Here is a 57,671-nt window from a genome sequence, read left to right as displayed (position 1 = left end):
TATTGACAGGAAAACCAATAAAACAATGAAAATCAGATGACGTTCTTTTCCTCTCATATTCAGCCCTCCATGATTGTTACTGTATCTCTTTTTACGTTTTTGTTTTGTCACGTCTGTATAGAATCACTTCGGGAAAACGCGCAGCTGGATAGACACCCCATTTGGGTCATACACATAGAAATAGCGGGTCTGAATGTCCGGGTTTTGAATTTCTGAAGGGTTAAGCCCTTTATCCCGTACAAGCTTATGCATTGCATCCAGTTTATCCGTCTCAAAACAAATAAACATCCCTTTGCCTTCAAACTTCTGACCCTGCGGCATGTATACAAGTTCAATCTCCGTTTCCCCGCTGCCATTCGTCAGAAATACAACTTCTCCTGGTCCTGCCTTAAAACGGCGGGAAATAGTCAGTTCCGTAACCGTCTCATAAAATTCAATAGATTCCTCCAAATTGCTGACCATCAAGGTCACGTGCTGAATATGCATACTATTTCTCCTTTTGTTTACTGAAGCTGTTTTTCTTGTATATAATCTGTAACCTGATTACAACGACAATAAATATAATCAGGCCTATTGATGTCATGATTATTCCCATTTTATTTCTCTCATGGATTTGCGCCCCTATCGATGCCTCGATCAGCGTTGCCGGTATCCTTGATATGAAATAGACAACAAATAGTCTCGAAGCTTTAACTGGCATAAAGCCCGCAACATACATCATAAGGTCCTTTGGAATCCCTGGAATCAGATAGACAATCAACATTCCTATGAATCCATTTTTTGAATTCAGCATATTGCTAATATGATTTATTCTATCCTGAGAGACAAATCTTTTTATCAGGTCGGATCCTAAAAGCCTGGAAATACGAAAGGCACAAATCGCTCCAAACATTATACCGATCATGGACAAGAGGAATACCATTGGAGCCCCGTAAACATAGCCACCCAGCAGATTCAGGATAACATCCGCAGGAATAAACACAGTCATGACATTAAGCGTCTGCAGCAATATGAAGACAACAAATCCAAATCCACCATATGACTGCACAAATGTCCTTAAAGCTCCCGGATGCTTAATTTCCTGAATAATCCATGGTGAAAATTTAAATAATAAAACTCCGATGCCTATCAGGGTTAAAAGGATGAGAGTGTATTTTATAATGTCTATCCGGTCAGCTTTATTTTTTCTCATAAATCCTCCGCAGCATCTCTTTCTGGCATCTTTAAAACACAAAAGCCGACCTATCAGAGGGTCGGCTCGCAATCGTGTATTTCCAATTGGATTTCCAAATTCAAGTAAATTTGCCGATTCCAATTCTTCTTTTTATTCAGTTACATTATAACATTTTTATATTTTATTTGGTATATATTTTAAAGGAACTAAAGAAGGTTCATTAAGACCAAATGGCTTAATGAACCTCCTTTGCAGTTTTAATAGACTTACAGGTATTTGAATGCTTAATTATCCCTGCTAAATTATTTTCAAAAGCCAAAGGACTATTAGCACAACCACTATTACCCCAACTATACCCAAACCTCTTCCCGTAGTAACCTCTCCTTTCTGGATGGTTTTACCAGGTCAATGTAATTACCAACAGAATCCGAGTTAACGGTCCTACTATAGAAGTGATGAAATAGCCTGTATTTATGTCACGTTAGATTTATCTTTTTTGATGACGCGAATACAGCATGCTGCCTGTTAATGCCAGCAGACCGCCAACAACTGCGACCGATATGCCTGCCCAAGGACCATTGCCCGAATAGTCTCCTGTTTACGGACTGGTCGTAATATCGCTGAACGCAATGTCGTTGTTGGTAATGATTACAGTTTTACTGTCAAATGGCGATAAAGTAATATTTCCGCTGGAATCACTGTCCCCGCCATAACTTACGGTATAATTGGCAGAAGCATCTTCTTTAATCACATAATTTCCAAGGGGGCAAAGAATAAGCTCTGGAACTTGACCCCGGTGCCGGTTTTGATTTTGACGATGGCTCTGTAAGCTTGATATGAACCAGGAAATTGCTTAAGGAAATTTAAATCCATAATTATTAAGGATTCTCTATATTAGTCTTATGTAAATTATAACATGGATGTCAATTGGATTTAATGCGTGTAGTCAATAATTTTTATTTCGTCTCCAACCCTCTTTTTGATTGCAGAAATCATCCGTTCTGCATTTGGACACGCAAATCCAATCGGATTCCCCCGTGTAATGCAAGAAGCTATCACGATCGTATCCGCTCCCCGTTCCACCATCTCAGCAGCTCTCGTCACTGCTTTTTTCCCAGGGCAGCCTCCACAAGTATTTACACCCACTACTTCAATCTCTTCCTCGACGCCTTCGAATGCAAGCTTCTTTGTATCCATAACTTTGAAGCAGGTGGTTGCAGGACACATATCCTCTGTCTGCATACATCTGATCAATCCAACTTTCATAAAGAATACCTCGCAATTCTATATTTTTTTTGCCTGGATGACCGCAAACAGGCCTTCACCGACTCCACTCTTGATTTCCTGATATTTGTTTTCCAATGAATAAATCGTTTGTTTTTTGTCTTGTATTTCGAAACCTGCTGCTCTCAGGAAATCGGATATTTCTGCGGCAGAATGGAAACTGGCATTTTTGTAGCTGTTGTGCAGATGCTTGTTTTGTTCATACAAATTACCCAACGGTGTGCCTTTGTCCAGGAATGCTATTATAAACAATCCATTATTTACGAGTATTCGCCGAATTTCAGAAAAAGCCTTTGAAACATCATCCAGAAAGCAATCGACTGTCACCATCAATGCAAACTGGTATATCCCGTCATCAATAGGAATATCTTCTGCTGCAGCTTTAATTACATGAATGCCCCTTTTTCGGGCTTCCTCAGCCATTTCTTCAGATGGTTCTATTCCCTGCCCGATTCCCAACCTGGATGCAAAAATCCCAGTACCAACACCAATCTCGATTCCCGCTCCCCCTGCAGGGATGAAAGGCCTGACAGTTTCCAACTCTGAAGACAATAATTTATCGTTGGTTTTAAACCATTCTTCATATTCCGCAACCTCGTTATTAAAAGGATTATCCTTTTGCATAACTTCAACACTCCTTATCGGTACGCTTATCTGTCAGTCCACAATGTATGCCTTTAGAATTTCTCCATAGAAGGCGATGTGATAATCCTTATTTTCAAATGGTGCTGAACTGTCCACATCCTGTGGATAATTTTTTTCTTTAATTACATCAGGTATTTCATTCTCATCCTGTTTCTGCTTATAAATAACTTTACACTCCAGAGTAAGAGGCAATTCTTTGATAGCTGGAACGGAAATCGCTTCTGGATTCTCCAAGGTAAGATTTAGTTCTTTTATCTTGTCAACGTTTCTCCCTGAATTTGAACCGCAAAATCCAAGGATCTTCTTATCATATTCACCATATGGAATATTAATTGTAAATTCGGGGTTTTTCTCCAACTGTTGCCTTGTAAACCGATTTTCTCTGACAAACACCGTAAAGATTGGTTTTCCCCACTCAATGCCAAATGTTCCCCAGGATATAGTCATAGAATTGACTTTACCGTCCGATTTCGTTGTCAGCAGTACCCCATTTTTTACTGCATTTATAATTTCTTTTGTATAATCGAATACATCAATTTCTTTTTTCATAATTGATTACCCTCCGTTTTTTAACGGTTTTCACATCTACTGTGAAATTTTATTTGTTCTTGTTGAATCAATTCCTATATTCTTATTCATCTTCTCTACTTTGCCAGATCCAACCTTTTTTTCGTTTTGCAAGAAACCGCCTTTCGACTTTTTCTCTTCTAAAAGTTTCTTCAATTTTTCAATATCTTTCATCGACATTTTTGTATTCCTCCTTTCAAATATTGATCTGTTTGACAAGTACCTGCCAGCGATATGAGTGTGTCAGATTGCCTGGAAATTTCTTATCTGTAACATTAGGGTCGTTTTCAAATTCCCTTGTCGGTTCTACAATATAAACTCATTCCCTTCCATCTCCTTTTGCTAACGCAGCCGCAATCCCCGAACCATTAATAAGGGATGTGAAATATATGTGGTTCATTTTGAGGTCAGGTCTGTAATTCGAGTCCTCCTTTGCCGTCAGCAGATCACCAACCTGCAAATCTGCTTTTGTCCCATGATAAAAGAGACCTTTGTCAGATGGAGGAACGTTATACGAATTTGATAATTCATAATTCTTTTTGGCCTTGTCTAAATCGCACAACTCCTCATAGCATTCGGCAATCTTTAAATATAACGATGGGAATGCACTCTTAACGGTATCATCATTTATTTTTAACGCGAATTGCAAAGATGCTTCCAGCCATTTTAGCTTGCCAGCATCCCTATGTTTACTTCTTTAATTTTTCATCGTAAATCTCATTTATAATTGTACCATTGATGAACATTTCTGTCATTCGGCTTTTCCTGATTCAAAATCAGAAATATCTTTTCCTTCATAATCTTGGGTATGATGATTTTATCGTAAAAATACAAGCACGCACGGCGGCGGTTGGATATGCCGGCGGCATGCCTGCAACTGGATGTCAGACTTCGTGTTTAACATTCAATGCTGCCTTATTCTACCCCAATGTTGCTCAGCAATTAATCAATAAGGTCATTTTGGAATCTCGAAAGATGTTCGTACGGAAGAATAAGTCTTCCACGGTAGAGGCCACACCCATCGTTGACAAGGGAATTATTCACTGCTGAAAACATATTTACATCTATTTTTGATAATTCAAGTTGCTGCAACAGGATACCTCTTTCATAAGCATCATCAAAATAGATATTTTCACCTTTTGGGATTGCGTCTCGTTTAGCTCTTTCACTTTCCTGTTGCTTTTCGTAACCCAAATGATTGGCAGGACCAATTTCGGCAAAATCGTCCATTTCTTTTGTTCGAAGCTGTACTTCCACATAACAGCGGGCAATGTTATCATAAAACGTTATATGCAGCGAACGATAGCCACTATTCTCCGGATTTGCAACATAATCCCTATAGTATAGGCTTACGCTCTCTCTTAACAAAGGCGATTTTTTCTGACCCGTATAAGAAGACAGCTCTGCTGTAAATCCGCGTTCCTCAAGGAAACCAAGCAACTTGTTAGCAATACCATACAGATGTTTATTTTCTTCATCCACGCAAATCTCTCCTTCTATTAGATGACATTTGGGAAGAGAAATCACGATCCTGTATGCAATCAGGTCCCGAAAACAGTTTAAATAGTTTTTCAGTTCAGGAAGAGACGGGTAATTGCCGTGTTCAATATAATACTCATAAATATATTCTACGATGTGTCCGTTAAACTTTGCTTCCGCTCGTATCAGAGATTTAATGCGGCCCTTAAAAGTAAATGCAAGAAAAGGATATTCATTTGCCATAAGTTTATAGAATTCCCGAATCCGCTGAGACTGCGAAGTCAGGAATTCGTTGTGCTGCAAAAGTTCCGCAATTTGAAGCACAAAATTACAGTGCAAAAGATCTATCTGATTATGAGTTTCTTCCGCCGACTGTTTCAAATCCTCAGCATATCTCTGTAATATTTTAAGAACGGTATCGCCTGAATATAAATAATCGTTTAATTTTTTCACAGATGCGCGTTCCTTTTCCATTATATTTTTTACAACGTCTACCTTTGAAAGCAACATAATATCCTAGCTGTAATTATTGGTCGTTGGACAAACCGGCCTTATCAATAACATAGAAAACCAAGCTTAAAAGCATTCCCACTATGGTAGCAAGGCACATACCAGTAAGTCTTACTTCACCAATTTGAATAAAAGCACCTGAAAGACCGGTTACAAAAACAACTGCGGAAAGTGCAAGATTACGGCCTCTGCTGTAATCAACCTTTTTGTCGACCAGTAATCTAAGACCGGAAGCAGCAATCATTCCGTATAGCAGGAAGCTTACTCCTCCCATAACAGGACTTGGAATCGTTTGGATCAGTGCTGAGGCCTTGCCTATAAATGCTAATAAGATTGAAAATACAGCAGCTCCCCCTATGACCCATACACTATATACTCTTGTAATAGCCATTACTCCGATGTTTTCTCCATAGGTAGTTGTTGGTACTGATCCAAATAAACCGGAAAGGACGGTAGAAATACCATCACCCAGTAATGATCTATGAAGACCAGGATCTTTTATCAAATCTGCACCTACAATTTCACTTGTAACCACCTGGTGTCCGATATGTTCGGAAATAACAACCAAGGATGCCGGAATAATAATCATAATTGCTGAAAAATTAAATACCGGCGTTTGGAAATGAGGCATTGCGAACACAGAAGCCTCGCTTACAGCCGAAAAATCAACAAGTCCAAAGGCTAGAGACGCAACATACCCTATAATGATTGAGATCAGAATGGAGATTGCTGCCATAAAGCCCTTGAATAGGACCTGCCCGAATATTGCAACCAGCAACGTTATCGCAAACACAGCTACAAATCTCGGATTTATTGAGGTATAAGTATCATTAAGGATCAAACCCGCATTGTTTGCTGCTGTTCCGGATAACTCCAGACCTATCAGTGCAACGATTGGTCCCATAGCTGCAGGAGGCAGGAGGATATCGATCCAGCCGGTCCCGACGAATTTAATAATGCCTGCAACTAAACAGAATATAAGTCCTGTAACTACAAATCCTCCCAAAGCGTATCTGAATCCCATGTTCGGATTTGCAAGAATCAAAAATGTGGGCGAAAGAAAAGCGAAGCTGGAGCCTAAATAAGCCGGAGATTTGCCTTTTGTGACTAATATGAAGATCAGTGTTCCTATTCCATTCATCAGCAGAACTATTGCAGGATTTATTCCGAAAAGCCAAGGGACTAATACTGATGCGCTGAACATGGCGAAAGTGTGCTGAATGCTGAGAGGAATTCCTTTCGACAAAGGAACCCGTTCCCTTACTTGTATGATTTTACGTTGTTCTTTCATTTTTCCTCCTCATGTAAAATAATAGAATCAGGGTGCAATATAGTTACTGGATTCCTGCTCTATAATGTGGTGTGTTTTCTTTGCAGCATAACGACTGTCTTCGCAGCCAATGTAGTCTTTTTCAAACAATCAACTTTAATCCTTTATTTTTCTTCTAAATATTGTATTACAACGTGTGTTGCATCGCAAAAAGGCTGTTTTCTTGATTTACCACAGCGACACAATGCCACCCTATTTCTGATCTCATAGACTTGCCCATCTGCAGATTCGATAGGAATATTTCCTTTTTCAATTCATATTCCATTCCTCTGGGGGTGATTATATTTTCAGATAATGGCACATTTCCTGTGACAACATATGGACCATTCTTGATGATTTTAATTCTGCCTTTTATTGACATATTGATTAACTCCCTTCAATTGTGTTCATGACTACGGGGTCCCCCAAAACTGACCCAATATGGCAGGAAAAGATTTCCCCTGCTCGACTATGCTAAATTACTTTTCTTCCTTCTTTATTGACAAATTACTCTTGTTGACGATGGCTTGAAAAGAAGGATCGTCAGCATTAATTTCCCCTGCCAGAATAAAAGAATTTGTAGAGCCCTCTTCTAGAACGCTAATGGCATGTGCTGAAAGTTCTTTCATTTCTCCTTTGACTAAGGACAAACCTGTGTCACTTCCTCCTGATTTCAAAATAATTCTGTAACAATGTTGTAAGGGGAATTTATCATCTTGTATGCTACTGTTTAAACTCTACCTTTCTACTTTCAGGGGCGTTGTCATATTACCTCGTGGAACGATAGCATCAGATTGATGTCGGGCACGTGTTTTTCGTTTTCTCTATGAAGTGCTCCAACAGCATTAATTCGATTTCCAAATCGTCTCGCTTCGACTTACTCGAAAAGTATCCAATACAAGCTCCGACAACAGCATATAAAAAAACATTGGCCACATGAAGCAAAAGGCTGCCTAACACTACCGAATAGAATTCTCCAAGGAGCAATCCAATGAAACCACCAATAAATGCAGCTATCCCCATTTGCTCTAATCTGAAATTTTTTAATGCTTTTTTCTTTTTGTTAATAACCTTATCTAATAATTGATTTTGCATCTATTTTCACCTCGCAAAATAAGCAACCTCTGTTTTTTCATCATATTCGTTATAAACATCTAACCTGGCCACCCGTCAAGCACCGGAATACTGGGCTTCACACGTCTTCTTGGGCAAGCCTTGCATGAGACATTCGTATTCTTACTTCGTCGCTTCGCTCCTTGTTAGCATAACGACTGTCTCAACATGTACGGTCTGCGGGAACATGTCCACCGCACATGCTTTCACTACTTTGTACCCGGCTTCCTGCAGGGAATACATGTCTCTTTCCAGAGATGATGGCTTGCAGGATATGTATACGATGGTATCTGCGCCAAATTCCGCGATCTTTTCCAGCGCTTTGGGATGAACGCCATCCCTGGGAGGATCCAGGATAATCAGCTCCGGTTTGTCCTGCAGGTCGTCCATTACCTTCAGCACATCCCCGACGATGAATTCGCAGTTGTTCAGGTTGTTGCCTGCGGCATTAATGCGGGCCGCTTCCACGGCTTCTCCCACTATCTCCACGCCGACCGTCTTCTTCGCTATTGGAGCCAGCATCTGTGCGATTGTGCCAGTGCCGCTGTACAAATCAAAGATGACCTTGTCCTTTGTTTCTCCAGCATACTGTCTGGCCTTCCCGTAGAGGACCTCTGCCCCCAGGGAGTTTGTCTGGAAAAAGGAGAAAGCAGAGACTTTAAAATTAAGGCCCAGGATATTTTCCTGGATATAATCCCGCCCGAACAGACTGTCGGTCTGGTCGCTTTTGACCACATCCGCCATGCTGTCGTTGATAACGTGGGCTATCCCCACGATTGTTCCGTTTAAGGAGAGGGCCAAAAGGGCTTTTATCAGGCCTTCATAATCCGCAGCCGCTTCGTATACTGCATTTTCAGCCTCTCCGGAGGCCGTTACCAGATTAATCAGAATCTCTCCGGTAGTAGCCGCGCGGCGGACCAGGAGATGTCTGAGGTATCCTTCGTGACGCATTTTATGATAAAAAGGGATTTCTTTTCCGTCAAAATGGTTCAATACACATTTCAGGATTTCATTGAAGTCATTATCTACAATCCTGCAGTCCGTAATATTGACTATGTCGTGGAAGCTGTTTTTCCTATGAAGCCCCAGAGCCAGCGGGCCGTCCATGAATTCATCCCCAAAGGAGAACTCCATCTTGTTCCTGTATTCCCATTCCGAAGGGCTCGGAAGAATCCCTTCAAAAAGGTAATCCGGGCAGACACTGTCCAGAATTTCCTTTACCTGGGCGGATTTCATTTCCAGCTGATTCCCATAGGACAGGTCCTGATAGGAACAGCCCCCGCACTTTCCGAAGTGGATACAGGGAGCTTCGCGGTCCTGCAGCGGAGATTTCTCAAGGACTTCCATAAGCTTGCCTTCACACTGTCCGCTGCGTTTCCTTTTGATTGAGAACCTGATTTTCTGTCCTGCCAAAACTCCTTTTACCCTTATCTTGTTTCCATCTATTTCCATAAGGCCTTTGTTCGGGAACTCCGTCTTTATCACAAGGCCTTCGAATACATCACCTTTTTTCATGTTTCTCCATTCTAAATGAGGGTGTCTCAAGGAGACACCCTCATTTGGTATATCAATTATTCTTTTTCGTCTTCAAAAACATCATCATCGTAATCTGTCAGATCATCATCAAAATCGTCTTCGAAATCATCTTCTAAATCGAATTTAGGATTGAAATATCTGTATATCAGATATGCAATAACCCCCAGAGAGGCAGCTGCTGCAACAATGCCTAAGATTTTCACTGTGTTGTCCTGTTTCTTCTGTTTCCGGTTAATGAGTTCCCCAAGCTTGCTGGCACTTACTATCTCTTCAACTCTGCTCATGACATCCACTTCCTTTCCCAACTATTGCTATTAACAGTATACCATCATTTGTGTCATAATTCCATTAAATTTTCTGCAATTTTGCAAAAGAGGCGAAGAGTTTCTTGGTTCCGGCTTTTTGGAAATCCACCGTAACTTCGAAATCTTTTCCACCATCCAGAACTTCCATAACCTTTCCTTCCCCAAATTTCACATGCTTTACCGTATCTCCCACTCCATAGGAGAGTGCATCCGCCTTTTTGACTTCGAATTTTTTGGGATCATAGGATTTTTCAAGGAAAAACGGCTTCGCACTGGGGCGTCCCGGTGCCGATGCCAGGGAGCCTCTGCCTTTATAGCCCAGCATCCTGCCTTCCTTTATCTTCATGTCCAGCATATCCTCCGGAATTTCGGTCACGAACCTGGAAATGTTGTTCAGCTGGGTCTCGCCCCTGACCATACGCTGTCTCGCACAGGTAATGGTCAGGCTCCTCATGGCCCTGGTGAGCGCCACGTAGCACAGCCTTCTTTCCTCTTCCAGTTCATCCGGATCATCGGATCCGATGGACATGAATCCCGGGAAAAGGCCGTCTTCCATGCCCGTAAGGAATATCTTGGGATATTCCAGCCCTTTCGCATTATGGATTGTCATAAGGGGGACATAATCCGTATCGGTATCCAGGGAATCCAGGTTTGTCATCAGCATTGCATCGCTAAGAAATTCACTTAGGGCTTCGTCCGCTTTCCTCTCATCGAATTCGGCGGTCTTATTTATAAGCTCTTCCACGTTTTCAATTCTGGCCTGGGCTTCCTCAGTGTTTTCCAGTTTCAGCTCTGCCAGGTAACCGGTCTCATCTATGATTTCTTCCAAAAGGCCCCGCACCGTTACAGTGTCCAATTTGTCCCGAAGGCTGTGAATGAAATTCACAAAAGAATTGACCCGGCAGACGGTATTTTCCGCCAGCGGTATTTCCCTGCTTTTTGACAGTGCATCAAAAAAATCGTATTCATTCCGGATGGCGTAGTCCTGCACCTTGCTGATGGTTACATCGCCGATCCCGCGTTTGGGTACATTGATGATCCTCTTTACAGCAATATCATCCCGGCCATTGTCGACGGTCCGCAGATAAGCCAGCATGTCCTTGATTTCCCTTCGCTGGTAGAAATTGATTCCGTTGATTATTTTGTATGGAATCAGATCCCTGATCAATTTCTCCTCCAGGATACGCGACTGGGCGTTCGTCCGGTACAGCACCGCAATGTCGCTGTACTTGTATCCTTCATTTTCCACAAGCTCCCTGATATCCTTGGAAATGGATGCCGCTTCGTCATAAGCGGTTTCAAACTGGTTCAGGATAATCTTTTCCCCTTCTTCCTTCTGTGTCCACAGGGTCTTATCCTTCCTGCCTTCATTATGACGGATTACTTCGTTTGCCGCGTGCAGGATATTTTTGGTGGAGCGGTAGTTCTGTTCCAGCTTGATTACCTTTGCCTCAGGAAAAACCGTTTCAAAGCTTAGGATGTTCTGGATATTAGCTCCCCTGAATTTATAGATGGACTGATCGTCATCTCCGACAACGCAGAGATTCTTGTATTTTCCAGCCAACAGGCTTACCAGCTTGAACTGGGCCGTATTGGTATCCTGATATTCGTCCACCATGATATATCGCAGGCTTTCCTGGTAGAAGTCCCGCACATCTTCATTGGTTTCCAAAAGTTCTACCGTCTTGAAAATCAGGTCATCGAAATCCAGGGCATTGTTTTTATACAGCTGACTCTGGTACTCCTTATAAACCTCTACTATTTTCTGTTTGGAAAAATCTCCGCCGTGAATTTTGGCGAACTTTTCCGGACCGATCAGCTCATTCTTCGCCGATGATATGGCAGAAAGGAGAGATCGCTCTTTGTACAGTTTTGTATTGATATTTAGGTTCTTGCAGATTTCTTTCATCAGGGTCTTCTGGTCGTCGGTATCATAAATCACAAAATTGTTATCATATCCGAGTCTGCTGATAAACCGTCTGAGAATCCTCACACAGCTGGAATGAAATGTGGCCACCCAGACTTTCCCGGCCTCCTGGCCCGCCAGATTGTCCACCCTGTCCCGCATTTCTCCCGCTGCCTTGTTCGTGAATGTAATAGCCATGATATTTTCCGGCCTGGCAATGCCCTCCTCGATCAGGTAGGCTATCCTGTGGGTCAGGGCTCTGGTCTTTCCGGAACCGGCACCCGCCAGGATCAGCAGGGGGCCTTCCGTCGTAAACACAGCTTCTTTCTGGCTGTCATTCAGTGAATCATATATGCTCATCTTATATTCTACCAATCCTTTATGTTTGTTATACTAGTTTCTGTCCGCAGTTGGAGCAGAATTTGGCTCCGTTTGTCTTGAATCCGCAGTTCGGGCAGAATTTGGGGGACTGTGCAGTCTCCTTCACATCTTCAGCATTGGCATCTTCTTTCATCTGGTTCACCATCTGCTGTCCCATTGCCATTCCCATCTGCAGCCCCACCATATCGGAAGCAGCCGAAGCACCTGCCCCTTTTCCTTCCGACATGGCATCCGCAAGGCCCACGTCCCTGTATCTTCCAACATCTCCCACCATACTCTGTCCTGCCACCTTTTCCTGCATCCTCTGTATTTCCTCCGGATAAGAAAAGCTGGAGATATTAAAGGCAGTGATGGCGATTCCGATTTTGCGCATCTCCATATCCAGGTCTTCCTTAATGCCCTGGGAAATCTCAAAGGAGTTGGCCTGGAGATTGAACATATCTTTTCCTTCGCTGGCAATCCACTTCATCAGAAGCTGGTCCAGCATCGGGATAACCCTGTCCTTCACATCCTCCACCATGAACTGCTGTTTGATTCCGGCAATCTTGTCCATGAGGATTCCATAATCGTCAATCTTGCAGGCAAAAGTTCCAAAAGCCCGGATCGGCATCCCGCCCGGCAGGTTCATCTGGGGCATGGGTATATTGACCGCATTCTTGGTTCCCCATTTTATGGCAAATTCCTTGGTGTTTACGAACAGTACTTCAACCCTCACCCCGCTGTTGAATCCGAACTTGAATCCCTTCAGCGTGGAGAGAAAAGGAATAATCTGGGACTCTATGTCGAAGCTTCCTTCGTCTTTGAAGATTCCCTCGATTTTTCCATTATAAAAGAATATGGCATCCTGTCCGCGGCGCAGAATCAGACGGCTGCCCTTCTTGATTTCATCGTTATTCCATTTGTAGAACATGACATCATCCCGATACTCCTGCCACTCTACCACATTCGAAAATTCTTTGCTGAACAATCCCATACTTTTCACCCTCCGCTTCATTTTATGAACAAAAAAGGGTGCCTGTCATAACACGGACACCCTAAAAATTCTCTTGCAGGCTTATTCCCCCAACTTGGCTTTCAGTGCAGCAAGTTCATCTTCAACATCGACTGTCTGCATAGTATCATATTTTTTAGCCAGATCACCCACATCATCTTTTGCTGCTGATTCGTTCAGCTCAGTCATAGCGTTTGCCTGGTCCAAAAGCCGGTCTGCCTTTGCTTCCATTTTATCGAAAGCAGACATGGTTCCCTGTACTCCGGCGACACTGGAGCCCATCTGGTTAATTCTTTCCTGGGTCTTGGCCACCGCTATCTTCGCCTTGACAGAATCCTTGCGGGCATTCAGCGATCCTATATCTGCAACAAGCTTATCATGCATCTGGCGCATCTTGGCGGCATTTCCTGCAGCCGCTTCGTATATGTGTTTTAAGGATGTCTCCTGGTCTGTCTGTAGTTTCTTTTTGCTCAGGAATTGTCTTGCATCATCATCATTCCCGGCCTTGACTGCTTTTTCTGCGTAGTCCTGCATTCTCTGCACTTCTGCGGAGCATTCGTCAAGCTCTCTCTTGGCCCGCGTCTCTTCTGCCATAACTGCGGCGGTTTCGGCTTTAACCTTACCCAGATCGCTTTCCAAGTCCCTCAGGTACTGGTCGATTATTTTTGATGGATCTTCCATTGTGTCCAGCAGTGCGTTGATGTTTGAAGACATGATATCCTTGAACCTCGACAATATTCCCATTTATACAACCTCCTTAAATAAAAATATATGTGACTTCTCCCCTGATTATACTACACGCAGAAGCAGATGTCACAATAATTGTTATTTTTCATCAATATGAGGGTACAATCTCGAAAACACCAGATCATATCCGTCGTTTCCGTAATTTAGGGAACGGTTCACCCTGCTGATGGTTGCCGTTGATGCACCCGTGGTCTCCGCAATATCGATATAGGTCCTTTTCTCTCGAAGCATTTTGGCTACTTCATATCTCTGGGCAAAAGAAAGGATTTCATTGATGGTACATACATCCTCAAAAAATTTATAGCATTCCTCTTTGTCCTCTAATGTCAGCACTGCCTCAAACAGATGATCGACGGCGGTCGTTCTAATGCTTTTCCCCATGTAATTTACCTCTCCTTGCATCTTCAGAATTATATTGAGAAAATTTTAGCATATTAAAGTCCTAAAGTCCAGACTTTTTGTACTTATGGACCATCTTCCTAAAACGGTCCGGATTCCCGTTTAAGAGCAGTTCTTCCGGAAAATCCGCTTCCTTCAGAAACTCCTGCACATAGGAATATTCCGCAACATCCGTAGAAAAATGAGCATCGCTACTGATGAGTATTTCCACACCACAGCGGGCACTGAGCTTCAATATCTCCATGTTGTTTTCCCAGGCATTGATTCGGAATCCGCCCGGTTTGAGAGACCCATTGTTCAGCTCCAGGGGTTTCCCGTACTCTTTGGCAGCTTTGACCACAGCTTCATAATCCAATGGAAAATGTCCGTCATCCGGATGTCCAATTATGTCAATCAAAGGATTTTTGATAGCGCCGATCAAAGCAGCCGTATTCTGCTCCCTGCTGCCGATTGCGATACAAACATTATGCAGGCTTGCTATGGTGATATCCATCTCCCTGATGATATCACCCCTGAGATCCGTGCCGCCTTTGTAGTCAATGATATTCAGTTCGGCACCCAGAAGAACTTCCATACCGAATACTTTTCGGTCTATGGACCTGAGATTATTGAAGTAAATATCCTGACAGCTTCCGGCCATTGCCGGCCCATGTTCGGTTATTCCCAAAATCTCCAGGTTTTTACCACGTGCCGCACTGACCATTTCGAGAATCGTATTGTATGCATGTCCGCTTGCCAGGGTGTGTGTATGTGCATCTATCAAAAATTCCATTTATTGCCTCATTTCATTATTGTTCATTTAACGGCTTCTTTAATGTTGGTAATTTCACACAAAAAAACGTCTAAATCGTTGACATATATAGTAATATATGCTAATCTAAAAAAAGTTGCATAGGGGCAACTGATAATTTCATTTTTTTGGAGGTATAGATTATGAGCAAAGGTACAGTAAAGTGGTTCAACAACCAAAAAGGTTACGGATTCATTAGCGACGAGGATGGAAATGACGTTTTTGTTCACTACTCAGGACTCAACATGGACGGCTTCAAAGCATTAGATGAAGGCGCTTCCGTTGAATTCGACATTGTTAACGGTGCAAAAGGCCCTCAGGCTACAAACGTAACGAAATTATAATCATGACTAAATGGTGTGCCTTTTTCTTAAAATAGAAAAGCAAATTATTTACCACCTGATTAAAACTGGGAACTGTCCGATTCGGACGGTTCCTTTTTTGATGGGATTTTCTCAGGCGCGGCCTTCCAGGATTTCCGTCAGTTCAGCCGGACTGAAGGAATATTTTTCACTGCAGAAATGGCAGTTGACTTCCACGTCTTCTTCGTCGATCATCTCCTGCAGATCCTTTCTGCCTAATCCAGCCAGAACCCCCCGTACCCGGTCCCTTGAGCAGTTGCAGAAAAATCTGACAGGCATTCTTTCATTTATCTCCAGACCGAAGTCTCCCAGAAGAAATTCCAGGATGTTTTCACAGGTCATTCCCTGCTCCAGCATTTCAGTAACGGAAGACATTCCCGACAGCTTGCTCTCCAGGGCTGCAATGATTTCTTCTGTTGCGCCCGGCATAAGCTGCACTATGAATCCGCCCGCCTGCTGTACTGTATTTTCCAGGGTCATATGCACACCCAGACCTACCGATGAAGGCGTCTGCTCCGATGTGGCAAAATAATAGGTAAGATCTTCCGCTATCTCTCCGGATATCAGGTCCACCCGGCTCGAATACGGATCCTTCAGTCCCAGATCCATTATGACATTCAAATAACCCAGGCCAACGGCTCCGGCAACATCCAGTTTTCCGTCCAGCCGCCCGGGAATCAGGACTTCCGGTTCAAATGCATAGCCCTTCACGTTGCCCCTCGGGTCCGCCGTTACAACCATTCCCTGCATCGGCCCGTCCCCGCGAATCTGCAGCGTCAGGAGATCGTTCTCCCCCTTCATCATGCTTCCCATCATGGCTCCGGCCGTAAGGAGCCGTCCAAGCGCCGCCGTCACTACCGGGCTTGAATTATGGGTCTGCCGGGCATGCTCAACCGTATCCCTGGTAGTCGCTGCAAACGCACGGATCATGCCATCGGCGGCGGTTGCCCTGATTAAATAATCACTCATTCTTTTACCTCTTTTTTGCACTCTCCGGCAATATAGCAGATACGTCCGCTAAGGCTGTCCGGTTCGGCATTTTTATAATCCTCGCAGGAGGACTGATAGGCAAGACCGGCTTCTATCAATGCGGCCCTGACTTCTTCTTCCGTATAAGCCCTCTCAACGTGTGTCTCATCGTATTTATCATATTTTCCTGCCTCATCCCTGATGAAAAGAGTCAGGTCATAACGGTTCAGACTGCTTTCCGGGTCAAAGTCATTTTCCCAGATAAAGCTGCACTCATCCCGGTTTTCCGCAATTACGTCATCTGCAATCTCTTCATATTCCGCAGGAGTGGTCATATCGAATATAAACACACCCCCCGGATCCAGATAATTGCTGACCAGGAAGAAGGTACGGACCAGTTCCTCTTTCTCCAGAATATAATTCAGGGCATCGCAGACACTGACAACCGCCCGGACCGTACCGTACAGTTCAAATTCCCTCATATCCTGGCACAGGTACAGAATCTCATTTCCCGACTCTGCTGCCTTGGCAGAGGCCACCGCAAGCATTTCCGCCGAGGAATCTACGCCGATTACGTCATATCCGGCTCCGGCAAGGATCTCCGACATTATTCCCGTCCCGCAGCCGAGATCAAGAATCAGTCCATCATCGATGCCGCGTTTCTTTAATTCTGACACGATAAATTTCCCCCACGCATCGTAGGGGATATTATCCATGAAAATATCATAAACTGCTGAAAGATAGGTATAGGACTCCATATAACTATTTTCCGCAGCAGCTTTTGTATTTCTTACCGCTTCCACATGGGCAGGGCTCATTTCTTCCGACTTTTTTGCCCTTGACAACTGTATGGGCTTTCTTCTGCTCCAGGTACAGGTCTTTCAGCTTTTCTTCCGGAAAGATGAATTTCCATTCTTCCAGACCGTACAGCCAGTCTGCTTTGGCTTCAATCATATTCCTGAAAAGCAGCTCCTTATCAAAAGCCAGGGACACTTTCGTATCTTCCTCCATGGTCTCGATAGGATTCTTCTCCTTCAGGCTGTCATTGATTCCATCCAGAAAGCCTGCCATAATAAGCAGATTCTCGCCGAATTTTTCTGCGAGCTCTTTCACGGTTCCTTCAACAGCTGTATCCGGGTCCGCAAGAAGCTGCTGGTAAATCCCTTTTTCTCTCTGAAAATAATCCGCCCAGAAAAGAGAGCTCTGCTGCTCTGACTGGTGTGACTCATATGCCAAGTTCCTCCACTGCTCAAGCAGTGCTGTTTTTTCGCTCATATTAAAACCGTCCTTCAATTAATGTTTGTAAATGATGTCTTCCCTTCCAGGTCCGTTTGACACCATGGTAACAGGTACTTCCAGCTGTCTCTCAATAAATTCGATGTATTTTCTGCAGTTCTCAGGAAGCTCCTCGTAATTGCGGATTCCCCTGATTTCTTGCTTCCATCCCGGAAGCATTTCATATACTGGCTTTGCTTTGGCAAGCTTTGTGGTAACCGGGAAGTCCTTTGCCACTACGCCTTCGATTTCGTATCCTACACAAACCGGAAGCTCATCCAGATATCCAAGAACATCCAGAACCGTGAGGGCAACAGAAGTAGCTCCCTGAATACGGCATCCATAACGGGATGCAACCGCATCAAACCAGCCCATACGTCTTGGCCTTCCGGTTGTGGCTCCATATTCGCCGCCGTCTCCACCGCGTCTTCTCAGTTCATCCGCTTCATCTCCAAAGATTTCGCTCACGAATTCACCGCCGCCGACTGCACTGGAATATGCTTTGACGACAGCAATGATTTCTTTGATTTCATAAGGAGGGATTCCTGCCCCGACTGTGCCGTATCCGGCAAGAGTGGAGGAGGAAGTAACCATCGGATAGATTCCATGATCTGTATCTTTCAGCGCCCCCAGCTGGCCTTCCAGGAGAATGTTTTTACCCTCCTTCAGGGCCCGGAAAAGATACGCCGAAACATCCGTTACATATGGCGCTACCATATCTCTGTATTCCATCAGTTCCTCAAATACCTGATTTTCATCCAGCTGAGGCTTATGGTAAAGATGCTCCAGAAGGATGTTCTTGTATTCGCAGATTCCCTTGACTTTTTCGCGTAAAGCTTCGCCATCGAACAGTTCGCTGACCTGAATGCCGATTTTCGCGTATTTATCCGAGTAAAAAGGTGCTATGCCAGATTTTGTGGAGCCGAAAGATTTTCCTCCCAGACGTTCCTCCTCATATGTATCAAAAGCCATATGGTAAGGCATAAGGATCTGCGCCCTGTCGGATACCAGAATCTTTGGAGTCGGAACGCCTTTTTCTTCGAGGCTCTTAACCTCCTTCACAAGAAATGGGATGTTCAGTGCAACTCCGTTCCCGATGACGCTTGTGGTATGGTTGTAAAACACACCGGATGGAAGAAGATGCAGGGCGAATTTACCATATTCGTTGATGATTGTATGGCCGGCATTGCTTCCTCCCTGATATCTTATAATAATATCGGATTCCTTTGCCAGCATGTCGGTAATCTTCCCTTTACCCTCATCACCCCAGTTTGCTCCAACTATTGCTCTTACCATGTTGTTTCCTCCTTAAATGTTGCATTTTATCTAAACAGAGATTTCAGCCGTCATCCCCAGAAATTCTTTGTTTGCTTCCAGAATCGGGTTGATTACCTCTTCCAGAAATTCTTCCGTCTGTCTTCCTGCACATCCGGTATATTTGGCAGGATCCATTGTTTGTTTCAGTTCCTCTATCGTCAGGTTGAAAGCAGGATCCGCCGCAATCAGTTCCAGCAGGTTGTTATCCATTCCGTTTTCCTTGACATTTCGTCCGGCTTCCATGGAAAGGGTTCTGATTTTTTCGTGGAGTTCCTGTCTGTCGCCGCCGGCTTTTACCGCATCCATCATGATGTTCTCGGTTGCCATGAATGGAAGCTCCGTCATCAGGTGTTTTTCAATGACCTTAGGATACACAACCAGACCGTCTACAATGTTCAGATACAGATCCAGCACTCCGTCCACCGCCAGAAAGGCTTCCGGTACGCTGATTCTTTTGTTGGCCGAATCATCCAGGGTTCTCTCAAACCACTGGGTTGCGGCGGTAATGGCAGGATTCAGGGCATCTGCAATTACATAGTTTGCAAGAGAGGCTATCCTCTCGCTGCGCATTGGATTGCGCTTATATGCCATGGCAGAGGATCCGATCTGGTTCTTCTCGAAGGGTTCCTCTATTTCCTTTAAATGCTGCAAAAGCCTGATGTCATTGGAAAATTTATGTGCGCTTGCGGCAATTCCTGCAAGTACATTCAAAACGCCCATGTCCACTTTTCTGGAGTAGGTCTGTCCTGATACGGGATAACAGCCTTTAAATCCCATTTTTTCAGCAATTTTATGGTCTACTTCCTTCACCTTTTCGTAATCTCCGTCAAAGAGCTCCAAAAAGCTTGCCTGGGTCCCGGTGGTACCTTTCGAGCCGAGCAGACGCATATTCTCCAGCCTGAATTCCAGTTCATCCAGATCCAGCTTCAGCTCCATCATCCAGAGAGTTGCCCTTTTGCCTACCGTTGTAGGCTGGGCCGGCTGGAAGTGCGTATAGCCCAAGGTTGGCAGATTCTTATATTCACTGGCAAATTTCGCCAGCTCATCCAATACGTTGATAATCTTTCTGCGAACCAGCTTCAGGCCTTCGGTCATGATGATAATGTCCGTATTGTCCCCCACAAAGCAGGAAGTGGCCCCCAGATGTATGATTCCCTTAGCGTCGGGACATTGCGTTCCGTACGCATAGACATGAGCCATGACGTCATGCCTTACAAGCTTTTCCCTCTCCCGGGCCACGTCATAGTTGATATCTTCCTGATGTTCCTTTAATTGGGCAATCTGTTCCGCAGTGATATTCAGTCCGAGTTCTCTCTCGGACTCTGCCAGTGCGATCCACAATTTCCTCCAGGTCTTAAACTTCATGTCCGGAGAAAAGATATACTGCATCTCCCTGCTAGCATATCTTTCGGCCAGAGGGCTCTGATATCTGTCTGTCATATTACTTTCCTCCTAATGATTATTCCTGGAATTCTCCCCGGATATCTTCTTCCGGAGGATTCAGCGGGTATGTTCCCGTGAAGCAGCCCATACAGATTGAAAGCCCTCCCGCAATCTGCGGAAGCCTCTCAAGTTCCAGATAGCCAAGGGAATCTGCCCCCAGGATCTGTCTGATTTCCTCGATGGAATGGTTATAGGCAATCAGCTGCTTGCGTTCCGGTACGTCGGTTCCAAAAAAGCATTCATATAAGAACGGCGGCGAACTGATCCGGACGTGTACTTCCGTGGCACCCGCTTCCTTTAGCATCGTAATAATACGGTCGCTGGTGGTTCCGCGGACAATGGAATCATCAATCATGATAATTCTTTTTCCCCGGACCGCCTCAGCTAAAACGTTCAGCTTGACACGGACGCTGGATTCCCTGCTTTTCTGTCCGGGTTTGATGAAGGTCCTCCCTACGTAGCTGTTTTTTACAAAAGCCGTTCCATAAGGAATCCCTGACTGCATGGAATATCCCAGGGCAGCTGCGTTTCCCGATTCAGGCACGCCTACCACCAGGTCGGCTTCCACTGGGTGGTCAATGGCCAGATATTTTCCGGCCATCAGCCTGGACTGGTACACCGATATACCGTCTATCACGCTGTCCGGACGGGCAAAATAAATATATTCAAACACGCATCTGCCCGTCTTGTGTCCCGAGAGGCAGGCGGACGTATCAGAATGAATTCCATCTTTATCAATTGTAACGATTTCACCTGGCAGAACGTCCCTGACAAATTCGGCGCCTACCGTATCCAGTGCACAGGACTCAGAGGTAATGATGTATTCATTATCCCTCTTTCCGATGCAGAGAGGCTTAAACCCAAAAGGATCTCTTGCCCCCACCAGCTTTCTGGGACTCATGACTATCAGCGAATATGCTCCTTTGATTTTGTCCATCGTAAGACGTATCGCTTCCTCAACCGTTCCGCATTTCAGCCTTTCCCTGGCTATGATATACGCGACCACCTCAGAATCAATGGTTGTCTGGAAAATAGCTCCCGTACGGGCAAGTTCCTCCCGCAGCTCAGGCGTATTGATCAGATTTCCGTTGTGGGCCAGTGCCAGGGTGCCTTTTATGTAATGCAGAACCAGCGGCTGTGCATTCTCACGGGTGGAACCGCCTGCCGTCGAATACCGCACGTGTCCCACTCCCAGATTTCCCTTCAGTTTGTCCAGCGCTTCCGAGCTGAACACTTCATTCACAAGACCCATCCCCTTGTAGGAATCCACCTTTGCCTTCGGAGCGTTCGTATCGCATACCGCGATGCCGCAGCTTTCCTGTCCCCTGTGCTGCAGGGCAAAAAGGCCGTAATAAATCGTGGAAGCGACTTCATTCCCATCATAACTGTAGATGCCGAAGACCCCGCATTCCTCGTGGAGCCTGTCATCTTCTATGCCACTGCAAAATTTTTTTTCTTCCATATTATTATAATCCCAATCTGGCGAAAACTTCGTCATAAGCTTCTTCTACATTGCCCATATCTCTTCTGAATCTGTCTTTGTCCAGTTTCTCTTTTGTCTTCGAATCCCAAAGCCTGCAGGTATCTGGGGAAATCTCATCTGCCAGGATAATATCTCCTTTATAGCGTCCAAATTCCACCTTGAAGTCGATCAGGTCAATGCCTGCCTGCGCGAAATACTTTAAAAGGAAATCATTTATCTTAAATACGAGTTCCGTAATCTTATCAATCTCTTCCCGGGTTGCAAGTCCAAGTGCCAGAGCAAAGTAATCATTGATTAGCGGATCTCCCAGTTCATCGTTCTTATAGCTGAATTCAAGAGTCGGGCTGATCAGTTTTCTTCCTTCTTCGATTCCCAGTCTTTTGGAAAAGCTTCCGGCTGCCACATTTCTGACGATTACTTCCAGGGGCACGATCTCAACTTTTTTAACGACAGTCCTTCTGGAATCCAGTTCTTCTATAAAATGTGTCGGGATTCCTTCTTTTTCCAACAGCTGAAAAATATGATTGGTCATCCTGTTGTTGATGGAGCCTTTCCCCTCGATAGTCCCTTTTTTCAGTCCGTTGAATGCCGTAGCGTCATCCTTATAATCCACCACCAAAACGTCTTCATCATCCGTTTTATAAACCTTTTTGGCTTTGCCTTCATATAATAAGTCCAGTATTTTCAAAATGAGCACCTGCTTTCCTAATTTTTAATCCCATGTGACCGATAATCAGCCGATTAAATTATAATACAACATCTATACAAGGTCAATGCATTAATATTTCCTTGAGAATTTTATTGATGAGTGCCGGATTGGCTTTTCCTTTTGTTTCCTTCATTGCCTGGCCTACCAGGAATCCCAGTGCTTTTTCCTTTCCTCCGTGAAAATCCTCTACAGATTTAGGATTTGCATCCACGATCTTCTGTATGATTTCCTTCAGGGCACCTTCGTCGCTTTCCATGATAAGTCCGTTTTCTTCCACATATTTTTCCGGATCCATATCTTTATCAAAAATCACCTCGAATACTTCCTTGGCCACTGTCCGGTTAATCTTGCCCGATTCAATCAGTTTGATCAGCTTTGCCAGATTCGACGGGGAGAAGCTCACCTTCTCCGGTTCCATTTCCCTGACTTTGAGGATATGCATGGTTTCCACCATAATCCAGTTGGACGCTTCCTTGGGCTGGCCGGATAGCTCTACGGTTTCTTCAAAGATATCTGCCAGATGCTTGGAAGAGGTGATGATCTGGGCATCGTATTCCGGTATTTTAAAGTCTTCTATATAACGTTTTATTTTTGCGTCCCTGAATTCAGGCTGTCGGTTCAATATGCTGTCGACCCATTCCTGAGTGACGACTACCGGCGCCAGGTCCGGATCCGGGAAATATCTGTAATCCTGGGCATCCTCTTTCGAACGCATGGCATAGGAATATTCCTTATTGTCATCCCATCTTCTGGTTTCCTGGATGACGGTCTTCCCCTCTTCGATCAGCTCGATCTGGCGCAGCTTCTCCGCTTCAATCGCCCTGGAAATAGCTTTAAAGGAGTTCAGATTCTTCATCTCTGTTCTGGTTCCATATTCCTGCGCTCCGACCGGCCGTATGGAAAGATTGACATCGGCACGCATGGAGCCTTCATTCAGCTTACAGTCGCTGGCCCCAAGATACTGGATAAGCAGCCTCAGCTTCTCCAGGTACGTAATAACCTCCTGGGCAGAACGCAGATCCGGCTCGGATACAATCTCGATAAGCGGCACGCCGGACCGGTTGTAATCCACCAGGGTACAGTCCTCCCACTCGTCATGGATCAGCTTTCCTGCATCCTCCTCCATGTGAATTTCATGTATTCCAATCTTTTTCGTACCGGATTGTGTCTCTATTTCCACATATCCATTCCGGCAGATTGGAAGATACAGCTGCGAAATCTGGTAATTCTGAGGATTGTCCGGATAGAAATAATTCTTCCGGTCAAATTTGGAGTATCTGGTGATGTCGCAATTAGTGGCGATTCCCACCGCCATGGCATATTCCACAACCTGTTTGTTCAGAACCGGAAGAGAACCAGGCATACCTGTGCAGACCGGGCAGGTGTGTGTGTTTGGAGACCCTCCGAACTGGGTGGTGCAGGAGCAGAAGATTTTCGTTTTGGTCGCAAGTTCCACGTGAACTTCCAGACCGATTACCATCTCGTACTGTTTCATCTTCTCTCCTCCTTTGCTATCTCCGGTCTTTCATATTCCCTTGTCTGTTCAAAGGAATACGCCGCACGGATTATATTGTTTTCCTTAAAGCAGTCGCCTATAAGCTGGAGACCGATGGGAAGTCCTTTTTTGTCCCGTCCGCAGGGAAGGCTGATGGCCGGAAGTCCTGCCAGGTTGACAGCGATTGTATATATGTCCCCCAGGTACATCTTGATAGGATCTGTAAGACTTTCCCCCAGACGTGGAGCCGTGGAAGGCGCTACAGGGCCCAGGATTATGTCATATTTTGCAAAGGCCTTATCAAAGGCCTCCTTAATCAGGGCTTTTGTCCTCAGCGCTTTCAGATAATATGCGTCATAATATCCGCTGCTCAGTACAAATGATCCCAGCATGATCCTGCGTTTCACTTCCGCACCAAATCCCTGGGAGCGGCTTTTCTTATACATTTCATGAAGGCCCTCAAATTCAGGTGCACGGTATCCGTATTTCACTCCGTCAAATCTGGCCAGATTCGAGCTTGCTTCCGCAGAAGCGATCACATAGTAGGCCGGTATCGCATATTCCGTGAGGCTTAAATCGAACTCCTCCACGATGGCGCCCTTTTGTTCCAGGATCGATGCCGCCGCCATTACTGCCGCCTTCACATCCTCATCCAGTCCCTGTCCGAAATAATCACGGGGGATTCCAATTTTCATTCCCTTTACATCGTCCACAAGTGCAGAAGAAAAGTCATAGTTTTCCCTCAGGACGGATGTGCTGTCTTTTTTATCAAAGGAAGCCACCGCTTCCAGAATCGCTGTGCAGTCGGAAACATTTTTGGCCACCGGACCGATCTGATCCAGGGAGGAGCCGTAGGCAATGAGTCCGTAACGGGATACGGTTCCATAGGTGGGCTTAATCCCCGTGACCCCGCAGAAGGAGCTGGGCTGGCGGATGGAACCTCCCGTATCAGAACCCAATGAATAGCTTACTTCTTCCGAAGCCACTACGGCACAGGATCCGCCGGAGGAACCGCCGGGTACATGATCCATATTCCATGGATTGCGGGTTACCCCGTATGCCGAAGTTTCCGTAGTGCTTCCCATGGCAAATTCATCCATGTTGGTTTTGCCGATAATGACCGCTCCGGCCTTCTCCATGTTCAATACTGCCTGGGCAGAATATGGCGGAACAAAATTGTAAAGGATTTTGGAACTGCAGGTGGTAAGCAACCCTTTCGTGCAGATGTTGTCCTTTACTGCCATAGGTACTCCGGCCAGCGGACCGGTCAGAGTTCCCTCATCAATCAGTTTCTGGATTCTCTGGGCACTTCTGATTGCGCCTTCTCCGTCCAGAGTCACGAACCCATGTACTATGCTTTCCAGCGCCTCGGACCTGTCCAGGGCCGCCTTTGCAGCCTCGACCACGCCGATTTCTTTATTTTTAATTTTTCTGCCCATTTCCAAGGCAGTTAAACTCATAATATCCACTCTGAACACTCCTTATCATTCAACTGTTTTAGGAACCTTGTAACAGCCATCTTTTTTCTGTGGAGCGTTAGAGAGCAAGTTGTCTCTGTCATCTCCGTTTTCAAGGACATCTTCCCGGAAGACATTGTTTACGGGGAAAATATGGGACATAGGTTCCACTCCCTGCGTATTCAGCTCATTCAATTTATCAATGTAGTCCAGCATGCTGCCCATATCCTTTTTGGCCTGTTCCCTCTCTTCTTCCGAAAGGTCCAGTTTCGCAAGGATAGATACGTATTCTATTGTTTCATCCGTGATTATATTTGACATTTTCGTACCTCCTTATGGTTCCAGTCTGCTCAAATCCCTTGGGAAGAGAGTGGTTTCCCTTACATTGTCCTTGCCCAGAATCTTCATGGTCAGTCTTTCCAGACCCATCCCCAGACCTCCGTGAGGAGGCATTCCATGCTTGAAAATCATCAGATAATGTTCCATTCCCTCTTCGTCCATTCCTCGGGCACTTATTTTCTCCCGCAGCATATCCAGATCATGGATACGCTGACCTCCCGTGGTGATTTCTATTCCCCTGAAAAGCAGATCGAAGCTCAGGGTAAATCTGGTATCCGCCGGATCATCCATGGTATAGAAGGGCCTTTTTTTCGAAGGATAGTGTGTTATGAACACAAAATCCGCATCGTATTCTTCCTTGAAGTATCTGCTGATCAGGACTTCCTCTTCCGGCTCGAGATCATAGGGGTTGCGGATTGGACGGTCGTACTTTTCCGATACCTTCTGCTTGGCGTCCTCGAATTTAATCGCAGGAATATTTTGTGCACTGGGAAGATCCACACCGCATATCCTGAGTTCGTTTGCGTAATCTTTCTTAAGGAGCTCCAGTATATACTGAAGGGCCCCTGCTTCCATGGCCATGATTTCTTCGAATCCCTCGATATAGCCCATTTCAAAATCCAGACTGGTGTATTCGTTCAGATGCCTGTGGGTATTGTGCTTTTCGGCCCGGAATACAGGCGCCGCCTCATAAACCCTGTCAAACACGCCTACCATTGTCTGCTTGTAAAACTGGGGACTCTGGGCCAGTTCGGCCTTTTTGCCGAAGTAATCCAGCTTAAATACATTGGCTCCGCCCTCGGCTCCCCTGGACACGATCTTCGGGGTCCGGATTTCCGTAAAGCCCTGGCAATGCAGGAAATCCCGAAAGCCGATTACGATTCCTTCCTGAATCTTAAACTTCGCTCTTTCCCTTATGTTACGGAGGGAAATCGGCCTTAGATCCACCAGGGTCTCCAGGTGGGATTTAAGCTGCCACTTATTGATGGCTATGGGCATGGGTTCTTTTGGTTCAGAAAGTATCCGTATGCTTTCCAGACGGATCTCGATTCCGTTGGGCGCCCTGTCCTCCGCAGCCATTACGCCCACCGCTTCTATAGTTGAATTTTCTTTCAGATCCTTGATATTAAAATTCGTTTTACCTTCCTCAAACACCGTCTGAAGAAGACCTTCCCGCTTGCGCAGGACAACAAAGGCAATATCTCCCATATCACGGATTGAATGAACGGCTCCGTTTACAGTCACTTTCTTTCCAAGATAATCGCCTGCAAGCAGCTCCCCTATCTCAAGAGTATCCTTTTTCATAACTCCACTGATGAATTCCACCTGTATATCCTCCTTTATTGCATTTAATCATAAAAAGTCCCGGAATATTAAAATATTCCGGGACGGGGTAATCGTTACACCGCGGTACCACCCGCATTCAGGAATACGATATGTATCCTGCGCTCATACACTTAACGCGTGCGACGTACAAACCTACAAGCCATTCAAAAGGCAATTCGGCAAGTCTGCTCCAGAGTGTTCCCCTCGCTTAGTTCCATCAAACAATGCTCTCAGTCGGTGGCATCGTATTCCTGTCGAGTTCCATAAGCAGGAGTCTCTTTCACTGCATTTCCATTTTTTATTAAATATATTGTTCATAATACAGACAATATTTTTTACTGTCAAGCGGAAAATTAATTTTCCACCCAGATATTCGGCAAGACAGCCCTATCCCTACTCGCCGAGATACGCTTTTCTTACCGCTTCATTTTCAGCCAGTTCGTTGGCTGGACCGTCCAGCACGATCTTGCCCGTTTCCAGTACATAAGCCCGATCGGCGATCTCCAGCGCCTTCTTGGCGTTCTGTTCCACCAGCAGAACCGTGGTGCCGCTGGCGCTGATTTCCTTAATAATGCTGAAAATTTCCGAAACAAGTATCGGGGAAAGTCCCATGGACGGTTCATCCATCAGGATGATTTTCGGTCTGGACATCAGTGCCCTTCCCATGGCCAGCATCTGCTGCTCTCCGCCGCTGAGGGTGCCCGCATGCTGTTTCTTCCGCTCTTCCAGTCTCGGGAACCGTTTAAATACATTCTGCAGGCTCTCTTCAATCTCGTCCCTGTCTTTCCGGGTGTATGCTCCCAAAAGTAGATTTTCAAGAACGGAAAGGTACGCGAATACCCTTCTTCCTTCCGGGACATGGGCCATGCCCATTTCCACCAGCTGGTGGGGAGGAATTTTCGTAATATCCCTGCCTTCAAAAATAATGTTTCCCGATTTGGAATTGATAAGTCTGGATACGGTATGGAGTATGGTGGTCTTGCCTGCGCCGTTGGCGCCGATAAGGGCGATAACCTCTCCTTCGTTAACTTCAAAAGAGATTCCTTTTATAGCCTGGATTACACCGTAGTACACTTCCAGGTCTCTGATTTCAAGCATTGCCATTTTAAACTCCCTCCTATTCTCCCAGATATGCCGTGATAACTTCGGGATTCTTCAAAACCACGGATGTTTCTCCCTGTGCCAGCACTTTGCCGAAATTCAGCACCGTCAGCTGCTCACAGATACCGGAAACAAGCTTCATATCATGCTCAATAAGAAGTATCGTCATGTCAAATGTATCCCGCACGAAGCGGATCGTATCCATCAGTTCCTGTGTTTCGTTAGGGTTCATGCCAGCCGCAGGCTCATCCAGAAGAAGCATCTTCGGGTTGGTGGCCAGAGCCCTGGCAATCTCCAGTTTTCTCTGTTTGCCATAAGGCAGGTTAGAAGCCATGATATCTTTTTGTCCGTCCAGATCGAACACCTTCAGGAGCTCCTCTGCCCGTTCATTCATTTTCTTTTCCATTTTAAAATACTTCGGCAATCTGCATATGCCTGTCAGTGCGGAATATCTGTATTCGTTCTGCAAAGCAACCTTTACGTTATCCAGAACCGTCATGGCCTTAAAAAGCCTGATATTCTGGAAGGTCCTGGCAACACCCGCTTTGTTGATATCAATGGTCCTCATCCCGGCAATATTTTTGCCGTCCAGGTTTATAATTCCGTCATTTGGCTTATACACACCCGTAAGCAGATTGAATATGGTTGTTTTTCCAGCGCCATTTGGTCCGATCAGACCATAAAGCTGTCCTTTTTCAATACTTATATCGAATCCATCCACCGCCCGAAGACCTCCAAAAGCAATGGACAGGTTTTTAACTTCCAATAATGCCATGATTATTCTGCCCCCTTTCGCTTATGCAGCATCCGGTAGTCCTGCATAAACCGCAGGTATTCCGGAATGAGCGTCAGCACTATCGCCGCAATCATAGATCCGCGTATATTTCCCATGCCGCCCAACACTACAAATACCAGAATCAAAATGGACATATTGTATCCGAAATTCTTCGGTGTGGCTGTCAGGGTCGACAGGTTATGGGAATACAGAACTCCCGCAACGCCCGCAAAAGCAGCGGATATGGCAAATGTTATTACCTTGTATTTTGTTATGTTGATTCCGATGGATTCCGCAGCAATACGATTGTCACGGATGGACGTAATGGCGCGGCCCGTACTGGATTTAATGATATTCATAACGACAATCATGGTGACCAGCACAAGAATGATACCTATAGTGAAGTTGGAATCCGTCGGGGTCCCTGTGATTCCCTGAGCACCCTTTATGATGACGTCTCCGCCTTCCTTCAGGTTCAAATCCATAGCGTTTTTCATGGAGAAATGGATACCAGTGCTGTCTTTTCCCACGTACATGACGTTGACTACGTTTTTGATGATTTCACCGAATGCGAGCGTGGTGATCGCCAGATAATCCCCCTTGAGCCGCAGCACAGGTACGGCGATGATAATACCGAATATGGCAGCACAGACAGCTCCAATAATCAGGGCAATAAGAAACCTGAGATATGTTGCCGTAATGAGATCTTCGGTCAACCTGGAAAAAAACGCACTGGCAAACGCACCAACACACATGAAACCGGCGTGTCCCAGACTCAGCTCACCCAGGATGCCAACCGTAAGATTCAAGGATATGGCCAGAATCACATATACGCATAAAGGCACCAGCAGTCCTTCCATAAGGCTGGAAACCGATCCGGTTGAAATCAGGATCTGGATAATGATATATGCGGCCACCACGATACCCAGGGTGATCATATTGTTATATGTACTTTTATTCATTCCAATTTTCTTTTTCATCATCTCCCACCTATACCTTCTCTCGAATTTCCTTTCCAAGTATTCCGGTAGGTTTTACCAGGAGAACAATAATCAGCACGGCGAACACGATAGCATCCGCAAGCTGGGATGAAATGTATGCTTTGCTTAAGTTCTCGATGACGCCCAGAAGAATCCCGCCTATCATGGCTCCCGGTACAGATCCGATCCCTCCGAACACGGCCGCCACAAAGGCTTTGATGCCGGGCATCGCCCCTGTATAAGGAGTCAGGGCCGGATAGGATGAAACAAGAAGTATGCCGGCGATGGCTGCCAGACCGGAACCGATGGCAAAGGTGATAGAGATTGTTTTGTTGACATTGATGCCCATAAGCTGGGCCGCTCCCTTATCCTCTGATACGGCATTCATAGCACGTCCGGTTTTTGTTTTTTTGATAAACAGTGTCATGGCTATCATAATAATGACACTGGCAATAATCGTGACGATGGTTTCACCCGATATGGTCAGCTGGCCGTCTGCCAGGACAAGATCAGGAATGGATACGACAGATGTAAAGGATTTTGTGTTCGCTCCGAATATAAGCAGAGCGATGTTCTGCAGAAAGTAGCTCACACCGATTGCGGTTATGAGAACAGCCAGCGGCGAAGCACCCCTCAGGGGTTTATAAGCGATTTTTTCAATCACCACGCCGAGCAGCGTACAGACGACGACCGCTGCAACAATACCAAGCCATGGCGAAAGTCCCATAGTGCTCATGATCATGAAAGTCACATACCCGCCAATCATGATAACATCCCCATGGGCAAAGTTTAACATCTTGGCAATTCCATATACCATGGTATATCCAAGTGCGATGATAGCATAAACACTTCCCAGACTGATTCCGTTGACTAAATAAGAAATGAAACTCATATTGCACCTCTTTTTATTAAAAATTGTATTCATTATAACACAGGATGATTTCATCCACAATCCGTATTCGAATTAACAAAAAAAAAAGGAGGGGTATTGAAAACCCCTCCGGAGATTTTTCATTAGTTAGCTGTATAAACTCCGTTTTTGATTGTTACAGCCATAGGTTTCTTGCTTACTTCGCCGGTTGCAGCCCATGTCATTTCTGCACCTTTACCAGTCAGTCCGACAACTGCGATTTCAGGCATAGCGCCCTTAAGTGCATCACCAAGTTCTGAAACGCTCATATCCGGTGTTGCTCCGCTCTTTTCAATAGCAGCTTTGATCGTGTAGATTGCATCATATGCATCCGCTGCGAACTGGTTTGGAACTTCACCGTAGTTTTCCTTGTAAGTTGCAACGAAATCCTGTGTCAGTTTGTCAGTCGCATCTGCTGCAAACGGTGTCAGGAGCATTACACCTTCTGCGAGGGAAGTGTCAAAGTTTTCAACACCAAGGATTCCGTCAAGTCCGTCACATCCGAAGAAAAGAGGTTTGTATCCGATGGAATTGGCCTGTTTGAGAATCAGGGTTGCTTCTGTGTAGTAGATTGGAAGGAATACAAGCTCTGCGCCTGCATCTTTTGCCTTCTGGATCTGTACGGAGAAATCGGATTTATTGTCAGCTGTGAAAGCCTCTGCCGCAACAATCTCAATTCCTTTGGATTCTGCCTGTGATGCAAATTTCTCGTAGATTCCGGATGAGTAAACATCAGAGCTGTCATATATTACGGCAACTTTTGTTGCAAGGGCATTTTCTGCGATGTAGTCAGCAGATGCGATACCCTGGTTTGGATCCGAGAAGCAGATCTGGAAAGTATTGTCTCCTACGATTACATCAGGTGATGAACCGGATGGCGTAACCTGGAACATATTGTCCTCTGCTGTTTTGGCGGAAACTGCCATACATGGGGTAGATGTTACGGTTCCCATGAGAATCTGCATTCCCCAGTCTTTTAAGGTATTGTAGGCATTCACGGCTTTTTCCGCATCATGTTCATCATCTTCAAATTTATATTCGATCTGGTATCCGTTGATACCGCCTGCTGCGTTGATTTCGTCCACAGCAATCTGTGCGCCATTTTTTACACCCTGTCCGTAGATAGCAGCTGCACCAGTTATCGGGCCGATTCCGCCGATATAAAATTTATCCGAGGCAGTACTTGAACCGGTTGTCTCTGTATCGTTACCGGATCCGCCGCATCCTGCGACAACACTCATCGCCATTACGAGCACTAAAATTAAACCTAATATCCTTTTCATAAATAAAGTCTCCTCCTATAGTGAATTTTTTTCACTTTATTGTTTTTGCCTCAGCGAGTTCGCACGTTAAAGCAAAGAATTACTATCAGTAATATACAGTTTCTTTATTATTTTGTCAATGGCATCAAAGTTTTTTTATGCGATCCAGCGCCGCTACAGTATTCTCATAGCTTCCGAAAGCAGTCAGTCTGAAATACCCTTCTCCATTTGGTCCAAAACCTGAGCCAGGAGTTCCGACTACGTTGGCTTTTTCCAGAAGATGATCGAAGAATTCCCAGGACGTCATATTGTTCGGAGTCTTTAACCAGATGTATGGGGCATTGATTCCGCCGGAAACAGAATACCCTGCCTCGGCAAGACCTTCACGGATCAGCTTCGCATTTTTCATATAGTAGGCAACCTGCTCGGCCGTCTGCTTTTTGCCCTCTTCCGAATAAACAGCCTCTCCGGCTTTCTGGATAATGTAAGGCGCACCGTTGAACTTTGTTCCGTGGCGTCTTGCCCACAGGCCGTTTACAGATACTCCTCCGCATAACAGGTCCTTCGGCACAATTGTGTATGCCAGCCTTGTTCCGGTGAATCCTGCATTTTTCGAAAAGCTTCTCATCTCGATGGCGCAGGTCTTTGCTCCTTCACATTCGTAGATGGAATGAGGCACATCGGCTTCTGAAATGTACGCTTCATATGCAGCATCGTAAATGATGACTGACTTATTTTTGTTGGCAAAGTCCACCCATTCCTGCAGCTGGTCCTTCTTGATGGTAGATCCGGTCGGGTTGTTCGGAAAGCAAAGATAGATGATGTCCGGCACTTCCTGCGGAAACTCCGGTGCAAATCCATTTTCTTCCTTGCATGGCATATAAATGAGGTTGTCCCATCTTTCCGTTTCTGCAACGTAGCTGCCTGCCCTTCCGGACATGGCGTTGGAATCCACGTAAACAGGATATACAGGATCACAGACACCAATCTTGTTATCAACCGAAAATATATCTCCGATATTGGCGGCATCACTTTTAGATCCGTCACTGACAAAGACCTCATCCAGATCAAGCTCCACTCCCCTGGTTTTGAAATCGTTATCAATAATGGCTCTTCTCAGGAATTCATATCCCTGATCCGGGGCATATCCCTTAAAGCTGTTCTTTCCACCCATCTCATCCACTGCGGTATGAAGGGCCGTTATCACGGCAGGAGCCAGAGGAAGTGTAACATCCCCGATTCCTAAGCGGATAATTTTTTTATCCGGATTGGCTTTCTCAAAAGCCGCCACTTTCTTCGCAATAGTAGAAAACAGATAACTGCCTGGCAGTTTCAAATAATTGTCATTGATTTTAAACATTTCTCATAATACCTTTCCATTTTATCTCAGCAATATTCCTATCACCATCTCCGCCGTGGCAGAAAGGGTGCTCCCGGTGTCCATGCTGGTCTTTTGTATATATCTGTGAGCCTCCGGCTCCGTCATATTGTTCTTTTCCATCAGTACTTTTTTAGCATCCTCGATCAGCTTCTTTTCATCCTCATTCCGTTTCAGAGGCTGTTTTTTCCGCTTTTTCCTTCTCTGATATATCGTCTCGGAGAGCATCTCCACTGTGTTGATCAGGCTGTTTCCCTTAAGCGGAAGAGGAAGACAGATAATCCCGCTGCCAACTGATATATCATCAATAATCCTGGAGGTAATCAGGAGCATTTCAAAGGACGAAGGCATATAATCCCTCAACTGCATGTAAATCATATCAGACAGCCTGTATCCGCAGATCAGGATTCCGTCGTCCATTCCGTCCAGTGCATGGACCGCAGCAGAGCCTGAGGTATAGGCTGCAACTACGTTGTAACCATGCCTCATCAGGATGGCTTTTATCCCATCTGCCTCTTCCTGCTTAGGGAATGCTATAACTATATTTATCAACTCATGTCACCTCCCAGATGCCAGAAATCTAGTATTTGGAAAGATACTGATCGATTTCCCATCCGCTTACCTGGGTAATATATTCCTGCCATTCTTTTTTCTTGGCTTTCAGGTACTTGGTGCCGGTATGGTTGCCAAGGACTTCCTGGACAAATTCGCTCTTTTCCATCTCTGTGATGGCGTCCATCAGGTTGCAAGGAAGACTTTCAATGCCGAGTTCCTTCTGCTCTTCTTCGGTAAGTTCGAAAATATTGCAGCACACTTCTCCTTTAGGAGTCAGTTCCCGTTTGATTCCGTCCAGACCTGCCGCCAGGCAGACTGCCAGTACCAGATACGGATTTCCTGTGGGATCCGGACATCTGAGTTCTATGCGTGTGGACGAACCGTGGGCTGCCGGTATGCGGATCAGAGGACTGCGGTTTGTAGCAGACCAGGCAATATATGTCGGTGCCTCGAATCCAGGTACCAGACGTTTGTAGGAATTCACCAGGGGATTCGTTATAGCCGTCATCCCTTTCATGTGTTCCATAATACCGGCTATGAAGTGATATGCTATCTTGCTCAGGCCATGCCTGTCGGAGGAATCTTCAAATGCATTCTTTCCATCCTTGAAGAGGGACATATTTATATGCATTCCGGAACCGCACACCCCGAACTTCGGTTTCGGCATGAATGTGGCGCACATGCCGTGCCTTTTGGCGATGCTCTTCACGGCAAGCTTGAAGGTCATGATATTGTCTGCGGTGTGCATGGCTTCTTCATATTTGAAGTCTATTTCATGCTGGGCCGGTGCCACTTCGTGGTGAGAGGCTTCAATCTCAAAGCCCATCTCCTCTAGGTTCAGCACCATGTCTCTTCTGACTTCTTCCCCCAGATCCACAGGTCCAAGGTCAAAATAGCCGGCCATATCGAAGGATTCCGTAGTAGGGGCACCATTATTGTCTGTATTAAATAAGAAAAACTCACATTCAGGCCCAACATTGAAGGTATAACCCATTTCGGAAGCCTCATTGATTGCTCTTCTTAAAATATATCTGGGGTCTCCCTCGAAAGGTGTCCGGTCCGCCTTGTATACGTCGCAGATCAGACGGGCTACCTTGCCCTGCTGGGGTTTCCATGGGAATATGGTAAAGGATTTCAGGTCAGGATACAGATACATGTCCGACTCTTCAATCCGGACAAATCCCTCTATGGACGAGCCATCAAACATGCATTTATTATCTAAGGCTTTCTCCAGCTGGCTGGAAGTGATTGCGACATTCTTCAGTGTTCCGAACATATCCGTAAACTGAAGGCGGATAAACTCAACATCTTCTTCCTCTACCAGGCGGATGATCTCCTGCTTTGTATACTCCATATATTTCCTCCTTGATGAATAGTATAAAAATGGGCATTTTCTTATAAAGAAAACGCCCTTGTTTCTCGAAAAATCATATCAACTGTAAGGCTGTTTGTCAACTTGTGTTTTGCACAGATTGTATCCCTATGCATCGATCCTTGCGACACCGGTTTTTCTGGCAGCTTCTGCCACAGCCTTAGCTACAGCCTTGCCGACCCTGGGGTCGAATGCAGCCGGGATGATGTAATCCGGTCCCAGTTCCTCATCGGATACAAGGCCTGCCAGTGCTTCTGCCGCCGCAAATTTCATCTCCTCATTGATCTCGCTTGCCCGGACGTCAAATGCACCCCGGAAAATTCCTGGAAATGCAAGCACATTGTTGATCTGGTTCGGAAAATCACTTCTACCTGTAGCCACTACCATCGCTCCTCCGGCCTTTGCATCATCCGGGAAGATTTCCGGTGTCGGATTGGCACAGGCAAATAAGACAGCATCCTTGGCCATCGTTCTGACCATTTCCGTCGTTACCAGTCCCGGGGAAGATACCCCTATAAATATGTCGGAGCCTTTCAGGGCATCCGCCAGGGTACCCTGCAGTTTAGACGGGTTGGTAACCTTCGACATCTGTTCCTTGACAGGGTTCATTCCCTTCGTTCTTCCCTCATAAATCGCTCCCGTGCGATCGCAGAGGATGATATCCGGGAAACCGTACTTCAGAAGAAGTCTGGTGATGGAAATAGCTGCCGCGCCTGCACCGCTGATCACGATCCTGACGTCCTCTTTGTTCTTCCCAACCACCTTCAGGGCATTGATGAGACCCGCCAGATTTATGACGGCTGTCCCATGCTGATCATCATGAAAAATAGGAATATCGCACTTCTGCTTGAGTTTTTCCTCGATTTCAAAACATCTTGGTGCCGAGATATCCTCAAGATTCACACCGCCAAAGCTCCCGGAAATGAGATAAATGGTGTTGACAATCTCATCCACATCTTTGGATTTGATGCATAAAGGAAAAGCATCCACTCCTCCGAACTCCTTGAAGAGCACGCATTTCCCCTCCATGACCGGCATGCCTGCTACAGGTCCGATGTCACCGAGACCCAGAACCGCTGATCCGTCAGTCACCACCAGGCACATGTTCCAGCGTCTGGTAAGTTCATAGGACTTGTTCTCATCCTTCTGGATTTCCAGACAGGGCTCGGCTACACCGGGAGTGTATGCCAGGGACAGGTCGTGCTTATTCTTTACGGGAACTGTTGAAACCACTTCAATCTTTCCCCTTTTTTCATAATGAAACTGTAAACTTTCTTCTGCAATAGTCATTTTGTTCCTCCAAAATTAGTTAATTGTTAAAGCTGGGAAGTGCAGTTCGGGCACCTGGTTGCCTCCAGCGGAATATCCGTCAGGCAGTATGGGCATTTCTTAGTGGTGATCGGAGCTGCAGCTTCCGCTTTTTTCCGTTTTGCAATCATGTGGTTCACTGCCTTCACCATTATAAATACGACAAGAGCTATGATAATAAAATCAATCGCTGTGTTAATGAACACACCATAATTCAGTGTGGCCGCACCCGCTGCCTGTGCTTCAGCAAGGGTCGCATAGTTGCCCCCATCCAGAGGTACGAACATGTTGGCAAAATCCTGACCGCCGGTTGCCAGGCCCACTATTGGCATAATAATGTCACTAACAAAAGATGCGATGATTTTCTGGAAAGCACCGCCGATAATAACGGCGACAGCCAGATCCATAACATTTCCCTTTGTGATAAACTCTTTAAACTCTGCTATAAAACCTTTTTTCTCCATTTTTTTCCTCCCTCTCTTAAATAAAATCGTGTCCTTATAGAATTATTATAAAGGATGTGGGAGGTTTGTCAATGACACTCTTGCTTTTAAGAGGAGCCTAAAATATAATGAAACCGTATCATATCCACGTGCAGGAAAGGAAACACAAGATGGCAGACAAATTTTACGCAGTAAGATCCGGCAGAAAGCCCGGGATATACAGAACCTGGAAAGATTGCGAGGCCCAGGTGCACGGATGTGCCGGTGCTCAATATAAAAGCTATAAGACGCTGGAAGAGGCAGAGGTTTTTATGAAGAGTGGCCCGATCCAGACCTCAAAACCCAGAACTCGTACGACAAATACGAAGGTTTCTGACTCCTCGGTTCCTGACGCACCGGTTGAAATGCCTTCCGGAGCCGACTGCGCAGTTGCCTACGTAGACGGCAGCTATAATGCAGCTACGCAGGAATATTCCTATGGCATGGTGCTGTTCCATGATGGGGAGGAGCTGCATTTTTCCCAGATGGGGAATGATGCGGAGCTCGCCCTGATGCGGAATGTATCCGGTGAAATCAAAGGCTCCGAAGCAGCTATGCAGTACGCCATGGACAACGGCATAAAGGAATTGACTATATACCACGACTACGAAGGCATCTCCAAATGGTGCCTGGGAGAATGGAAGACAAACAAAGAAGGAACCCGGGCATATAAGGATTTCTATGACCGGGCCAAAACAAAAGTTCATATTAAGTTCGTAAAAGTCGCCGGACATTCCGGTGATAAGTACAATGATCTCGCAGACAGGCTGGCCAAGCAGGCTTTATTCAAGAGCCCCTAATTTAGTTTCCGCCAATGCGGCCACAGCCCGGTTCAGCAGCAGCGCTCCGGCCAGCACGACAGCTGCAGCCACCGGCGCGATAATATATATGGAAATCCCAAGCTTCAGATAGCAGAGCAGACCTGCTGCGGCAATAATTCCTCCCACCAGGACAATCAGAACCATTTCAAACAGAGTATTCAGATTCTGCTTGATAGCGCTCTGTTCATTTTCCCAGTTTAATTTGGGCCGGATCAGATCCACGATAATGGCCAGGTAATTAAAGAGAAAACAGGAAATGAAGCTCAGTACGGTGGAGAGAACCACAGCAAATACAGGGATACGAAGTATCAGCATAGCCACCAGACAATACAGGGTCGAGGAAAACAGAGCCAGCACCACACCAGTCATGGTCTTGGCAAAGACCTGTTCTTTGTAGCTCAAAGGAATATACTTCATGACATAGAAGTTCTTTCCTTCCCTGGAAATGGCCGTTCCCGCCGTAAAATTCAGGGCGGATATACCCGCGGTTATAACGAATACCGCCAGAATGCAGACCGACGTAGTCCGCAGCATGTCCGCTCCAACCATTTCCAAAATCTTTTCCGGGTTAATATTTGAAAAGGCCTTTCCGGCCATGGGGATGGCAAAAATCACCGGCCATAAAATGGCTATAAGCACACAGTTGAGAAAATACACAGGCGTGCGGAACAAAATCCGCAGCTCCTTCATCATATACGTTACCAGGATGTTTCTCCTGCGTATAATCTTCCTGCTTTCATCCCCGCTGAAAGCTTTTCTTTTGGACGCAGTATCCGCCATGCCGCTGACACCCCTGAAATACAGGAATTTTCCCGCCACTATGAAGACCGCTATATACAGGACCGCTGAAAGAACGAAAAACAAAAGCTGCAGGGGAGCTTCAAACACAAGAGCCTTTTCAATAAATACCAGGCTGGGGAATGCGACATTCAGGGTTGTGGCCAGGGAATTGTTTCCCTGCATCAGCAACTGGATCAGTTTATCCGGATCCATGGAAGCGAAGCTGTTTCCAAAACCATTCAAGCCCAGAACTACAACCAGAAATACCAAGGTGTAGATCGTCATGAGAAAATCCCTGTTCTTGGCTTTTTTAAACAGCAGCATCACCAGCATGCTGAATACCGACCCATAGACCAAAGGCGCCACAGGCATGAACAGAAGGGCCACAAGCAGTCCTATCCAGAATACCGGTCCTGCCCCCGCTGCAATCCCATACCCCAGAAGCAGAGGCAGAATCAGGAAGATCATGGTAATATATTCGTACAACAGGGTGACTGTGAACTTGGCAGCCACAATCTGCTCCGGACGGAAGGGCAGAGGCAGAAGCTTCTCGATATCACTGGAATAATAATAAACCGTAACAACCATAAGGGCACCAAATACAAATGCCATCATCGTTCCGCCCAGACAGGCGAGATTGACAATGATTCCTCCCTGTCCCACCGAATTAAGAAGCAGATAGCCTTCCCTGCCCGCCATATAAAAAGTTATGATCAGCGGGACGAAGCAGACCAGTATCAGGACATATAAAAGCTTCCGGCTGATCTCCAGACCAGCCCGCTTTCCTTTATTCTTTTTTTTATTGCTGTCCGTTCTGAAATTCAGTCCGGTTTTCAGCAGGACTTTCGTAAGCAGAATGTATTTTTTCATAGGCCTTCGGTCATCTTCAGGAAGATATTTTCAAGCGAATCCTCTCCCGGATTTTCCTCTCTAAGGCGGTTCAGCGTCCCCATGAACACAAGACGCCCCTTATTGATAATGGCAACCTTATCACACAATTTTTCTGCAACTTCCAGCACATGGGTGGAAAACACAACGGATTTTCCTTCCCTGGTATGCTCCTTCATCATTTCTTTTAATTCAAAAGCAGACCGCGGGTCCAGACCCGTCAGGGGCTCATCCAGAATCCATACAGAAGGGCTGTGAAGAAGAGCACCCATAACGACTATTTTCTGACGCATTCCATGGGAATAGCTTAATATCTTGTCATTCAAGGCTTCCTTCATCTCGAACCGGTCGCCCATAATCTCTATCTGTTTCTGCCTCTCTTCTGTGGAGACGCCATACAGGTCCCCCATGAAATTCAGATATTCGATTCCCTTCAGACGCAAAAACACATCCGGATTGTCCGCCACGAATCCAAACTGCATCTTGGCTTCCAGAGGATCGGATACGATATCGTGTCCGTTGATCCGTATATTTCCTTCATCAGGAGCCAGGATGCCGACAATCATCTTCAGTACCGTGGTTTTCCCGGCTCCGTTCGGACCGATGACAGCCGTGATTTCACCATCCTTTACTTCAAATGTCATGTGGTCGACGGCCTTAACGGTTCCGCCATATGTCTTGGATATTCCATCAATTTCTATCATCTGTTTCCTCCCGTATTATCCGTTGACCACTTCCCGGTTTCCGGATTTATCTTCCAGAAGGTCCATTCCTCGCATCTCTATGACCGGGCCGCCTGTTTTTTCCACATATTCTTTTGTGATGACTACTCTGCCGATATTATCATCCTTCGGTATTTCATACATGATATCCAGCATGAATTCCTCAATAATAGACCGCAGCGCTCTGGCTCCCGTTTTCTTTTCGAGAGCTTTCCTTGCGATGGCCTTCAGTGCCTCCTGCTCAAAATCCAGCTTGACGCCATCCAGGGCCAGGAGTTTCTTATACTGGCTGAGTATGGCATTCTTGGGCTCTGTCAGAATCTCCACCATCATGTCTTCTGTCAGGACATCCATGGTAAACACGATGGGCAGACGGCCAAGAAATTCCGGTATCATGCCGAAAGCGCGCAGATCATCCAGGGTAACCTGGCGAATGAGGTCATTCACATTGTCATATTTGTCCTTCAGCTCTGCATTGAATCCAATGGCGGAGGTTTTGTTCAGCCTCTCCTTGATGATGGCGTCCAGATCCGGAAAAGCGCCTCCACAGACGAAGAGAATATTCTTGGTATTGACGGTGGTAAGCGGTACCATGGCATTCTTGCTGCTGGCTCCGACAGGCACTTCTATCTCGCTGCCTTCTAAAAGCTTGAGCAGCCCCTGCTGCACGGATTCTCCGCTGACATCCCGGCTGTTCACATTTTTCTTCTTGGCTATCTTATCGATCTCGTCAATGAAAATGATCCCCTTTTCAGCCTTCTCCACGTCATTGTCTGCTGCAGCCAGAAGCTTGGAGACGACACTCTCTATATCGTCGCCGATATAGCCGGCCTCTGTAAGGGAAGTTGCATCTGCAATCGCCAGAGGGACATCCAGAAGTCTTGCAAGAGTTTTAACCAGGTATGTCTTGCCGCATCCTGTGGGTCCGATCATCAGCATATTGGATTTCTCGATCTCGATTTCATCCTGTGTATTGGTGGCAACCCTCTTATAATGGTTATATACCGCAACGGCGATGTTTTTCTTGGCGGTTTCCTGTCCGATTACATACTCATCCAGCTTTGCCTTGATTTTATGGGGGGCTGGAATCTTCTCAATGTCGAATTCAGCGATGCTGGGCTTCTCAACCGGCTGCTTCTTCTTTATCTTCTGTCTCTGCGGAATCTCATTTTGAAGTGCAGACAAATCAATATTCCCGAATCTGGACATATCCTCCGGGCGGATATTCTTGAAGTCGATTCCGCTGTTTTGGATCGTGTCGAAGGTTCTCTGCATGCAGTCCGGACAGATATGTATGTCACCCGGCAGCTTGACCATTTTCCCTGTCTTGCTTTCGGGTCTCCGGCACACATAGCAGATCTCCTCGTATTCATGCTCTTTATTATCACTTATTGCTTTTTCTATATCATCTTTATGGTCTTCCATTTTTACCTCTCTTATTTAGACGTTCGGGAAACTTCCCTCTGCCTATAATTATATAGTATAACACTCCGCCTAACAAGAAAAAAAGATGCGGAAAACAATAGTCCTCCGCATCCAGTCTCATATTACTACTCTATTTGTCCGGTTAGTGTGATATTCAGTTCTTTTTCCACATATGCGTTGTCAGAAACTGTCATGATTTTTATGGGGATACTCTCGCCCGCTGAATAATATTCCAGCTGCGCCTGCAGATCCGTCATGCTTGAAACGGTCTGACCGTCCAGTTCCGTGATTACATCCGACTGCTTGATTCCCGCGGCCTTGGCGGCTCCACCATCGATTACCTGTACCACGTACACGCCTTCCGGTATATTGTACGCCTGGGAAAGATCGGATGAGACATCCCTGCCATATATGCCCAGATATCCTTTTTGGGATTCATCCACTTTGTTTTTGGTTTCTGCCGTAATCAGCTGGTTTATGATTTCCGACTTGGAAGAAATCGGTATTGCAAAGCCCATGCCTTCCACTGCGTTGGAAGAATACTTGGCTGCATTGATTCCAACAACCTCTCCCTTCATGTTCAGCAGCGCACCGCCGCTATTGCCGGGGTTAATGGCTGCATCGGTCTGTATGAGGGTCAGGGTCAGATTATCTACTGTCACCTCACGATTCACCGCACTGATGACTCCTGTCGTAACGGACTGTCCATAGCCTAAGGCATTGCCAATAGCGATGGCGCCTTCCCCGACTTTTACCTCATCTGTTGCAAGGGTGGCAATCTTGATCTGGGAAATCGTATCTGCATCAATCTCTGAAAGAGGTACTGCCACAACTGCCAGGTCTTCGCTGGCCTGTGCCGATTTGACTACTGCATTCACCTTCACATCATTCACAAACTGCACATAAAGGCTTGTTGTTCCTTCCACCACATGGTTGTTTGTGATGATAAGAAGCTCCGTGTCATTCTTTCCAATGATAATGCCTGAGCCGCTTCCGCTCTGTACTTCTTCAGACTGTCCGCTGTCAAGACCCGGGAAGTAGGAGCCGTAGTCCACGGTCTGGGTTGTGGTGATGGCCACAACAGATGGCATGACCTCAGCAACTATACCAGAAACATCCATACTGCCTGCAGAACCCGACGTTGTCCCGGTGGAATCTGTACTTCCGATTGTTGAATCTGTAGTCTCTATCTGCTGGGCTGAGCCGTCTCCAAAGAAGTGAGTCAGTCCGCTGTTCATTCCAAAGGAAGCTGCGCCTGCAACGATTCCAAAGATGAGCGCCAGGACAATCACCACGGCAAGCTTACTGAAGAAGCCGCCTTTTTTCTTTTCTCTTTTCACTTTTTTATCTTTCTTGCCGCTGCTTTTATCCTGGGGATTTGCCTCAGACGCAGGCTGCCAGGTGTAGGTGTTCGCAGATTCATCATACTTGCTGTAGCTTGGATCAGCAGCGGAACTTTCTTTGGCCGGTTCCGTGCCGGTTTCCGCAGCAGGCTCCGCTTCATTTGACTTGTCCGCTTCGGGAACGCTGTTCATGGTAAACCCGTTTCCCTCCACTATATCCTTGTTTTCATTTTCGTCCATACTGATACCCTCCTTAACTAAAATCTGGAATGTTATATAAGGTCAGTTTATCAGTCAATTGTGTACATTCTGTGATTACGTTGTGAAAAATTTTCGAATCCTGTACCCTTCTATTTTTCCGAATATACGCCGGTGATTTTGCTCAGTTTTGTACTGATTGTATCCACAGCTTCCGTAGGGACATAGCCGGCTGTTCCGAACAGATATTCATGCAGCAGGACAACGTTGTCATGCAGGTCCTGGGCAATGACGCAGTTTCCGGAATTGATATTTCCTGTGGTCAGGACCGTCGGGAAGCCGCTGCTTCCTACCAGAGTCGCGTCCACTGCCGCCGGCATGAGGTCGAGGATTTCGTCCATGCTCAGACTCGATGTGATGAACTTGTTTTCCGCGCTGCTTTGGGCAAAGAGGGTCTTTGCCACATCCAGCATCTGTTTTGGACCGGCAGATTTCATTCTTGCAAAGATCTGTTCCAGAACAAGCCTCTGTCTTGCTGCACGTCCGTAGTCATCATTTATGGCATTGCCGTCTGCATCATAGAAGGTAACGTACCTTATACGGCAGTAAGCGGTAGCCTGAAGGCCTGTAAGATGGACCGCTCCGTACTCTGTGACGTTCAGAGTGGTCATTCCGGTAACTTCTCTGGTTTCCCCCAGATAATTGTTGATCCACTGCATCTCGTCTTCTGTTATGGTGACATCCATTCCGCCCAGGGCATCCACGATATTGGCCAGCCCAGCAAAATTCACCACTGCATAATCCGTGATATTCATATCCAGGTTCTCGTTCAGCATGTTGATGGTTGTCTCTATCCCGCCTGCGAACATGGCGTCCGTAGCCTTGTTATAATGCACTTCGCCATCTACGGTATATTTCATGGCAGTATCCCTGAATACGGAGGACATCTTGATTTCCCCAGTTTCATTGTTAATGCTGAATATGATGATGGAATCCGAATGGGCGCCCTTTCCGAGGCTTCCGTCCCTGGAATCCCCGCCAAAAAGCGCAATGTTTGTGTATGCGTTGCTTATGTTCAATCCGCTGTTGGATGAGATCGCGCTGCTGTCAAATTCCTTGTCCTGGATATTGGCCTCATAATCACTTCCAATCATGGAGCGGATGACCGCCCGACCCGGGGCACTGCCCACAAAGGCTTTGACAAGAGATTTCTTGCCGTCCGGCAGCAGGACCATGGCTCCGACGGCGATCAGGGCCACCAGAAGAAGAATCTCCACGACCAGAATTGTCCGTTTAATACGTTTTTTCTTTCTGCGTCTCCTCAGCTTCTCCGCCCGGATGCGTTCCGCTCTTAATCTCTGTCCCCGGTCCAGGGCCGGACTTTCACTTGGTGCCTCCGGCACACGGCTTCTTATGTCGTTACTTTTAATTTCTCTGTTCATTTCGTCTCCTGTCAGTTCGCGCTCGATTCTGTTTCTGCGTTCGTCTCCGGCTCAACGCCCGTCAGCGTAATCAGTATGTCATTTATTTCCTGCACATTCTTTGTCGGCACATAATCTGTAGTACCGAATAGAAATTCGTGGAGCTGGGTCACATTTCGTTCCAGTCCTTTGACAAACACACAGGAAGGCGCTTTATTGTACAGGCTCATCTGCTTTCCGTTCCGGTATACAACAGGATTGTAGAAGGTACCAGAGGTCAGCTCCGTAGGGAATCCGGTCGTACCCGTTATATTGAATTTGATAGCAGTCGGAATAAGCTTCAGGATTTCGTTCAGATCCATACTTGTAACCAGGAACTTATCATCCCCGCTGTTTTTCTTAAACAAAGCATTGGCAATCTGCAGCATTTCGCTGGCTCCGGCGGATTTCGCCTTTTGGAAAATATTCATCAGAACCAGTCTCTGCCTTGCTGTCCTGCCGTAATCATTATTTACTGAGGTGCCGTCTTCATTGTAGAAAGCTACCTGACGGATACGCGAGTATGCCGTAGCCTGCAGTCCGGTCAGATGGACCGCCCCCGATTTCGTGACGTTCAGAGTGGTCATCCCGGTAACTTCCCTGGTTTCACCCAGATAATTGTTGATCCACTGCATCTCATCCTTCGTGATGGTTACATCCATCCCGCCCAGGGCGTCGATGACATTTGCCAGGCCGGCAAAATTCACCACTGCATAATCCGTAATATCCAGATCCAGATTCGCATTCAGCATGTTGAGGACCGTCTCCGTATTGCCGTACGCATTGGCATTTGTGGCTTTGTCATAATAAACATCTCCATCCGCCACAAATTCCAGGACCGTATCCCTGTATACCGAAACCATTTTCACTTCACCGGTTTTGTTATTCATACTCACGATGATTGTAGAATCAAAATGGGCTCCGCTCGTCAGATCGCTCCCTCTTGAATCCGAACCAAACAGCGCAATATTTGTGTATTCTTCCCCGATGTTGAGATTGTCGTTTTTATCCACGTTATCCGAATTAAAATTCGCATCCTGCAGGTACTTCTCATAATCGGAACCTATAAAAAAGCTTATCAAAGCTCTTCCAGGAGCGCTGGATGTCATGGAACTGATCAGCTTCAATTTTGCGTTCGGTATTAATACCATCGCTGCAGCAAAAGCCAGTACGAGAATTATAATGATCTCGGCAACCAGCAGCGCTGTCTTTATTTTTTTGTTTCTGCCAGTACTGGCTTTTTTGTATTTTCTGCGTCTTCTACTCATAGATATCCTTTCGGTCAAATCGCCTGCTAATATGCATTTTTATTTATAAATCCCTTGAAAACAGTCAGGAACATTATCTTGAAATCAAATCCAATGGTCCAGTTTTCAATATAGTACAGATCATACTCAATCCTTTTCCGGATGGATGTGTCCCCCCGGAAACCATTTACCTGTGCCCAGCCGGTCAGACCCGGCCTTACCTGGTGTTTGATCATATAACGGGGGATTTCTTCCTTGAATTTTTCTACAAAGAAAGGCCTTTCCGGTCTTGGTCCCACCAGACTCATGTCTCCCTTCAGGATATTGAACAGCTGCGGGAGTTCATCTATGCTTGTCCTTCGGATGAAGCTTCCGACCGGGGTAACCCTGGGGTCGTTCTTCTTCGTCCACGCCTTCTTTTCTTCTTTCTCATTCTGGACTTCCATGGACCTGAACTTGTACATTTTGAAAGACTTGTTATGAAGCCCCACTCTCTCCTGGGAAAAGATCAGCGGCCCTTTTGAGGTCACCTTTATCAGGACGGTTATCACAAGCATCAGAGGAGAGGCCACTATGATACCTGCCAACGAGCCCAGTATATCTACACCCCTTTTTATAATCCGGTAATAAGTGTTCGTCAAGGGGACGCAGCGGATGTTGACGACAGGCAGTCCCATCAGATCTTCAATATAGGGTCTGGTAGGAATGATGTTGTTATAATCCGGTACGAACTGGGTATGCACTCCCGACTTTTCGCACAGTGCTACAATTCTCTCCAGTTTGCCGTATTCTTCCAGTCCCAGCGTTATGGCTATCTCCGACAGCTTGTTTTCCGGAAGGATTGTCAAAAGATTCCGAATGGATCCCAAAACCTTAATCCCTTTGTATTCAATGCCTCTTTCCAGGTTGTCGTCCAGTATGCCCCTGATTTCATAACCCCAGTGGGGATTGGCCTTAATGCGGTCTATATAGCCTTCTGTTGCCCGACTGTACCCCACAAACAGAATCTGCTTCACGTTGAACCCGCGGATCCTTGCCATGCGCAGGATATACCGGATTGCAATCCTGGTTGCCCACTCCAGCACAACTGTAATGGCAAAGAAGATCAGAACCATTGACCTGGAAAAATGTTCCTGCTTAATGATGAACAGGATAGTCAGAAAAAGCAGCAGTCCGAGTATATTCGGTTTCAGCAGGTTCGTCAGTTCGGCCCGGATCCGACGGATCCGCATCGGAGTATATACCCTGAAAAAGCTGTACAGCAGGAGGTATCCCGGCACAACGAAAAACAGTGCTGTCATATAGAACCTAAAATCAAGACCGGCATAATTACTGGTAATTATGCCGCTCCTGAATTTTATGAACCATGCCAGCAAATATGATAAAGCTATAATGACTGCATCTATCAGAACAAGTAGTCTGTTAAAAATTCTTTGATTATCTCTAATCATCTTACCACCAAACATTTCTTAATAATTTCATGTTTTATAATACATCATTCAATTATAAAGGGCAACTGGAAACAATGAACTTTTTTTTATTCACAAAATCTTCATACTTTCAGTTTCGGACTATTGGTGGCTGCTTTGCCGAGATACCTGACTGCAATATGCATCGCAACCATCGCACAGAAGTAAAACCATATTGTCGGGTTGCTGAACCAGGGTTCAAAAAAGGAAAAAAGAAGCAGATAGGTCATCAGACCCAACTCCATGTATCGTATGGGGTTATAGCTTTTCCCCCGTATTACTTTCAGCCTGGAGGATATGAACCCTAAAAGGACAGAAAGACCAATTATGCCTGCAATGCCAAAATCGTAATATACATCATACAGATACGTTCTGGTTGTAAGCTCAGTAATCGTCCTGTACTCCGGAAACGAAGGAATATGCAGCACGAATTTCAACCCGGTCAGTGCAAACACGGGGGCCAGAGACCGAATTCCATAAGAATGCTGTGCAATATTCTCGACCATCACATTAAAGTTATCATAATTATTCGCGATGTAGATATAGGGTTGGGAAATAAAAATCGGCACTGCGTTCTTCATCTGGTATATGGAATTCAGATAATCCACCCCATGATTTCTGGACACTGTAATAAACACATACAGCCCTACAAATACAACACCTCCAAGAACCAGATATCCGATTTTAATTCTGTCAAACAGCGTCAAAATGCAGAACCCTGCCATAAACACCGTCATAATCAGCAGCGATCTGGATACAATCAATACCGGGATCAGCAATGTGAGGAAGCTCTCCACCGAAAGTTCTATTATTTTCCTCTTTTTCCCCGGTCTGAACAGGGCAAAATAGATAACGGCAAGCGGAAAAACCAGCATGCAGGACACTGTAAAATAATGGATTCCTGAAATATGAAACTCCGAATACGCTTCCGGTTTGGAAGAGAATACCGGTATATACCGCAGTACAATTGCCTCCAGCACAAATGCCGCAACGGATAATACCGTTACAATCCGTATACAGAAAGTCAGACCTTTTTCATACTTCTCCGGACCCGGTTCCATTTCTTCTCCGACAATCTTTTCTGCTTTGACCCGGTTTCTGCCTATCCACTTTCCTAAATATTCATAGCTTAAGATGAAAGTAATATACGCAAGATAAAAGCAAACCCAGGTTATACTGTGCCAATCCTTCTGCAGATGACTCAGTTTCAGGCATGAAAGTCCCATTCCGCCAATCCATGCCAGGGAAAACACAGCCCGCATATCCAGCAGATTGAAGCCATCCTTATAGAAATAGTAAAAATAAAGGAAAGCCGCCAATAAAAGAATCACTATTCCTGATAATATGTAATTATGGTTCCTGCTCAACAGGAACCCTGCAACAAACAACACTATTGTCAATAGATATATCTTTAAATCTTTCATGGGCTCCTTTACCTTTTCAAGCATTTGAACCTCCTGCTCAAGACATCAATAACATAGATAAACGTATTTATAATCAGCTCGATTTCTATTCTGACATAATTAAAGAGATTTTTGAATCGGAATTTCACTTTCCTGCAATTCCCCAAACCGGACAGACCTTCTTTCAGTCCTTCCAGGTAATCCCTGCCGAAACCGATTTTCTTGAAATACAAAGCCTTCACGGCAAATCCAAGCAGCAGAAACAGGAAATTCAGTACCAGCTGGATGATCGGCATATTTTTGTAGTTCAGATAAATGGAGTTGCGCGCGGTCAGCTTCACTTTGAATGAGTTATATTTCGAACCGCTTGTTCCGCTCCCAACATGGTATACGATAGACTTGGAACAATACATATTTCTATACCCATATATTTTAGCCCGATACCCAAGATCCACATCCTCCAGATAAGCAAAATGAGCCGGATCGAGAGCACCGATTTCATCAATGACCTTTTTCCGGTAAATGGATGCGCCGCCGCAGGCAGAAAATATGGATTTATCTTTATTATATTTATATATGCTCTGGCCCGTGCCTTTTTGGAAGGCCCATCCCACTATCGCATACAAATCCCCCGCATCATCCATAACCTCCCGGTCATAGAAATTGATCATCTTGCTGTTGCAGGAGAATATCTTATCCGACTTTTCGATGGCCTTCACCAGCTCCCCGACAAAATCCGGTTCAACTTCCGTATCATTGTTGAGAAGTATGAAATAAGGACTCTCCGTGAGTTCAATGCCTTTATTGACAGCGCCGGTAAAGCCGTAATTCTTGTCCAGGCATACAAGATTCACTCGGGGGAACTTCTCCCGAATGTATTCTATGCTGCCGTCCGTGGAGGCATTATCCATGATCAGGATTTCATAATCCGGATAGTTTTGTTTTACGAGAGATTCCATGCAGGGTTTCAGGAACTTCAGGCCATTGTAGTTTGGGATTATAACGGTTACTTTGGGTTGTGTCACTTTTATTCCTCCAGGGATTACTAATTCGGTTTGAGGGAAAAATCAAATCTTTCGAGAGATAAGTTAGGGTTGTAGTAAGGATCTCCTTTTTCAAATATTTCTTTCCAGGATGACCTCAATATTTCCGTTTCATTTTTGAACCTTTGCATCTTTTCCGGGGTGTCTTCCAGCCCTCTTGACTTTGATTCGTAATGGTAAAGCTGTGCGTAAGGATTATAAACAACCAATTTTCCCAGCTTACGCACCTTCAAACAATAATCTATATCATTAAAAGCCACTTTTAGTTCCCTGGAAAATCCGCACACCGTATTAAAAACACTTTTCTTTGTCATCATGCATGCCGCGGTGACCGCGCTGTAATCCTGGGTGCTCATCGCCCTTGCGAAGTAGCCGTAATCATATCTTCCCTGTCCGACAAAGGCACTCCCAGCTGATCCTCCAAAACCTATAATGACGCCGGCGTGTTGTATCGTATCATTCGGATAAAACAATCTCGCTCCAACAACTCCAACATCACCCCTCATACAATATCCAAGCATTTCTTCAAGACAGTCTTCATTAATAATTTCAATATCATTATTTAGGAATAGAAGATATTCTCCTTTTGCAAACGTTACCCCGTAATTATTTATTCCGGAATAATCAAACTCACCGTTCCAAACGACTACGGATACATTGTCATATTTCCGGGTTATATCTTCATAATACCTGAAAGTCTCCGATTCGGTACTATTGTTTTCCACAATAACGCATTCATAGTTTTTATAAGTCGATTTGTTGAATAAAGAGGATAAACATTTATCTAAATCCAGCCGATGATCCTTGTTCGGGATAATAATGGATATAAGGGGATTTTCATCGCGCTTATATACTGTATGGTAAAGTCCATATAGTGGGCCATTCTCAACATATGCCTTTATTCCGACACGGTCATAATGTGCCTGAATAGCCCGCTTTCCTGCTTCAAATGCATACTTTTTACTTTCCGGGTTTTCCGCAGTCGATTCCGAATGACTCCTCCAATGATACAATATCTTTGGTATATGGTGAATCTTCCCTGCCGCTTCGATACATCTGAACATCAGGTCATAGTCCTGAGCACCCTCGTACTCCCTGTTAAAACCACCCACTTGCCCAAGCAGCTTAGATCGCACCACAAATAAGTGATTTATATAATTACAAGTCCTGAATAGATCAATGTTGAAATCCGCCTTGAAATGGGGCTGAAAGTATTTCTTCAAATCAAAAGAAACCTTATCCTCATCTGAATATACGATATCAATATCCATTTCATTATTCAGGCAGTCTGCAACCTCGAAAAGAGCATTTGGGGTCAGTATGTCATCGTGATCCATTAAAGCTATGAATTCTCCTGATGCAAGCTTCAAAGCCTCATTGGTGTTTTCTGAAATTCCCATATTATTGCTTAATATAACATATTTAATCCGATTTTCCCTTAAACAATATTCTTTCAATACCTTTTCAACAACAGCATCGCCACCACTGCCGTCCGCTATACACAACTCCCAATTGGAATATGTCTGTGATATAACTGAATCAATCATTTCACGTAGAAATTGTTCCGGTGTTTTGTACGCCGGAACAATTAAACTAATCTTTGGATTGAAATTGAAGTTCTGTACTCTTTGCAGGTCTAAAATTTCCAGGCTTGGCATATGGTTGAAAATCCATTTACTATAATCCACATTCCTCACTTTCAACCTTGCTCTAAACTTGTAATAAAAAGCAGAGGCGCCATTTTCGAAAAGAAAAGAAATAGCATTTTTCACCTTGTTTATCTTCATATAATCCTGTCCTTTTCTAAATTCAGAAAATTCTTTTGAGTCTCCTGAAAACTTTCCGGGCAAACTGATTTCCAGAAAATTTCAGAACCTTCTCAAGCATTTCCTCGGAAATATTATTTGATATCTGACCCGTTATTGTTATTTTGATTGGCTTGTCGTTAATAGGATTTTTGAAAACAATCTTAGGGTCCGGTCTGGAAAACAAAATTTTGCCTCCGAATAATTTCCCATTATGGGTACAGTTATTAATATTCAATTTTTCTATTTTTTCACTACCATATTCAATAAAGATATTTATGTTTTCAAACAGAAAAAGTGTTTCTTCACAAACATCAAATCTGATTTTTTTAATATCCACAACTTCTTCTGGAATCTCGAATTCAACATTTACACTCGGGCTTCTGTCCTTATTAAATTCATTGATACTGTTGCCCTCATTAAATCCTTTACCATCTGAGTAATACAATTTCGGAATAATTTGCGGTAACCGGCTGCTGCTAAGAGCCATCCCGCCACTATTTCTCATGGTTAAATCCATACATTCCTTCAGCCAGACTTCGGTAAGAGCAACCGGTGAAGATGCGAGTTTATTAATAACTTTTTCCCGGTTCTTATCCCATTCTTCCTTGTCGTGAAGGGTTGCTGAAGATTCTAAGTTTTCCCATAATCTGTAAATACCGGTCGCCACCTTTATATCAGTGATTCCACATATAAAAACAGTTCTCATTAAAAAATCCCAGTCTTCCGTTGTATCCAGCTCTTCATCAAAAATGATTCCAAATTCGTGAAAAGCAACAACGGGAAATGCCAGGCCTAACGTTGGACAGGAATTTATACTTAACTGATTGATAAACATAAACTCACTGCAATAATCTGCCTTCGGTTTCTCCACCGCTCTGAGGGCGTCCGGTTCATTATCATGTTTTACGGCCATCCATTTCTGGCTGAAAATATAGGAATGCAACACTGTACCCTGTTTTTCTTCGGATGTTTCATGGAATTCTTCCACCCAATCGTCAAAGACCAGATCGTCGTCATCCAGAATGGAAACGTATTTTCCATAAGCGCTAGCAAATCCAATATTTAAAGGCGTTGACCTATTCCCGTAATCCAATTTAATAAACCTGATTTTTGCCTTGATTTCATCTGTCTGTTCTTCTATTATTCGGTTCACTAAATCCAGACCATTTTCTGTCAGTTTGTGACCAATAAGTAGAATCTCAAAATCTGTATCCGTTTGTCCTGCAAGACACAGGAGAGTTTCACGCAAGGCTTCTGGTCTTTTACCCTGAGTTCTGGTGATTACTGACAAAAATGGTCGAGCATGTTCTATCTTTTTATTTTGCTCAATTATAGGAAGATATTTCTGTTCAAATAAACCATCGTTTTTTTTAGCCATTTGATCTGAAAGCTTATTCAGGTATAATTTTACTGGTGAATTATCTGAAAAATATTCATAATTATTTTTTATATTTTCGATTCCGCTGATGGAACTCATTCTCTACCCCTTCTAGTTTTAATTGTTTTAATCAGTTTTCGACCCATATCCTGAGCTGGCCTTTCAATGAAATGCCAGGATACTATCGCGCAAATCAATGCTCCCAGAATAGAAAACAGAAGATAATAATTAAATCTAACTTCATATTTTACAAGCAAATGCGTAAAAATTTGCTGTATCACAAATCCCCACAAATATATTCCATAGGAATAATCATTTTTAGAAAAACATTTGCTAAAAAATGCTTTTTCAGCAAATGCGAACGAAAACACAAAATATGGAAGCAATATCAATGTTAGAATTTCCATTTTTATATTGCCGAAATTCCCCAAGCAGACTGCTACAAAAAAGGCTATTGATGCAATCTGAATGTTTAAATATTTCTTCAGATCGATTAATGAAAACAAACCGCCAATAAAGAAGTAAACCCCAATATAAACCGCTTCGATAATGTTGGTTCCGTAAATTACAATAACTTTCCCTGGAAAATATTTTAGCAGAATAATCGACAATACACATACTCCGATAGTAACACAATAATAGATAATCTTTTTCCCTTTCATTCTGCTGAAAACATATACAATAAATGGGAAAATAAAATATAAAGCGAATTCAATTGGCAGAGTCCACAACGATCCATTCACGGCGTTTGGATAAATGTTATCTCCGAACACACCAGTCAATGAATAAACGGGGGATAAAAGAATATTTTTGTATAAATAAAAATATGTCTGGGAATTAGAAAAATATTCTGAAACAGGTACTGCGGTAAACATTGGACCGATAACAAACACCGTAATAACAATACAAAAAATCAAGGCCGGAAATATTCTAAATACCCTCTTAATTACATAATACAAAAATTGTTTTTCTCTTAAATAACTCTGAGTAACCAGGTATCCACTTATCAGCATGAATATTTTCACTGCAATAGTGGATACATTCTGGTTTAGCAATAAATTCTGATGTAATCCTAATAATGGAAACATATGTCCATAAATAACCATCACTGCTGCAATAAATCTTAAAATATTGAAATTATTTTTTCGTTCGTCATTGTTAAAAATGATCGCTGTTTTATTTGGATTCAACCTTTTCTCCTGCTGCTAATAATTTTTCTAAAAAAGCTCTTTTTTAAACGGCTATTACAGTATTGAATCATATTATCTGAAATATTCGTTGTCACCTCACCTACAAAAGCTATGCTGATCGGATCACATAATGAAGAAATATCAATGACCAATTGAGGATCAGGTTCAAGATATACAATTGTATCCTCAAATCTATGACCGTTGTGTCTGAATTCATTCATTGTTATTATGTGCCCTTTTCCTTTTATATCTGTTATGGTGATTGAAATGTGTTTTAGAATAACCATGCCTGCTTCATTTACATCAAACCGAAGTTTCTTTGCATCGGTAGGTATCTGGAATTCCGTGGAAAAGTAAGGATACTGGTCCATATTTTCACCAGAAATGCTATTTTTTTCCGTAAATCCTTTTCCATCATCATAATACAGTTTTGGATGAATTATATTTTTTCGAGTGTCAGCACTGATACTCTGTTGTTCGTTACAAAATTTTCCCGGATGTGTACATTCGCTAATCCATTTCTCATTTAATGCCACTGGACACTTTTCAAACTTCTGCAAGATGACTTCCCTGTTTTGTGCCCATTCTTTCTGGGTATGGAGCGTCGCTGAACTCTCAGCATTGGTCCATAGTCTATATATACCAGTTGCTGTTTTAATATCGGTTATGCCAGAAACAAAAACGGTTCTCATAAAAAAATCCCAGTCTTCTGTAGTGTCCAGATCTTCATCAAAGATTATTCCTAATTTTTTAAAAGTATTTGCCGGGAAAGCAAGTCCCACAGGAGGACATACATTCATATATAGTTGATTCTTTAGTATAAAGTCTTTGCAGTAATCCGTATTTGGTTTTGCAACAGCTCTTAGTCCTAAAGTGCTTTTATCAGTTTCAACTGTCATCCACTTCTGTCCGAATATATAGGCATGCAAAACAGTTCCTGGCCAGATGCCGGCTGCTTTATGGAATTCCTCAACCCAGTTGTCAAAAACAAGATCATCATCATCCAGAATAGCAATGTAGTCCCCATATGCGTTTGCAAAACCATAATTCAAAGGAGTGGTTCTGTTTCCATAATCCAGTTCCAAAAAACGGATTCTATTTTTTAATTCCGTCTCCTGTTCCTCGATAATATCGTCTACCAGACTGCTACCTTCTGATGCCAGTTTATGACCAATTATAAGTACCTCAAAGTCCATATCGGTTTGCCCGGAAAGGCATAAAAGTGTTTCCCGCAGTGCTTCCGGCCTCTTCCCCTGAGTCCTTGTAATTACTGACAAAAAGATTTTTTTCGTCTTTTCGGCATTAGCACGTGTTATAATTGGTAAATATTCTTCATGATACTTTGAATTCCCTTCTTTTGAAAGAATTTCTCGGATTCTATTGAAATAATTTCTTACTGGTGAGAATTCTCCCACTTCGCCCATTATATCTGTATAAATATTTTCCATAGTTAACCCCTTACAAAATATATCTGTTTTTAGAATAGAAATCTCCGTAGAAACGTGCTATTTTATGATTTTTATCTATCGGTTCAGGCAATTTCCCGCTGTTTTTTCTTTTCATAAATTCTTCAACTACTTTACGTTCTAATTCCCCACCCTTTTTAAATACTTCCAAGAGTTCTTTTACCCTGGAAGGATTCGACCATTTATATGCCATTAACACCGCTGCCTCCATGGAATAATATCTCTCAGCGCTTGTCGGCTGCCAGGAAGCATTATGTGATAGTCGTTTGGCATGGAAAACTGGCGCAAGTGGCTGGTAAATAATTGAAAACCCTTCTAACCTTAACCTCCAGGAAAAATCCAAATCATCACAATACAAAAAGAAAGTGTCAGAATCGAAACCTTTCAGATCTTTAAAAATACTGGTGCGAATTAATGCACATGCTGTCGTTGCCCAATCAGTTTCGCCAGTTTTTATATCATATTCTTTCTGGTGCTCCAATGGAGTCTGTCTGGCTTCCACCATACCTGTCTTGTCTAGAGCGAAAGGTTTGAATATTTCTCCCCAAAAATGTGCTGACAGAATTACATCCGGATTCATAATCATTATATAATCAGTATTACATGTTTCGGCTAAAATATTATGGCCTTTGGCTGAACCTGAATTGAATCCAAAAAATTTATATTCAAAACTTATATTCCTGCACAATTCCTCTTTGATATATTTTATATCTTTCTCCATAAAAACAGGCTCTGGAGACGCATCCCCATAGTATAATCTCAAATCACCAAGGAGTCCGTCAGCCTCTCTGTTTACGCGAACAGCATTATCGATGGCCTTGATGGCTTTATACAGAGACTCTTTTTCATTTTGAAATATTACAGACTGTATTTGGACTGAATTTTTTTGCATTTGTATACCTTCCAATTCATTGAATTATTTTCTAAAAACACGTTACCGCTAATATGCTAACACATATTAACAGTAAAGGCAAATAAAAATCGCCCTTTGTTTGTGCTAATATTTTCCTACTCGAAGTAATTTGAATAGGAAAAGTCTTCCATCAGGTCTACTAGACTATTCTGACCATAAGGAGGGATAAGTCGTAAGCGCTCACCCCTTCTTAATATATCTATTTTGTCATTAATCATAATTTACTCAACACGATTCAGATACCATTTCTGATTATTTCCACCATTTCCTGACCATTGAATTACATTGACTCCCTCGACCGTACCGCCTCCATAAACGTCCAGTACATATCTTGTGCTATTTTCAACAGCAAGTCTTGACATTAAAGAAATACTACCATCTGCATACTCTATGATTTTCCACTGCTGATTTGTTCCTCCATAATACGGCCACTGGATAACCTTTGTTCCTATGCTTGTTCCACCGCCATATACATCCATAGAGTAGGCGGGATTCAATACAGAAGTGATTTTATAGTATCCATTTCCCAGCGATTCGAATTTCCATTGCTGATTTAAGCCTCCATGCAATCCCCACTGGATGATGTTGGTTCCTATGTCTGTTCCTCCACCATAAATATCCATGACAAGGCCGCTGTTCTTGGACATTATGTAATAAGTTCCGCTCCGGTCATTTTGCCAATT

At 44.5% G+C, this 57,671-nt stretch carries 58 protein-coding genes and 1 pseudogene (1 of these 59 running past the window's edge); 2 read left to right on the top strand and 57 right to left on the bottom strand.

Annotation, left to right across the window (positions count from 1 at the left end):
* The 21 genes and pseudogenes from BUA79_RS12740 to BUA79_RS07395 form a co-directional block, all read right to left on the bottom strand.
* Positions 1-57, bottom strand: partial view of a LysM peptidoglycan-binding domain-containing protein gene (locus tag BUA79_RS12740; protein WP_073993747.1) — the 5' end (the start) only. It extends 897 nt beyond the left edge of the window; only the first 57 of its 954 coding nucleotides appear in the window; the start codon lies at positions 55-57; its stop codon lies beyond the left edge, outside the window.
* Positions 58-123: 66 nt separating this feature from the next.
* Positions 124-486, bottom strand: a complete 363-nt coding sequence (locus BUA79_RS07475) for a VOC family protein (RefSeq protein WP_073993746.1) — start codon at positions 484-486, stop codon at positions 124-126.
* A 1-nt stretch (position 487) separates the two neighbouring features.
* Positions 488-1,192 (bottom strand): TVP38/TMEM64 family protein, encoded by a 705-nt coding sequence (locus tag BUA79_RS07470; protein ID WP_073993745.1) that lies wholly within the window; start codon positions 1,190-1,192, stop codon positions 488-490.
* A gap of 580 nt (positions 1,193-1,772) precedes the next feature.
* Positions 1,773-1,925 carry a hypothetical protein gene (locus BUA79_RS12530; RefSeq protein WP_178138558.1) on the bottom strand — a complete coding sequence of 51 codons (153 nt, stop codon included), beginning with the start codon at positions 1,923-1,925 and terminating at the stop codon, positions 1,773-1,775.
* A gap of 182 nt (positions 1,926-2,107) precedes the next feature.
* Positions 2,108-2,440, bottom strand: coding sequence for a CGGC domain-containing protein (locus BUA79_RS07465; protein ID WP_073993744.1), 333 nt, complete (start codon positions 2,438-2,440; stop codon positions 2,108-2,110).
* An 18-nt stretch (positions 2,441-2,458) separates the two neighbouring features.
* Positions 2,459-3,082: a class I SAM-dependent methyltransferase gene (locus BUA79_RS07460; RefSeq protein ID WP_073993743.1), complete on the bottom strand. Its 624-nt coding sequence runs from the start codon at positions 3,080-3,082 to the stop codon at positions 2,459-2,461.
* A gap of 33 nt (positions 3,083-3,115) precedes the next feature.
* Positions 3,116-3,652 (bottom strand): flavin reductase family protein, encoded by a 537-nt coding sequence (locus BUA79_RS07455; protein WP_073993742.1) that lies wholly within the window; start codon positions 3,650-3,652, stop codon positions 3,116-3,118.
* Positions 3,653-3,688: 36 nt separating this feature from the next.
* The gene (locus BUA79_RS12525) at positions 3,689-3,850 is read right to left on the bottom strand and encodes a hypothetical protein (RefSeq protein WP_178138557.1); all 162 of its coding nucleotides are present in this window, start codon (positions 3,848-3,850) and stop codon (positions 3,689-3,691) included.
* A gap of 16 nt (positions 3,851-3,866) precedes the next feature.
* Positions 3,867-4,232: pseudogene (locus tag BUA79_RS12735) on the bottom strand (NAD(+)--rifampin ADP-ribosyltransferase).
* A gap of 380 nt (positions 4,233-4,612) precedes the next feature.
* Complete coding sequence (locus BUA79_RS07445) at positions 4,613-5,602, bottom strand: nucleotidyltransferase family protein (protein ID WP_073993762.1); 990 nt, start codon at positions 5,600-5,602, stop codon at positions 4,613-4,615.
* Between the two features lie 73 nt (positions 5,603-5,675).
* Complete coding sequence (gene uraA, locus BUA79_RS07440) at positions 5,676-6,950, bottom strand: uracil permease (protein WP_073993741.1); 1,275 nt, start codon at positions 6,948-6,950, stop codon at positions 5,676-5,678.
* 143 nt (positions 6,951-7,093) lie between these two features.
* Complete coding sequence (locus tag BUA79_RS12975) at positions 7,094-7,192, bottom strand: CDGSH iron-sulfur domain-containing protein (RefSeq protein WP_242941664.1); 99 nt, start codon at positions 7,190-7,192, stop codon at positions 7,094-7,096.
* 255 nt (positions 7,193-7,447) lie between these two features.
* Entirely contained in the window at positions 7,448-7,645 is a 198-nt protein-coding gene (locus BUA79_RS12520) for a hypothetical protein (RefSeq protein ID WP_207647328.1), read from the bottom strand.
* Between the two features lie 112 nt (positions 7,646-7,757).
* Positions 7,758-8,063: a hypothetical protein gene (locus BUA79_RS07430; protein WP_073993740.1), complete on the bottom strand. Its 306-nt coding sequence runs from the start codon at positions 8,061-8,063 to the stop codon at positions 7,758-7,760.
* 141 nt (positions 8,064-8,204) lie between these two features.
* Positions 8,205-9,596 carry a 23S rRNA (uracil(1939)-C(5))-methyltransferase RlmD gene (gene rlmD, locus BUA79_RS07425; RefSeq protein WP_073993739.1) on the bottom strand — a complete coding sequence of 464 codons (1,392 nt, stop codon included), beginning with the start codon at positions 9,594-9,596 and terminating at the stop codon, positions 8,205-8,207.
* 56 nt (positions 9,597-9,652) lie between these two features.
* Positions 9,653-9,901, bottom strand: a complete 249-nt coding sequence (locus tag BUA79_RS07420) for a hypothetical protein (RefSeq protein WP_073993738.1) — start codon at positions 9,899-9,901, stop codon at positions 9,653-9,655.
* Between the two features lie 64 nt (positions 9,902-9,965).
* Complete coding sequence (locus tag BUA79_RS07415; RefSeq protein ID WP_073993737.1) at positions 9,966-12,188, bottom strand: ATP-dependent helicase; 2,223 nt, start codon at positions 12,186-12,188, stop codon at positions 9,966-9,968.
* A 28-nt stretch (positions 12,189-12,216) separates the two neighbouring features.
* Complete coding sequence (locus BUA79_RS07410) at positions 12,217-13,182, bottom strand: SPFH domain-containing protein (protein WP_073993736.1); 966 nt, start codon at positions 13,180-13,182, stop codon at positions 12,217-12,219.
* Positions 13,183-13,263: 81 nt separating this feature from the next.
* A complete protein-coding gene (locus BUA79_RS07405; protein WP_073993735.1) occupies positions 13,264-13,944 on the bottom strand; it encodes a PspA/IM30 family protein in 681 nt (226 codons plus the stop codon).
* An 81-nt stretch (positions 13,945-14,025) separates the two neighbouring features.
* Positions 14,026-14,328 (bottom strand): YerC/YecD family TrpR-related protein, encoded by a 303-nt coding sequence (locus tag BUA79_RS07400; RefSeq protein WP_073993734.1) that lies wholly within the window; start codon positions 14,326-14,328, stop codon positions 14,026-14,028.
* A 61-nt stretch (positions 14,329-14,389) separates the two neighbouring features.
* Entirely contained in the window at positions 14,390-15,118 is a 729-nt protein-coding gene (locus BUA79_RS07395; protein WP_073993733.1) for a phosphatase, read from the bottom strand.
* Positions 15,119-15,279: 161 nt separating this feature from the next.
* Between BUA79_RS07395 and BUA79_RS07390 the strand changes: the two genes are divergently transcribed.
* A complete protein-coding gene (locus BUA79_RS07390; protein ID WP_073993732.1) occupies positions 15,280-15,480 on the top strand; it encodes a cold-shock protein in 201 nt (66 codons plus the stop codon).
* Positions 15,481-15,591: 111 nt separating this feature from the next.
* Here the strand turns inward: BUA79_RS07390 and hslO are convergent, their stop codons facing one another.
* The 21 genes from hslO to mscL all read right to left on the bottom strand — a co-directional run bounded on the left by hslO (position 15,592) and on the right by mscL (position 37,416).
* Positions 15,592-16,467 (bottom strand): Hsp33 family molecular chaperone HslO, encoded by an 876-nt coding sequence (hslO, locus tag BUA79_RS07385; RefSeq protein WP_073993731.1) that lies wholly within the window; start codon positions 16,465-16,467, stop codon positions 15,592-15,594.
* Positions 16,464-17,312 (bottom strand): class I SAM-dependent DNA methyltransferase, encoded by an 849-nt coding sequence (locus BUA79_RS07380; protein WP_242941663.1) that lies wholly within the window; start codon positions 17,310-17,312, stop codon positions 16,464-16,466. The genes hslO and BUA79_RS07380 overlap by 4 nt, the downstream gene beginning before the upstream one ends.
* Positions 17,230-17,742, bottom strand: coding sequence for an SEC-C metal-binding domain-containing protein (locus tag BUA79_RS07375; RefSeq protein WP_073993729.1), 513 nt, complete (start codon positions 17,740-17,742; stop codon positions 17,230-17,232). The genes BUA79_RS07380 and BUA79_RS07375 overlap by 83 nt, the downstream gene beginning before the upstream one ends.
* 18 nt (positions 17,743-17,760) lie before the next feature.
* On the bottom strand, positions 17,761-19,038 hold the full coding sequence (locus BUA79_RS07370; RefSeq protein WP_073993728.1) for an adenylosuccinate synthase: 1,278 nt from the start codon (positions 19,036-19,038) through the stop codon (positions 17,761-17,763).
* A 30-nt stretch (positions 19,039-19,068) separates the two neighbouring features.
* A complete protein-coding gene (gene purB, locus BUA79_RS07365) occupies positions 19,069-20,499 on the bottom strand; it encodes an adenylosuccinate lyase (protein WP_073993727.1) in 1,431 nt (476 codons plus the stop codon).
* A gap of 19 nt (positions 20,500-20,518) precedes the next feature.
* Entirely contained in the window at positions 20,519-21,964 is a 1,446-nt protein-coding gene (purF, locus tag BUA79_RS07360) for an amidophosphoribosyltransferase (protein WP_073993761.1), read from the bottom strand.
* A 4-nt stretch (positions 21,965-21,968) separates the two neighbouring features.
* On the bottom strand, positions 21,969-22,673 hold the full coding sequence (purC, locus tag BUA79_RS07355; protein ID WP_073993726.1) for a phosphoribosylaminoimidazolesuccinocarboxamide synthase: 705 nt from the start codon (positions 22,671-22,673) through the stop codon (positions 21,969-21,971).
* Positions 22,674-22,755: 82 nt separating this feature from the next.
* Positions 22,756-24,189 (bottom strand): Asp-tRNA(Asn)/Glu-tRNA(Gln) amidotransferase subunit GatB, encoded by a 1,434-nt coding sequence (gene gatB / locus BUA79_RS07350; RefSeq protein WP_073993725.1) that lies wholly within the window; start codon positions 24,187-24,189, stop codon positions 22,756-22,758.
* On the bottom strand, positions 24,186-25,658 hold the full coding sequence (gene gatA, locus BUA79_RS07345; RefSeq protein ID WP_073993724.1) for an Asp-tRNA(Asn)/Glu-tRNA(Gln) amidotransferase subunit GatA: 1,473 nt from the start codon (positions 25,656-25,658) through the stop codon (positions 24,186-24,188). The genes gatB and gatA overlap by 4 nt, the downstream gene beginning before the upstream one ends.
* Positions 25,659-25,673: 15 nt before the next feature.
* A complete protein-coding gene (gatC, locus tag BUA79_RS07340; RefSeq protein WP_073993723.1) occupies positions 25,674-25,967 on the bottom strand; it encodes an Asp-tRNA(Asn)/Glu-tRNA(Gln) amidotransferase subunit GatC in 294 nt (97 codons plus the stop codon).
* Between the two features lie 12 nt (positions 25,968-25,979).
* Complete coding sequence (gene aspS, locus BUA79_RS07335; RefSeq protein ID WP_073993722.1) at positions 25,980-27,311, bottom strand: aspartate--tRNA(Asn) ligase; 1,332 nt, start codon at positions 27,309-27,311, stop codon at positions 25,980-25,982.
* Between the two features lie 393 nt (positions 27,312-27,704).
* Positions 27,705-28,415, bottom strand: a complete 711-nt coding sequence (locus tag BUA79_RS07330; RefSeq protein ID WP_073993721.1) for an ABC transporter ATP-binding protein — start codon at positions 28,413-28,415, stop codon at positions 27,705-27,707.
* Positions 28,416-28,428: 13 nt separating this feature from the next.
* Positions 28,429-29,187, bottom strand: a complete 759-nt coding sequence (locus BUA79_RS07325; protein ID WP_073993720.1) for an ABC transporter ATP-binding protein — start codon at positions 29,185-29,187, stop codon at positions 28,429-28,431.
* A 2-nt stretch (positions 29,188-29,189) separates the two neighbouring features.
* Entirely contained in the window at positions 29,190-30,167 is a 978-nt protein-coding gene (locus BUA79_RS07320; protein WP_094757362.1) for a branched-chain amino acid ABC transporter permease, read from the bottom strand.
* Positions 30,168-30,177: 10 nt separating this feature from the next.
* Positions 30,178-31,059: a branched-chain amino acid ABC transporter permease gene (locus BUA79_RS07315; RefSeq protein ID WP_073993719.1), complete on the bottom strand. Its 882-nt coding sequence runs from the start codon at positions 31,057-31,059 to the stop codon at positions 30,178-30,180.
* 122 nt (positions 31,060-31,181) lie between these two features.
* Positions 31,182-32,360: an ABC transporter substrate-binding protein gene (locus BUA79_RS07310; RefSeq protein ID WP_073993718.1), complete on the bottom strand. Its 1,179-nt coding sequence runs from the start codon at positions 32,358-32,360 to the stop codon at positions 31,182-31,184.
* Between the two features lie 124 nt (positions 32,361-32,484).
* Entirely contained in the window at positions 32,485-33,699 is a 1,215-nt protein-coding gene (locus BUA79_RS07305) for an LL-diaminopimelate aminotransferase (protein ID WP_073993717.1), read from the bottom strand.
* A 21-nt stretch (positions 33,700-33,720) separates the two neighbouring features.
* Positions 33,721-34,269 carry an ANTAR domain-containing response regulator gene (locus BUA79_RS07300; RefSeq protein ID WP_073993716.1) on the bottom strand — a complete coding sequence of 183 codons (549 nt, stop codon included), beginning with the start codon at positions 34,267-34,269 and terminating at the stop codon, positions 33,721-33,723.
* Between the two features lie 28 nt (positions 34,270-34,297).
* Entirely contained in the window at positions 34,298-35,626 is a 1,329-nt protein-coding gene (glnA, locus tag BUA79_RS07295) for a type I glutamate--ammonia ligase (RefSeq protein ID WP_073993715.1), read from the bottom strand.
* A 126-nt stretch (positions 35,627-35,752) separates the two neighbouring features.
* Positions 35,753-36,934, bottom strand: a complete 1,182-nt coding sequence (locus BUA79_RS07290; RefSeq protein WP_073993714.1) for an NAD(P)-dependent malic enzyme — start codon at positions 36,932-36,934, stop codon at positions 35,753-35,755.
* Positions 36,935-36,960: 26 nt separating this feature from the next.
* Positions 36,961-37,416 (bottom strand): large conductance mechanosensitive channel protein MscL, encoded by a 456-nt coding sequence (gene mscL / locus BUA79_RS07285; RefSeq protein WP_073993713.1) that lies wholly within the window; start codon positions 37,414-37,416, stop codon positions 36,961-36,963.
* Positions 37,417-37,523: 107 nt separating this feature from the next.
* Here mscL and BUA79_RS07280 point away from each other — a divergent pair, with 107 nt between their 5' ends.
* A complete protein-coding gene (locus BUA79_RS07280; RefSeq protein WP_330389215.1) occupies positions 37,524-38,234 on the top strand; it encodes a ribonuclease H family protein in 711 nt (236 codons plus the stop codon).
* On the opposite strand, the gene BUA79_RS07275 is transcribed toward BUA79_RS07280, so the two are convergent.
* From BUA79_RS07275 to BUA79_RS07205, 15 genes are all read right to left on the bottom strand, one after another.
* Positions 38,217-39,905, bottom strand: a complete 1,689-nt coding sequence (locus tag BUA79_RS07275) for a putative ABC transporter permease subunit (protein WP_073993712.1) — start codon at positions 39,903-39,905, stop codon at positions 38,217-38,219. The genes BUA79_RS07280 and BUA79_RS07275 overlap by 18 nt on opposite strands.
* On the bottom strand, positions 39,902-40,627 hold the full coding sequence (locus BUA79_RS07270; protein WP_073993711.1) for an ABC transporter ATP-binding protein: 726 nt from the start codon (positions 40,625-40,627) through the stop codon (positions 39,902-39,904). Before BUA79_RS07270 ends, BUA79_RS07275 begins: the two co-directional genes overlap by 4 nt.
* Before the next feature lie 15 nt (positions 40,628-40,642).
* Positions 40,643-42,070: an ATP-dependent Clp protease ATP-binding subunit ClpX gene (gene clpX, locus BUA79_RS07265; protein WP_073993710.1), complete on the bottom strand. Its 1,428-nt coding sequence runs from the start codon at positions 42,068-42,070 to the stop codon at positions 40,643-40,645.
* Positions 42,071-42,195: 125 nt separating this feature from the next.
* Positions 42,196-43,653 (bottom strand): S1C family serine protease, encoded by a 1,458-nt coding sequence (locus BUA79_RS07260; protein ID WP_073993709.1) that lies wholly within the window; start codon positions 43,651-43,653, stop codon positions 42,196-42,198.
* A 110-nt stretch (positions 43,654-43,763) separates the two neighbouring features.
* The gene (locus BUA79_RS07255) at positions 43,764-45,053 is read right to left on the bottom strand and encodes an LCP family protein (RefSeq protein ID WP_073993708.1); all 1,290 of its coding nucleotides are present in this window, start codon (positions 45,051-45,053) and stop codon (positions 43,764-43,766) included.
* Positions 45,054-45,064: 11 nt separating this feature from the next.
* Positions 45,065-46,339 (bottom strand): LCP family protein, encoded by a 1,275-nt coding sequence (locus BUA79_RS07250; RefSeq protein ID WP_073993707.1) that lies wholly within the window; start codon positions 46,337-46,339, stop codon positions 45,065-45,067.
* 26 nt (positions 46,340-46,365) lie between these two features.
* Positions 46,366-47,769 carry an undecaprenyl-phosphate glucose phosphotransferase gene (locus BUA79_RS07245; protein WP_073993706.1) on the bottom strand — a complete coding sequence of 468 codons (1,404 nt, stop codon included), beginning with the start codon at positions 47,767-47,769 and terminating at the stop codon, positions 46,366-46,368.
* Between the two features lie 101 nt (positions 47,770-47,870).
* The gene (locus BUA79_RS07240; RefSeq protein ID WP_094757361.1) at positions 47,871-49,235 is read right to left on the bottom strand and encodes an O-antigen polymerase; all 1,365 of its coding nucleotides are present in this window, start codon (positions 49,233-49,235) and stop codon (positions 47,871-47,873) included.
* Positions 49,220-50,215, bottom strand: a complete 996-nt coding sequence (locus BUA79_RS07235) for a glycosyltransferase family 2 protein (RefSeq protein ID WP_073993705.1) — start codon at positions 50,213-50,215, stop codon at positions 49,220-49,222. Before BUA79_RS07235 ends, BUA79_RS07240 begins: the two co-directional genes overlap by 16 nt.
* 20 nt (positions 50,216-50,235) lie before the next feature.
* Positions 50,236-51,891 carry a glycosyltransferase family 2 protein gene (locus tag BUA79_RS07230; protein ID WP_408633831.1) on the bottom strand — a complete coding sequence of 552 codons (1,656 nt, stop codon included), beginning with the start codon at positions 51,889-51,891 and terminating at the stop codon, positions 50,236-50,238.
* 151 nt (positions 51,892-52,042) lie between these two features.
* Positions 52,043-53,419 carry a glycosyltransferase gene (locus BUA79_RS07225; protein ID WP_207647327.1) on the bottom strand — a complete coding sequence of 459 codons (1,377 nt, stop codon included), beginning with the start codon at positions 53,417-53,419 and terminating at the stop codon, positions 52,043-52,045.
* A 95-nt stretch (positions 53,420-53,514) separates the two neighbouring features.
* Positions 53,515-54,609: an acyltransferase family protein gene (locus tag BUA79_RS07220; RefSeq protein WP_073993702.1), complete on the bottom strand. Its 1,095-nt coding sequence runs from the start codon at positions 54,607-54,609 to the stop codon at positions 53,515-53,517.
* Positions 54,606-56,057 (bottom strand): glycosyltransferase family A protein, encoded by a 1,452-nt coding sequence (locus BUA79_RS07215; RefSeq protein WP_073993701.1) that lies wholly within the window; start codon positions 56,055-56,057, stop codon positions 54,606-54,608. Before BUA79_RS07215 ends, BUA79_RS07220 begins: the two co-directional genes overlap by 4 nt.
* A gap of 10 nt (positions 56,058-56,067) precedes the next feature.
* Complete coding sequence (locus BUA79_RS07210) at positions 56,068-56,967, bottom strand: glycosyltransferase family 2 protein (RefSeq protein ID WP_073993700.1); 900 nt, start codon at positions 56,965-56,967, stop codon at positions 56,068-56,070.
* A 242-nt stretch (positions 56,968-57,209) separates the two neighbouring features.
* A partial coding sequence (locus BUA79_RS07205; protein ID WP_143147886.1) for an RICIN domain-containing protein occupies positions 57,210-57,671 on the bottom strand: 462 nt, incomplete at its 5' end.

It is taken from the genome of Parasporobacterium paucivorans DSM 15970 (assembly GCF_900141895.1).
In the GTDB taxonomy this organism is placed as follows: Bacteria; Bacillota; Clostridia; order Lachnospirales; family Lachnospiraceae; genus Parasporobacterium; species Parasporobacterium paucivorans.
This window is presented reverse-complemented; position numbering and strand designations above follow the sequence as displayed.

Coding starts and splice junctions, on each gene's coding strand:
- BUA79_RS07290 (WP_073993714.1), bottom strand. CDS start 36,934: ATGACTATTGCAGAAGAAAGTTTACAGTTTCATTATGAAAAAAGGGGA.
- BUA79_RS07270 (WP_073993711.1), bottom strand. CDS start 40,627: ATGATAGAAATTGATGGAATATCCAAGACATATGGCGGAACCGTTAAG.
- BUA79_RS07275 (WP_073993712.1), bottom strand. CDS start 39,905: ATGAAAAAATACATTCTGCTTACGAAAGTCCTGCTGAAAACCGGACTG.
- BUA79_RS07470 (WP_073993745.1), bottom strand. CDS start 1,192: ATGAGAAAAAATAAAGCTGACCGGATAGACATTATAAAATACACTCTC.
- purF (WP_073993761.1), bottom strand. CDS start 21,964: ATGGAAGAAAAAAAATTTTGCAGTGGCATAGAAGATGACAGGCTCCAC.
- purB (WP_073993727.1), bottom strand. CDS start 20,499: ATGACAGACAGATATCAGAGCCCTCTGGCCGAAAGATATGCTAGCAGG.
- BUA79_RS07230 (WP_408633831.1), bottom strand. CDS start 51,891: ATGCCAAGCCTGGAAATTTTAGACCTGCAAAGAGTACAGAACTTCAAT.
- BUA79_RS07410 (WP_073993736.1), bottom strand. CDS start 13,182: ATGGGATTGTTCAGCAAAGAATTTTCGAATGTGGTAGAGTGGCAGGAG.
- BUA79_RS07250 (WP_073993707.1), bottom strand. CDS start 46,339: ATGAGTAGAAGACGCAGAAAATACAAAAAAGCCAGTACTGGCAGAAAC.
- BUA79_RS07225 (WP_207647327.1), bottom strand. CDS start 53,419: ATGGCTAAAAAAAACGATGGTTTATTTGAACAGAAATATCTTCCTATA.
- BUA79_RS07330 (WP_073993721.1), bottom strand. CDS start 28,415: ATGGCAATGCTTGAAATCAGAGACCTGGAAGTGTACTACGGTGTAATC.
- BUA79_RS07255 (WP_073993708.1), bottom strand. CDS start 45,053: ATGAACAGAGAAATTAAAAGTAACGACATAAGAAGCCGTGTGCCGGAG.
- BUA79_RS07455 (WP_073993742.1), bottom strand. CDS start 3,652: ATGAAAAAAGAAATTGATGTATTCGATTATACAAAAGAAATTATAAAT.
- BUA79_RS07305 (WP_073993717.1), bottom strand. CDS start 33,699: ATGTTTAAAATCAATGACAATTATTTGAAACTGCCAGGCAGTTATCTG.
- BUA79_RS07415 (WP_073993737.1), bottom strand. CDS start 12,188: ATGAGCATATATGATTCACTGAATGACAGCCAGAAAGAAGCTGTGTTT.
- BUA79_RS07370 (WP_073993728.1), bottom strand. CDS start 19,038: ATGGTAAGAGCAATAGTTGGAGCAAACTGGGGTGATGAGGGTAAAGGG.
- BUA79_RS07400 (WP_073993734.1), bottom strand. CDS start 14,328: ATGGGGAAAAGCATTAGAACGACCGCCGTCGATCATCTGTTTGAGGCA.
- BUA79_RS07260 (WP_073993709.1), bottom strand. CDS start 43,653: ATGGACGAAAATGAAAACAAGGATATAGTGGAGGGAAACGGGTTTACC.
- BUA79_RS07460 (WP_073993743.1), bottom strand. CDS start 3,082: ATGCAAAAGGATAATCCTTTTAATAACGAGGTTGCGGAATATGAAGAA.
- uraA (WP_073993741.1), bottom strand. CDS start 6,950: ATGAAAGAACAACGTAAAATCATACAAGTAAGGGAACGGGTTCCTTTG.
- BUA79_RS07280 (WP_330389215.1), top strand. CDS start 37,524: ATGAAACCGTATCATATCCACGTGCAGGAAAGGAAACACAAGATGGCA.
- rlmD (WP_073993739.1), bottom strand. CDS start 9,596: ATGAAAAAAGGTGATGTATTCGAAGGCCTTGTGATAAAGACGGAGTTC.
- gatC (WP_073993723.1), bottom strand. CDS start 25,967: ATGTCAAATATAATCACGGATGAAACAATAGAATACGTATCTATCCTT.
- BUA79_RS07375 (WP_073993729.1), bottom strand. CDS start 17,742: ATGAGCGAAAAAACAGCACTGCTTGAGCAGTGGAGGAACTTGGCATAT.
- BUA79_RS07465 (WP_073993744.1), bottom strand. CDS start 2,440: ATGAAAGTTGGATTGATCAGATGTATGCAGACAGAGGATATGTGTCCT.
- BUA79_RS07475 (WP_073993746.1), bottom strand. CDS start 486: ATGCATATTCAGCACGTGACCTTGATGGTCAGCAATTTGGAGGAATCT.
- BUA79_RS07310 (WP_073993718.1), bottom strand. CDS start 32,360: ATGAAAAGGATATTAGGTTTAATTTTAGTGCTCGTAATGGCGATGAGT.
- BUA79_RS07430 (WP_073993740.1), bottom strand. CDS start 8,063: ATGCAAAATCAATTATTAGATAAGGTTATTAACAAAAAGAAAAAAGCA.
- gatB (WP_073993725.1), bottom strand. CDS start 24,189: ATGAAACAGTACGAGATGGTAATCGGTCTGGAAGTTCACGTGGAACTT.
- BUA79_RS07245 (WP_073993706.1), bottom strand. CDS start 47,769: ATGATTAGAGATAATCAAAGAATTTTTAACAGACTACTTGTTCTGATA.
- BUA79_RS07210 (WP_073993700.1), bottom strand. CDS start 56,967: ATGCAAAAAAATTCAGTCCAAATACAGTCTGTAATATTTCAAAATGAA.
- BUA79_RS07405 (WP_073993735.1), bottom strand. CDS start 13,944: ATGGGAATATTGTCGAGGTTCAAGGATATCATGTCTTCAAACATCAAC.
- BUA79_RS07315 (WP_073993719.1), bottom strand. CDS start 31,059: ATGAGTTTCATTTCTTATTTAGTCAACGGAATCAGTCTGGGAAGTGTT.
- BUA79_RS07240 (WP_094757361.1), bottom strand. CDS start 49,235: ATGCTTGAAAAGGTAAAGGAGCCCATGAAAGATTTAAAGATATATCTA.
- BUA79_RS07395 (WP_073993733.1), bottom strand. CDS start 15,118: ATGGAATTTTTGATAGATGCACATACACACACCCTGGCAAGCGGACAT.
- BUA79_RS07420 (WP_073993738.1), bottom strand. CDS start 9,901: ATGAGCAGAGTTGAAGAGATAGTAAGTGCCAGCAAGCTTGGGGAACTC.
- hslO (WP_073993731.1), bottom strand. CDS start 16,467: ATGAGTGATTATTTAATCAGGGCAACCGCCGCCGATGGCATGATCCGT.
- mscL (WP_073993713.1), bottom strand. CDS start 37,416: ATGGAGAAAAAAGGTTTTATAGCAGAGTTTAAAGAGTTTATCACAAAG.
- BUA79_RS12525 (WP_178138557.1), bottom strand. CDS start 3,850: ATGTCGATGAAAGATATTGAAAAATTGAAGAAACTTTTAGAAGAGAAA.
- BUA79_RS07320 (WP_094757362.1), bottom strand. CDS start 30,167: ATGAAAAAGAAAATTGGAATGAATAAAAGTACATATAACAATATGATC.
- BUA79_RS07390 (WP_073993732.1), top strand. CDS start 15,280: ATGAGCAAAGGTACAGTAAAGTGGTTCAACAACCAAAAAGGTTACGGA.
- BUA79_RS07325 (WP_073993720.1), bottom strand. CDS start 29,187: ATGGCATTATTGGAAGTTAAAAACCTGTCCATTGCTTTTGGAGGTCTT.
- BUA79_RS07215 (WP_073993701.1), bottom strand. CDS start 56,057: ATGGAAAATATTTATACAGATATAATGGGCGAAGTGGGAGAATTCTCA.
- glnA (WP_073993715.1), bottom strand. CDS start 35,626: ATGGAGTATACAAAGCAGGAGATCATCCGCCTGGTAGAGGAAGAAGAT.
- clpX (WP_073993710.1), bottom strand. CDS start 42,070: ATGGAAGACCATAAAGATGATATAGAAAAAGCAATAAGTGATAATAAA.